The 57671-nt window shown below is 69.7% G+C and carries 54 protein-coding genes (1 of these 54 running past the window's edge); 29 read left to right on the forward strand and 25 right to left on the reverse strand.

What is annotated here, in order from left to right:
- From secD to CSR00_RS08860, 5 genes are all read left to right on the forward strand, one after another.
- A partial coding sequence (secD, locus tag CSR00_RS08840) for a protein translocase subunit SecD (protein ID WP_141564320.1) occupies window positions 1-1204 on the forward strand: 1204 nt, incomplete at its 5' end.
- 4 nt (window positions 1205-1208) lie between these two features.
- Complete coding sequence (gene secF / locus CSR00_RS08845; protein ID WP_099022022.1) at window positions 1209-2567, forward strand: protein translocase subunit SecF; 1359 nt, start codon at window positions 1209-1211, stop codon at window positions 2565-2567.
- 5 nt (window positions 2568-2572) lie between these two features.
- Entirely contained in the window at window positions 2573-4237 is a 1665-nt protein-coding gene (locus tag CSR00_RS08850) for an ABC transporter substrate-binding protein (protein ID WP_099022023.1), read from the forward strand.
- Entirely contained in the window at window positions 4234-4758 is a 525-nt protein-coding gene (locus tag CSR00_RS08855) for an adenine phosphoribosyltransferase (protein WP_099022024.1), read from the forward strand. The genes CSR00_RS08850 and CSR00_RS08855 overlap by 4 nt, the downstream gene beginning before the upstream one ends.
- A gap of 164 nt (window positions 4759-4922) precedes the next feature.
- Window positions 4923-7286 (forward strand): RelA/SpoT family protein, encoded by a 2364-nt coding sequence (locus tag CSR00_RS08860; RefSeq protein WP_099022025.1) that lies wholly within the window; start codon window positions 4923-4925, stop codon window positions 7284-7286.
- Between the two features lie 12 nt (window positions 7287-7298).
- On the opposite strand, the gene CSR00_RS08865 is transcribed toward CSR00_RS08860, so the two are convergent.
- Window positions 7299-7961, reverse strand: coding sequence for a DUF2161 domain-containing phosphodiesterase (locus tag CSR00_RS08865; RefSeq protein WP_099022091.1), 663 nt, complete (start codon window positions 7959-7961; stop codon window positions 7299-7301).
- Between the two features lie 220 nt (window positions 7962-8181).
- Here CSR00_RS08865 and CSR00_RS30625 point away from each other — a divergent pair, with 220 nt between their 5' ends.
- Window positions 8182-8322, forward strand: coding sequence for a hypothetical protein (locus tag CSR00_RS30625; protein WP_176561971.1), 141 nt, complete (start codon window positions 8182-8184; stop codon window positions 8320-8322).
- A 37-nt stretch (window positions 8323-8359) separates the two neighbouring features.
- On the opposite strand, the gene ehuA is transcribed toward CSR00_RS30625, so the two are convergent.
- From ehuA to CSR00_RS08890, 5 genes are all read right to left on the reverse strand, one after another.
- The gene (gene ehuA, locus CSR00_RS08870) at window positions 8360-9145 is read right to left on the reverse strand and encodes an ectoine/hydroxyectoine ABC transporter ATP-binding protein EhuA (RefSeq protein WP_218014450.1); all 786 of its coding nucleotides are present in this window, start codon (window positions 9143-9145) and stop codon (window positions 8360-8362) included.
- Complete coding sequence (gene ehuD, locus CSR00_RS08875) at window positions 9126-9785, reverse strand: ectoine/hydroxyectoine ABC transporter permease subunit EhuD (protein ID WP_099022026.1); 660 nt, start codon at window positions 9783-9785, stop codon at window positions 9126-9128. Before ehuD ends, ehuA begins: the two co-directional genes overlap by 20 nt.
- 3 nt (window positions 9786-9788) lie before the next feature.
- Window positions 9789-10556 carry an ectoine/hydroxyectoine ABC transporter permease subunit EhuC gene (gene ehuC / locus CSR00_RS08880; RefSeq protein WP_099022027.1) on the reverse strand — a complete coding sequence of 256 codons (768 nt, stop codon included), beginning with the start codon at window positions 10554-10556 and terminating at the stop codon, window positions 9789-9791.
- A 12-nt stretch (window positions 10557-10568) separates the two neighbouring features.
- The gene (gene ehuB, locus CSR00_RS08885) at window positions 10569-11468 is read right to left on the reverse strand and encodes an ectoine/hydroxyectoine ABC transporter substrate-binding protein EhuB (protein WP_176561972.1); all 900 of its coding nucleotides are present in this window, start codon (window positions 11466-11468) and stop codon (window positions 10569-10571) included.
- A gap of 144 nt (window positions 11469-11612) precedes the next feature.
- On the reverse strand, window positions 11613-12506 hold the full coding sequence (locus CSR00_RS08890) for a peptidylprolyl isomerase (RefSeq protein WP_099022028.1): 894 nt from the start codon (window positions 12504-12506) through the stop codon (window positions 11613-11615).
- Window positions 12507-12693: 187 nt separating this feature from the next.
- Here CSR00_RS08890 and CSR00_RS08895 point away from each other — a divergent pair, with 187 nt between their 5' ends.
- Both CSR00_RS08895 and hisS read left to right on the forward strand, forming a co-directional pair.
- Window positions 12694-13311 (forward strand): MBL fold metallo-hydrolase, encoded by a 618-nt coding sequence (locus tag CSR00_RS08895; RefSeq protein WP_099022029.1) that lies wholly within the window; start codon window positions 12694-12696, stop codon window positions 13309-13311.
- A 35-nt stretch (window positions 13312-13346) separates the two neighbouring features.
- Window positions 13347-14609 (forward strand): histidine--tRNA ligase, encoded by a 1263-nt coding sequence (gene hisS / locus CSR00_RS08900; protein ID WP_099022030.1) that lies wholly within the window; start codon window positions 13347-13349, stop codon window positions 14607-14609.
- A gap of 138 nt (window positions 14610-14747) precedes the next feature.
- Here the strand turns inward: hisS and CSR00_RS30630 are convergent, their stop codons facing one another.
- The 6 genes from CSR00_RS30630 to urtA form a co-directional block, all read right to left on the reverse strand.
- On the reverse strand, window positions 14748-15275 hold the full coding sequence (locus tag CSR00_RS30630; protein WP_176561973.1) for a hypothetical protein: 528 nt from the start codon (window positions 15273-15275) through the stop codon (window positions 14748-14750).
- A 64-nt stretch (window positions 15276-15339) separates the two neighbouring features.
- Window positions 15340-16032, reverse strand: a complete 693-nt coding sequence (urtE, locus tag CSR00_RS08910) for an urea ABC transporter ATP-binding subunit UrtE (RefSeq protein ID WP_099022031.1) — start codon at window positions 16030-16032, stop codon at window positions 15340-15342.
- On the reverse strand, window positions 16032-16874 hold the full coding sequence (gene urtD, locus CSR00_RS08915) for an urea ABC transporter ATP-binding protein UrtD (protein ID WP_099022032.1): 843 nt from the start codon (window positions 16872-16874) through the stop codon (window positions 16032-16034). Before urtD ends, urtE begins: the two co-directional genes overlap by 1 nt.
- Window positions 16871-17986 carry an urea ABC transporter permease subunit UrtC gene (gene urtC / locus CSR00_RS08920; protein ID WP_099022033.1) on the reverse strand — a complete coding sequence of 372 codons (1116 nt, stop codon included), beginning with the start codon at window positions 17984-17986 and terminating at the stop codon, window positions 16871-16873. Before urtC ends, urtD begins: the two co-directional genes overlap by 4 nt.
- 28 nt (window positions 17987-18014) lie before the next feature.
- Window positions 18015-18899 carry an urea ABC transporter permease subunit UrtB gene (gene urtB, locus CSR00_RS08925; protein WP_099022034.1) on the reverse strand — a complete coding sequence of 295 codons (885 nt, stop codon included), beginning with the start codon at window positions 18897-18899 and terminating at the stop codon, window positions 18015-18017.
- A gap of 11 nt (window positions 18900-18910) precedes the next feature.
- Entirely contained in the window at window positions 18911-20152 is a 1242-nt protein-coding gene (urtA, locus tag CSR00_RS08930; RefSeq protein ID WP_176561974.1) for an urea ABC transporter substrate-binding protein, read from the reverse strand.
- 311 nt (window positions 20153-20463) lie between these two features.
- On the opposite strand from urtA, the gene CSR00_RS08935 reads away from it, so the two are divergent.
- Window positions 20464-20904, forward strand: coding sequence for an Rv2576c family protein (locus CSR00_RS08935; RefSeq protein ID WP_099022036.1), 441 nt, complete (start codon window positions 20464-20466; stop codon window positions 20902-20904).
- Between the two features lie 57 nt (window positions 20905-20961).
- Here the strand turns inward: CSR00_RS08935 and CSR00_RS08940 are convergent, their stop codons facing one another.
- Window positions 20962-21849 carry a haloalkane dehalogenase gene (locus CSR00_RS08940; RefSeq protein ID WP_099022037.1) on the reverse strand — a complete coding sequence of 296 codons (888 nt, stop codon included), beginning with the start codon at window positions 21847-21849 and terminating at the stop codon, window positions 20962-20964.
- The gene (locus tag CSR00_RS08945) at window positions 21846-22475 is read right to left on the reverse strand and encodes a TetR/AcrR family transcriptional regulator (protein ID WP_176561975.1); all 630 of its coding nucleotides are present in this window, start codon (window positions 22473-22475) and stop codon (window positions 21846-21848) included. The genes CSR00_RS08940 and CSR00_RS08945 overlap by 4 nt, the downstream gene beginning before the upstream one ends.
- Before the next feature lie 81 nt (window positions 22476-22556).
- Here CSR00_RS08945 and CSR00_RS08950 point away from each other — a divergent pair, with 81 nt between their 5' ends.
- Complete coding sequence (locus tag CSR00_RS08950) at window positions 22557-23600, forward strand: Rv2578c family radical SAM protein (RefSeq protein ID WP_099022095.1); 1044 nt, start codon at window positions 22557-22559, stop codon at window positions 23598-23600.
- Window positions 23601-23633: 33 nt separating this feature from the next.
- Here CSR00_RS08950 and CSR00_RS08955 read toward each other — a convergent pair whose 3' ends face one another.
- The 5 genes from CSR00_RS08955 to CSR00_RS08975 form a co-directional block, all read right to left on the reverse strand.
- Complete coding sequence (locus CSR00_RS08955; RefSeq protein WP_099022039.1) at window positions 23634-24059, reverse strand: nuclear transport factor 2 family protein; 426 nt, start codon at window positions 24057-24059, stop codon at window positions 23634-23636.
- A gap of 139 nt (window positions 24060-24198) precedes the next feature.
- Window positions 24199-25452, reverse strand: coding sequence for an acyl-CoA dehydrogenase family protein (locus CSR00_RS08960; RefSeq protein ID WP_099022040.1), 1254 nt, complete (start codon window positions 25450-25452; stop codon window positions 24199-24201).
- Complete coding sequence (locus CSR00_RS08965) at window positions 25452-26591, reverse strand: acyl-CoA dehydrogenase family protein (RefSeq protein ID WP_099022041.1); 1140 nt, start codon at window positions 26589-26591, stop codon at window positions 25452-25454. The genes CSR00_RS08960 and CSR00_RS08965 overlap by 1 nt, the downstream gene beginning before the upstream one ends.
- 91 nt (window positions 26592-26682) lie before the next feature.
- Window positions 26683-27912, reverse strand: coding sequence for an amidohydrolase family protein (locus CSR00_RS08970; protein ID WP_099022042.1), 1230 nt, complete (start codon window positions 27910-27912; stop codon window positions 26683-26685).
- Window positions 27913-28042: 130 nt separating this feature from the next.
- Window positions 28043-28597 (reverse strand): TetR/AcrR family transcriptional regulator, encoded by a 555-nt coding sequence (locus CSR00_RS08975; RefSeq protein WP_245905913.1) that lies wholly within the window; start codon window positions 28595-28597, stop codon window positions 28043-28045.
- A gap of 220 nt (window positions 28598-28817) precedes the next feature.
- Here CSR00_RS08975 and CSR00_RS08980 point away from each other — a divergent pair, with 220 nt between their 5' ends.
- Together CSR00_RS08980 and CSR00_RS08985 are read left to right on the forward strand one after the other, a co-directional pair.
- On the forward strand, window positions 28818-29690 hold the full coding sequence (locus tag CSR00_RS08980) for an LLM class flavin-dependent oxidoreductase (RefSeq protein ID WP_099022044.1): 873 nt from the start codon (window positions 28818-28820) through the stop codon (window positions 29688-29690).
- Window positions 29687-30568 carry an acyl-CoA thioesterase gene (locus CSR00_RS08985; RefSeq protein ID WP_099022045.1) on the forward strand — a complete coding sequence of 294 codons (882 nt, stop codon included), beginning with the start codon at window positions 29687-29689 and terminating at the stop codon, window positions 30566-30568. Before CSR00_RS08980 ends, CSR00_RS08985 begins: the two co-directional genes overlap by 4 nt.
- A gap of 32 nt (window positions 30569-30600) precedes the next feature.
- Here CSR00_RS08985 and CSR00_RS08990 read toward each other — a convergent pair whose 3' ends face one another.
- The gene (locus CSR00_RS08990; protein WP_099022046.1) at window positions 30601-32028 is read right to left on the reverse strand and encodes a DUF885 domain-containing protein; all 1428 of its coding nucleotides are present in this window, start codon (window positions 32026-32028) and stop codon (window positions 30601-30603) included.
- Window positions 32021-32923: a KPN_02809 family neutral zinc metallopeptidase gene (gene ypfJ / locus CSR00_RS08995; protein ID WP_099022047.1), complete on the reverse strand. Its 903-nt coding sequence runs from the start codon at window positions 32921-32923 to the stop codon at window positions 32021-32023. The genes CSR00_RS08990 and ypfJ overlap by 8 nt, the downstream gene beginning before the upstream one ends.
- 86 nt (window positions 32924-33009) lie before the next feature.
- Here ypfJ and CSR00_RS09000 point away from each other — a divergent pair, with 86 nt between their 5' ends.
- Entirely contained in the window at window positions 33010-34497 is a 1488-nt protein-coding gene (locus CSR00_RS09000) for a carboxylesterase/lipase family protein (protein ID WP_099022048.1), read from the forward strand.
- Window positions 34498-34531: 34 nt separating this feature from the next.
- Here the strand turns inward: CSR00_RS09000 and CSR00_RS09005 are convergent, their stop codons facing one another.
- Complete coding sequence (locus tag CSR00_RS09005; protein ID WP_099022049.1) at window positions 34532-35056, reverse strand: SRPBCC family protein; 525 nt, start codon at window positions 35054-35056, stop codon at window positions 34532-34534.
- Window positions 35057-35182: 126 nt separating this feature from the next.
- On the opposite strand from CSR00_RS09005, the gene aspS reads away from it, so the two are divergent.
- The 3 genes from aspS (at window position 35183) to CSR00_RS09020 (ending at window position 37812) form a co-directional block, all read left to right on the forward strand.
- Window positions 35183-36964: an aspartate--tRNA ligase gene (gene aspS / locus CSR00_RS09010; RefSeq protein WP_099022050.1), complete on the forward strand. Its 1782-nt coding sequence runs from the start codon at window positions 35183-35185 to the stop codon at window positions 36962-36964.
- A gap of 2 nt (window positions 36965-36966) precedes the next feature.
- Window positions 36967-37413: a nitroreductase/quinone reductase family protein gene (locus CSR00_RS09015; RefSeq protein ID WP_099022051.1), complete on the forward strand. Its 447-nt coding sequence runs from the start codon at window positions 36967-36969 to the stop codon at window positions 37411-37413.
- A 162-nt stretch (window positions 37414-37575) separates the two neighbouring features.
- Window positions 37576-37812, forward strand: coding sequence for a hypothetical protein (locus CSR00_RS09020; RefSeq protein ID WP_099022052.1), 237 nt, complete (start codon window positions 37576-37578; stop codon window positions 37810-37812).
- Window positions 37813-37829: 17 nt separating this feature from the next.
- Here the strand turns inward: CSR00_RS09020 and CSR00_RS09025 are convergent, their stop codons facing one another.
- Window positions 37830-39026, reverse strand: coding sequence for a thiolase family protein (locus CSR00_RS09025; protein WP_099022053.1), 1197 nt, complete (start codon window positions 39024-39026; stop codon window positions 37830-37832).
- Between the two features lie 106 nt (window positions 39027-39132).
- On the opposite strand from CSR00_RS09025, the gene CSR00_RS09030 reads away from it, so the two are divergent.
- The 6 genes from CSR00_RS09030 to CSR00_RS09055 all read left to right on the forward strand — a co-directional run bounded on the left by CSR00_RS09030 (window position 39133) and on the right by CSR00_RS09055 (window position 48836).
- The gene (locus tag CSR00_RS09030) at window positions 39133-39654 is read left to right on the forward strand and encodes a winged helix-turn-helix transcriptional regulator (protein WP_099022054.1); all 522 of its coding nucleotides are present in this window, start codon (window positions 39133-39135) and stop codon (window positions 39652-39654) included.
- 103 nt (window positions 39655-39757) lie between these two features.
- Window positions 39758-43096, forward strand: a complete 3339-nt coding sequence (locus CSR00_RS09035; RefSeq protein ID WP_099022055.1) for a transglutaminase family protein — start codon at window positions 39758-39760, stop codon at window positions 43094-43096.
- Window positions 43097-43198: 102 nt separating this feature from the next.
- Window positions 43199-45883, forward strand: a complete 2685-nt coding sequence (locus CSR00_RS09040) for a circularly permuted type 2 ATP-grasp protein (protein WP_245905909.1) — start codon at window positions 43199-43201, stop codon at window positions 45881-45883.
- Window positions 45880-46812, forward strand: a complete 933-nt coding sequence (locus CSR00_RS09045) for a transglutaminase family protein (RefSeq protein ID WP_099022056.1) — start codon at window positions 45880-45882, stop codon at window positions 46810-46812. Before CSR00_RS09040 ends, CSR00_RS09045 begins: the two co-directional genes overlap by 4 nt.
- A complete protein-coding gene (locus CSR00_RS09050; RefSeq protein ID WP_099022057.1) occupies window positions 46805-47875 on the forward strand; it encodes a zinc-binding metallopeptidase family protein in 1071 nt (356 codons plus the stop codon). The genes CSR00_RS09045 and CSR00_RS09050 overlap by 8 nt, the downstream gene beginning before the upstream one ends.
- A 97-nt stretch (window positions 47876-47972) precedes the next feature.
- A complete protein-coding gene (locus tag CSR00_RS09055) occupies window positions 47973-48836 on the forward strand; it encodes a DUF3097 domain-containing protein (RefSeq protein ID WP_099022058.1) in 864 nt (287 codons plus the stop codon).
- Window positions 48837-48876: 40 nt separating this feature from the next.
- On the opposite strand, the gene CSR00_RS09060 is transcribed toward CSR00_RS09055, so the two are convergent.
- Window positions 48877-49473 (reverse strand): hypothetical protein, encoded by a 597-nt coding sequence (locus CSR00_RS09060; RefSeq protein ID WP_141564321.1) that lies wholly within the window; start codon window positions 49471-49473, stop codon window positions 48877-48879.
- A gap of 254 nt (window positions 49474-49727) precedes the next feature.
- On the opposite strand from CSR00_RS09060, the gene CSR00_RS09065 reads away from it, so the two are divergent.
- Window positions 49728-51077 (forward strand): replication-associated recombination protein A, encoded by a 1350-nt coding sequence (locus CSR00_RS09065; RefSeq protein ID WP_176561976.1) that lies wholly within the window; start codon window positions 49728-49730, stop codon window positions 51075-51077.
- Window positions 51078-51258: 181 nt separating this feature from the next.
- Here the strand turns inward: CSR00_RS09065 and CSR00_RS09070 are convergent, their stop codons facing one another.
- Window positions 51259-51546 (reverse strand): GlsB/YeaQ/YmgE family stress response membrane protein, encoded by a 288-nt coding sequence (locus tag CSR00_RS09070; RefSeq protein WP_099022060.1) that lies wholly within the window; start codon window positions 51544-51546, stop codon window positions 51259-51261.
- A 187-nt stretch (window positions 51547-51733) separates the two neighbouring features.
- Between CSR00_RS09070 and CSR00_RS09075 the strand changes: the two genes are divergently transcribed.
- The 6 genes from CSR00_RS09075 to CSR00_RS09100 all read left to right on the forward strand — a co-directional run.
- Window positions 51734-52135, forward strand: a complete 402-nt coding sequence (locus CSR00_RS09075; protein ID WP_099022061.1) for a secondary thiamine-phosphate synthase enzyme YjbQ — start codon at window positions 51734-51736, stop codon at window positions 52133-52135.
- Between the two features lie 123 nt (window positions 52136-52258).
- Window positions 52259-54967, forward strand: coding sequence for an alanine--tRNA ligase (gene alaS, locus CSR00_RS09080; RefSeq protein ID WP_099022062.1), 2709 nt, complete (start codon window positions 52259-52261; stop codon window positions 54965-54967).
- 4 nt (window positions 54968-54971) lie between these two features.
- The gene (gene ruvX, locus CSR00_RS09085) at window positions 54972-55487 is read left to right on the forward strand and encodes a Holliday junction resolvase RuvX (RefSeq protein WP_099022063.1); all 516 of its coding nucleotides are present in this window, start codon (window positions 54972-54974) and stop codon (window positions 55485-55487) included.
- Window positions 55480-56724, forward strand: a complete 1245-nt coding sequence (locus CSR00_RS09090; protein WP_099022064.1) for an endolytic transglycosylase MltG — start codon at window positions 55480-55482, stop codon at window positions 56722-56724. The genes ruvX and CSR00_RS09090 overlap by 8 nt, the downstream gene beginning before the upstream one ends.
- Entirely contained in the window at window positions 56699-57538 is an 840-nt protein-coding gene (locus CSR00_RS09095) for a shikimate dehydrogenase (RefSeq protein ID WP_099022065.1), read from the forward strand. Before CSR00_RS09090 ends, CSR00_RS09095 begins: the two co-directional genes overlap by 26 nt.
- A gap of 19 nt (window positions 57539-57557) precedes the next feature.
- Window positions 57558-57671, forward strand: the beginning of a protein-coding gene (locus CSR00_RS09100; RefSeq protein ID WP_328514696.1) for a prepilin peptidase. The gene runs 324 nt beyond the window's last position; 114 of the gene's 438 nt are visible here — the first part of the coding sequence; it begins with the start codon at window positions 57558-57560; its stop codon lies beyond the right edge, outside the window.

Below are 57671 nucleotides of genomic sequence, written 5' to 3' on the forward strand. Positions count from 1 at the left end.
GATGTGTATAAGGGACAGCCCCGGTGCCCCGGCTGCGGGCAATCCGGCGCCGGCCGCACCGGGTACGCCCAACCAGGACGAGAGCCTGAACAAGCGCATCGAGTTCGAGAAGAAGCTGCGCCAGAGCACCGAGCAGATCCGCCAGATCCTGGCCGTGCAGTACATGGCCGGACGCTGCGGCGAGCAGGACGTGCTGGCCGGCAACGACGACCCGAACCTGCCGTTGGTCACCTGCTCGACCGACCACAAGAGCGTCTACCTGCTCGACAAGTCGATCATGAGCGGCGAGGAGATCAAGGACGCCTCGTCGACCTTCGATCAGCAGCAGGCCCGCTACGTCGTCGACGTCGAGTTCAAGCCGCAGGGCGCCTCCACGTGGGCGGACTTCACCGCCGCCAACGTCGGCACCCAGACCGCCTTCGTGCTGGACTCCCAGGTCGTCAGCGCGCCGGTGATCCAGGAGGCGATCCCCGGCGGGCGCACCCAGATCACCGGTGACTTCACCTCCAGCTCGGCGCGCGAACTGGCCAACGTGCTCAAGTACGGGTCGTTGCCGCTGTCGTTCGAGTCCTCGGAGGCCGAGACGGTGTCGGCCACGCTGGGCCTGACCTCGCTGCGGGCCGGTCTGATCGCCGGCGCCGTGGGCCTGGCGCTGGTCCTGTTGTACTCGCTGGTCTACTACCGCGTCCTCGGGCTGCTGGTGGCGCTGTCGCTGGTGGCCTCCGGCGCGATGGTCTACGCGATTCTCGTGCTGTTGGGCAGATACATCGGCTACACGCTGGACCTGGCCGGGATCGCCGGTTTGATCATCGGTATCGGCACGACCGCGGACTCGTTCGTGGTGTTCTTCGAACGCATCAAGGACGAGATCCGTGAGGGACGCTCGTTCCGCTCGGCGGTCCCGCGAGGTTGGGTGCGTGCCCGCAAGACCATTCTGTCGGGCAACGCGGTGAGCTTCATCGCCGCGGCGGTGCTGTACTTCCTGGCCGTCGGCCAGGTCAAGGGATTCGCGTTCACGCTGGGCCTGACGACCATTCTCGACGTGGTGGTGGTGTTCCTGGTGACCTGGCCGCTGGTGTACCTGGCCAGCAAGTCGCCGACACTGGCCAAACCGGCGTTCAACGGGCTGGGCGCGGTGCAACAGATCGCTCGCGAGCGGCGGGCCCTCGGAGCGGGCGCGGCGAGTTCGGCGGGACGGGGTTAGGACGATGGCAAGGGAAACCAGCAGGAAAACCGGCAGGGAAACGGGCAGGGAAACCGCCAGGGACGACAGCGACGACACCACCGGTGTCGAGCTGACCGACGCCCGTGTCGGGGACGGTGGCGCCGGGGCGCCGAAACACGGCTTCTTCACCCGCCTCTACACCGGCACCGGTGCGTTCGAGGTGGTCGGCCGGCGCAAGCTGTGGTTCGCCGTCAGCGCCGCGATCGTCGCGGTCGCGATCGCGGCGATCCTGATCCGGGGCTTCTCCTTCGGGATCGACTTCGAGGGCGGCACCAAGGTGTCCATGCCGGTGCAGGGCGCCACCGGCCAGGCCACCACCACCGCGGTCGAGGAGGCGTTCACCCAGGCCATGGGCCGCGAGCCGCAGTCGGTGGTCATCGTCGGCAGCGGCGGCTCGGCCACCGTGCAGATCCGCAGCGAGACACTGACCAACGAGCAGACCGGGCAGCTGCGTGACGCGCTGTACGACAGGTTCGCCCCGCTGGGCACCGACGGCCAGCCCAGCAAGCAGGCCATCAGCGATTCGGCGGTCTCGGAGACCTGGGGTGGGCAGATCACCAAGAAGGCGCTGATCGCCCTCGGGGTGTTCCTGGTGCTGGTGGGCACCTACATCACCATCCGTTACGAGCGGTACATGGCGATCTCGGCGCTGGCGGCGCTGTTCTTCGACCTGATCACCACCGCCGGCGTCTACGCCCTGGTGGGATTCGAGGTCACCCCCGCCACGGTGATCGGGCTGCTCACCATCCTCGGGTTCTCGCTGTATGACACCGTCATCGTCTTCGACAAGGTCGAGGAGAACACCCACGGGTTCGAGCACACCACCCGGCGGACCTTCGGCGAGCAGGCCAACCTGGCGATCAACCAGACCTTCATGCGCTCGATCAACACCAGCGTCATCTCCGTGCTGCCGGTGCTGGCGCTCATCTTCGTCGCGGTGTGGCTGCTCGGGGTGGGCACCCTCAAGGACCTGGCCCTGGTGCAGCTGGTCGGGATCCTCGTGGGCACCTACTCGTCGATCTTCTTCGCCACCCCGCTGCTGGTCACGCTGCGCGAACGCACCGAGATCGTGAAGGTGCACACCCGCCGCGTCGAGCGGCGCCGGTCCCGTGCCGCCGGCGCGTCCGCGGGCGAGGCCGCGGCCGACGAGCCCGAACCGCGCTCGGAGGAGGCCGAGCCGGCCACGGTGTCGGCGACCCGCGGCGGCCAATCCGGGCCCCAGTCCGGGACCGAATCCGGCGCGCGGAAGCCGAGCACCCCGGCGGTGGGCGCGCGTCCGGTGCGGCCGACGCGCAGTCGTACCGGCCGCCCGACCGGTAAGCGGAACACCCGGCGGGGATAGCGGGCATGGTCGTGCAACGCCGCCGCGGTCGTCTCGGCACCGCGATCGCGGCCCTGGTCGCGGTGGCCGGTGCGCTGGTTCTGGCCTCCTGCGGCAGCGGTACCGCCGGGGAGATCAACTACGCCGTCGACGGCACCCTGGTCACCTACAACACCAACACCGTAACCGGGGCGGCCTCGGCCGGCCCGCAGGCCTTCGCGCGGGTCCTCACCGGTTTCGGCTACCACGGTCCCGACGGGCAGGTGGTCGCCGATCTGGACTTCGGGACCGTCTCGGTGGTCGGGCGGGCGCCGCTGGTACTCGACTACCAGATCGCCGACAACGCGGTGTACTCCGACGGCAAGCCGATCACCTGCGACGACATGGTGCTGGCGTGGGCCGCCCAGTCGGGCCGGTTCCCGATGTTCAACGCCGCCAGCCGGGCCGGCTACATCGACATCGCCGGCATCGAGTGCCGGCCGGGGGAGAAGCGTGCGCGGGTCTCCTTCGCGATCGACCGCGCCTTCGTCGACTACAACCAGCTGTTCACCGCCACCTCGATGCTGCCCAGCCACGTCATCTCCGATGTGCTCGGCCTGCCCGACGGCGGGGTCACCAACGCGCTGCAGGCCAACGACATCCCCACCGTCGAACAGATCGCCCGGGTGTGGAACACCACCTGGGACCTCAAACCCGGAATCGACCCCAAGCACTTCCCGTCCTCGGGCCCGTACCGCATCGACTCGGTCAACGACAACGGGTCGGTGGTGCTGGTCGCCAACGACAAGTGGTGGGGCGCCAAACCGGCGACCCCCCGCATCACCGTGTGGCCCCGCGGCGTGCACGTCCAGGACCGGATCAACGACGGCACCTTCGACGTGGTCGACGTCGCGACCGGCTCGTCGGGGACGCTGACCACCCCCGACGACTACAACCGGGTGGAGAGCCCGTCGGCCGGAATCGAGCAGTTGATCTTCGCCCCGCAGGGCCCGCTGGCGGCGGTACCGGCGCGCCGCGCGCTGGCGCTGTGCACCCCACGCGACGTCATCGCCCGCAACGCCGAGGTACCGATCTCCAACTCCCGGCTGAACCCGGCCAGCGAGGACGCGCTCACCCAGGCCGAGAACGTTCCCGAGGCCGGTGCGTTCATCGCCGGGGACCCGAACGCGGCCCGCGACGCGCTGGAGGGCAACCCGCTGACCGTGCGGATCGGCTATCAGACCCCCAACGCGCGGCTGGCCGCCACCGTCGGTGCGATCGCGCGGGCCTGCCAGCCCGCGGGTATCACGGTGGTCGACGCGGCCTCGGATGCCGTCGGGCCGCAGTCGCTGCTGGACGGTCAGATCGACGTGCTGCTGGCCAGTACCGGAGGTGCCACCGGCAGCGGGTCGACGGGCTCCTCGGCGATGGATGCCTACGCGCTGTTCAGTGGCAACGGCGACAACCTGGCGCGCTACAACAACCCGCAGGTCGACGGTGTGATCAGCGCGCTGGCCGTCACCGTGGACCCCAAGGAGCAGGCGCGGCTGCTCGGCGAGGGCGCGGGGGTGCTGTGGGCCGACATGCCGACACTGCCGCTGTTCCGTCAGCAGCGGACCCTGATGTCATCGAAGAAGATGTATGCAGTCAGCAGCAACCCGACCCGGTGGGGCGCGGGCTGGAACATGGACCGTTGGGTGTTGAACGAATGACCGATATCAGCGCGCTGGTCGCGTCCCTGACCCGCGAGGTCCCCGATTTCCCCGAACCGGGGATCCAGTTCAAGGACCTCACCCCGCTGCTGGCCGACCGCGCCGGTCTGGCCGCCGTCACCGCGGCGCTGGCCGAATACGCCGAGGGGGCCGACCTGATCGCCGGCATCGACGCGCGGGGATTCCTGCTCGGGGCCGCGGTGGCCACCCGCCTGGGTACCGGGGTGCTGGCCATCCGCAAGGGCGGCAAGCTGCCCCCACCGGTGCGCCGCGAGGAGTACACGCTGGAGTACGGGACGGCCGTGCTGGAGATCCCCGCCGAAGGGATCGACCTGGAGGGCCGTTCGATCGTGCTGATCGACGATGTGCTCGCCACCGGCGGCACGATGGCCGCCGCGCACCGGCTGCTGCTCGACTGCGGCGCGTCGGTGCGTGCGGCGGCGGTGGTGCTGGAGCTGGGGGCCCTCGGCGGGCGTGAGGCCATCGCGCCGTTGACGGTCGACAGCCTGCGCACGGTGTAGTTGCACCGGCGCCTGCGGTCCGGGCGCACCGAGTGTGCGGTCAGATCGGTGTGGCCGTCTGCGGCCCGCCCTGGGCGCATCGAGTGTGCGTTCAGGACGCCGGGAGAGGGTAGCGATATCCTGGGGCACTCAGGCAACAACGCCCACAGCGGGAGGTGACGGAAGTGGCCGACGAACCGGGTTCGGCAGCGGCCGTCGAGCGCGCGCCGGCCAACGTGCCCTCCGCCGAACCGGTCCCCGAGCCGGCCAAGGGCGACTCCGGTAAGAGCAGCAGCGCCTCACGACGGGTCCGGGCCCGGCTGGCGCGGCGGATGACCGCGCAGCGCAGCACCCTCAACCCCGTGCTCGAGCCGCTGGTGGCGGTGCACCGCGAGATCTACCCGAAGGCCGACCTGGCGATCCTGCAGCGGGCCTATACCGTCGCCGAAGAGCGCCACGCCACCCAGCTGCGCCGCTCCGGCGACCCGTACATCACCCACCCGCTGGCGGTGGCCAACATCCTGGCCGAGCTGGGCATGGACACCACCACGCTGGTCGCGGCCCTGCTTCACGACACCGTCGAGGACACCGGGTATTCGCTGGAGGAACTGACCAAGGACTTCGGCGACGAGGTCGGCCACCTCGTCGACGGTGTCACCAAGCTGGACCGGGTGGTGCTGGGCAGCGCCGCCGAGGGCGAGACCATCCGCAAGATGATCATCGCGATGGCCCGCGATCCGCGGGTGCTGGTGATCAAGGTGGCCGACCGGCTGCACAACATGCGCACCATGCGTTTCCTGCCGCCGGAGAAGCAGGCCCGCAAGGCCCGCGAGACGCTGGAGGTGATCGCCCCGCTGGCGCACCGGCTGGGGATGGCCACCGTCAAATGGGAGCTGGAGGATCTGTCCTTCGCGATCCTGCATCCCAAGAAATACGAGGAGATCGTACGCCTGGTCGCCGACCGCGCGCCCTCCCGGGACACCTATCTGGCCAAGGTGCGCGCCGAGATCGCCGCCACGCTCAACGCGTCACGGATCAACGCCACCGTCGAGGGCCGCCCCAAGCACTACTGGTCGATCTACCAGAAGATGATCGTCAAGGGCCGCGACTTCGATGACATCCACGACCTGGTCGGGGTGCGCATCCTCTGCGACGAGATCCGCGACTGCTACGCCGCGGTCGGGGTGGTGCATTCGCTGTGGCAGCCGATGGCCGGCCGGTTCAAGGACTACATCGCCCAGCCGCGGTACGGGGTCTACCAGTCGCTGCACACCACCGTTGTCGGTCCCGAGGGCAAACCGCTGGAGGTGCAGATCCGCACCCGCGACATGCACCACACCGCCGAATACGGGATCGCGGCACACTGGCGGTACAAGGAAGCCAAGGGCCGCAACGGGGTCCCGATCAGCCACGCCGCCGCCGAGATCGACGACATGGCCTGGATGCGCCAGCTTCTGGACTGGCAGCGGGAGGCCGCCGACCCCGGTGAGTTCCTCGAGTCGCTGCGCTACGACCTCGCGGTCAAGGAGATCTTCGTGTTCACCCCCAAGGGCGACGTCATCACGTTGCCGGCGGGTTCGACACCGGTGGACTTCGCCTACACGGTGCACACCGAGGTGGGCCACCGCTGTATCGGCGCGCGGGTCAACGGCCGGCTGGTGGCCCTGGAGCGCAAGCTCGAGAACGGGGAAGTGGTGGAGGTTTTCACCTCCAAGGCCCTCAACGCGGGCCCGTCGCGGGACTGGCAGACGTTCGTCGTGTCACCGCGGGCCAAGGCCAAGATCCGGCAGTGGTTCGCCAAGGAACGCCGCGAGGAGGCGCTGGAGTCCGGCAAGGACGCGATCGCCCGCGAGGTGCGCCGCGGGGGGCTGCCGCTGCAGCGGCTGATGAACGCCGACTCGATGGCCGCACTGGCCCGCGAACTGCGCTACTCCGACATCTCGGCGCTGTACACCGCCGTCGGCGAGGGACACACCTCGGCAAAACACGTGGTGCAGCGGCTGATCGCGCAACTCGGCGGCGCCGACGACGCCGAAGACGAGATCGCCGAGCGCTCCACCCTGTCGACTCTTCCTGCACGCCAACGCAACAGCGAGGACGTCGGAGTGGCCGTGCCCGGTGCTCCCGGGGTGTTGACCAAGCTCGCCAAGTGCTGCACCCCGGTGCCCGGGGACGCCATCATGGGCTTCGTCACCCGCGGCGGCGGAGTGAGCGTGCACCGCACCGACTGCACCAACGCGGCGTCGCTGCAGGAGCAGTCGGAGCGGATCATCGACGTGAAATGGGCGCCGTCACCGTCCTCGGTGTTCCTGGTGGCCATTCAGGTCGAGGCGCTCGACCGCCACCGGCTGCTCTCGGACGTCACCCGCGTGCTCGCCGACGAGAAGGTCAACATCCTCTCGGCGCAGGTCACCACCTCCGATGACCGGGTGGCGGTCAGCAGGTTCACCTTCGAGATGGGAGACCCCAAGCATCTGGGCCACGTGCTGGCCGTGGTGCGCGGGGTCGAAGGCGTCTACGACGTCTACCGGGTGACCTCGGCGGCCTAGCTCCGCTCGCTCTCAGTTCGCGGTGCCCGGACCGTCCGCGCCGCAATAGCGGTCGAGGTGCCGCCGGCCGGTGGGGGTCAGGGTGTAGGTGCCGCGTTCGACCCGCTCGAACCAGCCGTAGTAGTCACGCTGCAGGATCTTCGCCGCGTTCGGCACGTCGGCACCGGCCCGCATGTCGGCAAGGCGCATCGGCCCGTGCCGCAGCAGTTCCGCGCACCGCACCGCCTCCTGCCGGTAGGCGGTGATCATCGGCACCCGCGTCGAGGAACCGCCCCGGTTGGGATCACCGACGCGCCGCGCGTGCTCACCCAGCAGTCGATGCAGCTGCCGCTTGTTCTTGCGGGGCGCGTAGGGGCCCGGATCGAGGAGCACCTCCGCGCGCACGCCGGTCACGACGATCAGCCCCAGACCGAGTCGCCGGCACAGTTTCGCGATGTCCCGGTCCCGCCTGGGTATCCGGCCGACGGCCAGGTAGACCGAGTCGGTCAGTGCGAGCCGGTCGACGCCCTGCAGCAGCAGGCCCAGGCTGAAGGCCTTCTTCAGCTCGACCACCACCGGTGGTTCGTCGCCCCGCACGGCCACCACGTCGCAGCGGCCGACCTCGCCCTTGACCTGATAGCCCTGGCCTTCGAGCAGCGCCTTCACCGGGGGATACAGGTCGCTCTCCAGCGGCATGCGCGGCAGACTACCGGAATCGACGGTCAGCACGTGGGATGCGCGGCCGGGCCGGGGGCGTAACCCGGGAGAGTGCCCTGGAGAGTGCCCTCGAGAGTGCCAAAGACACACTCCAAGTGGACTTTCGGTGATACCGGTGGACGGCGAAACCATAGTAGCCTGCGCATGTTGGCATCGGTGCCGGTCGGCGGCACCGCGAAACCGCAGCAGGAGGGTAGCGATGGCACGCAACGCCGGTGACCGTTACGAATGCAAGGAGTGTGGAGCGGTGCTCGTCTACGAGAAGGCGTGCCCGTGCCCGCCGGAGATGGAGCACAAGGAGATCTGCTGCGAGAAGCCGATGACGCTCGTCTCCTCCTGATCCCCGCCCACCGCGTCACGGGTCGCGTCCACCCGGCTCACTCGCGCTCCAGGACGGCCCGTAGGAAGCTGCGGGTGCGGTCCTGCTCGGGGGCGGCGAACAGCTTGCCGGGCGGCGCGTCCTCGATGATGCGGCCCGTGTCGAACATCAACACCCGGTCGGAGACGTCGCGGGCGAAGTTCATCTCGTGGGTCACGCACAGGAACGTGATCTCGGTGGTGCGGGCGATGTCCTTGAGCAGCGCCAGCACCCCGGCGACCAGTTCGGGATCCAGCGCGGAGGTGACCTCGTCGAGCAGCAGCACGTCGGGGCGCATGGCCAGGGCGCGGGCGATCGCCACCCGCTGCTGCTGGCCGCCGGAGAGCTCGTTGGGACGCGCGTCGATCTTCTCGCTCATGCCGACCAGCTCCAGCAGGTCGGCGGCGCGCTGATCCGCCTCGTCGCGGGGCAGGCGCAGGGACCGGACCGGCCCCTCGGTGATGTTCTGCCGGACCGTCATGTTCGGGAACAGGTTGAACTGCTGGAACACCATGCCGATCCGCTTGCGGATCGGCCTTTGGTGTTTATCGTCGGCGGGCACCGTGCGCCCGCCGCGCTGCATGTGACTCAGGCAGTCATCGTCGACGTAGATCCGCCCGCCGCTGACCTGCTCCAGGGTCATCAGCAGCCGCAGGATGGTGGTCTTGCCTGACCCGCTCGGGCCGATCAACGAGACGAACTCCCCGGGGCGCACGGCGAAGTTCAGCCCGTCGAGTACCACGTGGTCGCCGAAGCTCTTGGCCACGTCGTCGAAGCGGATCTTGTCAGTTGCTGTAGGCGACACGGCGCTCCAACCATCGGACGAGCAGGGATGCGGAGTAGCTCAGCAGCAGGAACAGCACCCCGGCGATGGTGATCGGTTCCACGTAGCGGAACGCCCGGGAGCCGGCCTGGTCGGCCGCGCCCACGATGTCGAGCACCCCGATCATCAGCAGCAGTGGCGTTTCCTTGAGCATCGAGATCGAGTAGTTGCCCAGGGCGGGCAACACCCGGGGAATGGCCTGCGGGAGGATCACCGCGAGCCAGGTGCGCCGCGGCGGCAGGCTCAGCGCCACGGCGGCCTCCCATTGGCCGGCGGGTACCGCCTCGATTCCGGCGCGGTAGACCTCGGCGGTGTAGGTCGAGTAGTGCAGCCCCAAGGCGATGATCCCGGTGGTCAGCGGGTCGAATTTGATGCCGACGTCGGGCAGCACGAAAAAGAAGAAGAAGATCTGCACCAGCAGCGGGGTGCTACGGATGAACTCGATGAAACCCCATGTGACGCTGCGGATCACGGGGTTGCCCGAGCGTCGCAACAGGGCCAGCGCCAGGCCGAGCAGATAGGCCAGCACCGAGCCGGCCACGGTGGCGATCAACGTGATCCGCAGCCCGTCCAGCACGATCTTGGGGAATACCGACCACGCGAACTCCCAGTCCCACAGCATCGCTCAGCCCGCCTGTCGGCCGATGTCGGCCAGCTCGGCGCCGGGTTCGGCGCGGCGGGGGCGGCCGGTGCGGCCCATCGCCGACCACCAGGACCGTCGCGGCGGTCGCGGCCGTCCGGCCAGCGTGGCCGCGCGTCGCTCCAGCCAGCGCATCGCGGAGGTGATCAACACGGCCAGCGCCAGGTAGAACAGCAGCACCACCGTCCAGATCAGTGCCGCCTGGGAGATGAAGTTGTTCACCAGAACCTCGCGTGCCTGGTAGGTCATCTCGTGCACGGTGATGATCGTCAGCAGTGAGCTGCCCTTGAGCAGCTGGATGAACAGGTTGTTGAACGGCGGCACCATCTCGGCCAGTGCCTGCGGCAGTATGACCCGGCGCATCCGCTGCGCCGGTGTCAGGCTCAGCGCCACGCACGCCTCGTACTGGGCGCGCGGGACCGAACCGATGGCGCCCCGCACGATCTCGGCGCCGTAGGCGCCGAAGTTGAGCCCGAGCACCGCGATACCCGCTGCCAGCGGCACGATCTGGTAGCCGACGAGCGCGGGCAGCACGAAGTAGATCCACATCAACTGGACCACTTCGGAGGTGCCGCGCCAGAGCTCGACGTAGACGCGGGCGACGAACCGGACGACGCGGGAGCCCGACAGCATCGCCAGCCCGGCCGCGAACGCCATCACGGTGGCGATCAGAATCCCCCCGACGGTGGCCTGCACCGTCAGCGGCAGGCCCTCGGCGATGGTTCTGGTGAACAACCCGAGGTGATCGAACAACTCTCCGCCCCTCTAGGCGGTGCCCTCGCAGAGTTTCTCGGTGGTGACGCCCTCAGGCACCTCGTTGTCGGCGGTGAAGCCGAACGGCTCGACGATGGTGAGCCACTCGCCGCTGTCCTGCAGCTTCTTCAGTTCGGCGTTGAACTGGTCGACGAGTTCGTCGTCGCCCTTGCGGAACACGAAACCGCCCGCCTGGATCTGCTGCTTGCCGTCGACGTCCGGCACGAAGCCCGGGGTCACCTCCAGCGGGGCGGTGGGGTTGTCGGCCACCATGCGGCGCAGCGAGATGTCGGTGAGCGCCCCGGCGTAGGCGCGTTGATCGAGCAGCGCCTGCAGCATCTCGGGCTGCCCGTCGTAGGGCTGGATCCTGTTGTCGGGGATGCCCAGGCGTTGGGCGACGGACTCCTCGACGGTGCCCGACAGCACGGCCAGCGCCGCACCCTTGGCCTTGATGTCCTCGAAGTTGTAGATCTGCTGCGGATTGCCCTTGGGCACCAGCAGGGCCGTCGGGGTCACGTAGTCCACGCGGGAGAACTGGGCGTTGCGGCAGCGGTCGGGCAGGATCGCCATTCCCGCGGCCACCATGTCGTACTGTCCGGCGTTCAGCGCCGGGATCAGCTGGCCGAACTCGACCTGGGTGGCGTCGACGTTGCCGACACCCATCGACGTGAAGACGGCCCGGGCGACCTCGGGCGCCTCACCGGTGACCTTCCCGTCGCGGGTGTAGCCGTAGGGCACCTCGCCGGCGATGCCGATCTTGACCGTTCCGGCGTCCTTGATGCGTTGCAGCGTGGAGCCCTCGCCGCTGTCGGGCACCTTCGAGCAGGCCGCCGCCAGGAGAGCGGGCGCCGCGATCGCGGTCGCTCCGCCCACCGCGCCGGCCCGGAAAAATTCACGTCGTGTCCAGTTCATCGTCGACCCTCTTACGTCCACACGTTCACATTCGTCACGGCCACATCGCACCTCGGTGCGTTTCTGAACGTATGCGTATCGGGGGACCAGGTCAAAGCGACGGCGCCGGCCCACCCACGGGTCGGGGCGGCCCGATCGACCCGCTCAGTCCAGCTGAATCGACTTGATCTGCACGTCCAGGGCGGGCTTGCCGTCGCCCTGGCCGCCCTGCACGCCGGCGGCCGCGATGCGGTCCAGTGTGGCCAGGCCGGTCTCGTCGATGGTGCCGAACACCGTGTACTGGGGCGGCAGCTGAGAGTCCTGATACACCAGGAAGAACTGGCTGCCGTTGGTGCCGGGGCCGGCGTTGGCCATGGCCAGCGTGCCGCGCGGATAGAGCACCGGCTGCTGCGCGCCCGGGTCGCCGGCGGGGTACTGGTCGGTCGGGTACTCGTTGGCGAACTGGTAGCCCGGGCCACCGGTGCCGGTCCCGGTCGGGTCGCCGCACTGCAGCACCGACAGGCTCGGGGAGGTGGTCAGCCGGTGACACGGGGTGTCGTTGAAGTAGCCCTGCTGCGCCAGGCTGGCGAAGCTGTTGACGGTGCACGGCGACTTCGCGTTGTCCAACTGCAGCCCGATATTGCCCTGGTTGGTCGACATGCTGGCGCTGACCTGGGCCGGGTCGGTGGGCACCTTGCCGGTGCGCGGAGGCGTGGCGTCCTTGCTGGCCGCGCCCGTCGCCGGGTACTGGCAGTTCGCGCCCAGGTCGGCCGCGGGGGTGAACGGCGGCAGCTGCCCGTTGGCCGGCGGGGGTGTCGTCGGGCCGCCGTCGCCCCCGGGGGCCGGCGAAGCCGTCGTGGTGTCGGCACCGGCGACCGATCCGGTGGAATCGTCGCGGTTGATCAGTACGGTCGCGACGACGGCGATGACGGCCACCACCGCGACCGCGCCACCGACGAGCGTCAGGAGCCGGCGCCGGCGCGCCTTGGCCTCACGCCGTTCCAGCTGGCGCTCCAGTTTCCGCTTGGCGGTCTCCCGGCGTTGTTCGTTGGTCGGCACCGTCGTCGTCCTCCGCAGTGTCCTGAGTGTCTTAAGTGTTTTGAGTGTCTTGAGCAGCTGTCGTCCCGGCCGTCACCGGCGTGTCGGCCCGGCATGTCAGCACGGCATGTCAGCACCGAGTGTGCCAGCTGACACTGTGTGCGGGCGGCCCGACCCGCGCGCGACGCGTAGTGGGACACTGGTCGGCGTGCTGATCACCGGGTTCGCGGCGGGCTCCGCCGATGCGAACTGTTACTTCGCCGCGCCGGGCCCCGGCGCGGCGGCGGTGGTCGTCGATCCCGGCGACGAGGTGGTTCAGACCCTGGAGTACTACTTCGCGGCCAACGACCTGACGCCGGCGGCGGTGCTGCTCACCCACGGGCACGCCCGGCACACCGCCTCGGTGCACGACCTGTGCCTGGGGTGGGAGGTGCCGGTCTACATCCATCCCGCCGACCGCCACCTGCTCGGTGAGCTGGAACTCGGGGAACCCGACGAGGTCGTCGAGATCGCCGACGGCGACGTGCTCGAGCTCGCCGGTGTCGCGGTGGCCGTCGATCACACCCCGGGGCACACCGAGGGATCGGTGGTGTTTCGGATCAGTGCCGACACCGACGAGGGCCCCGCGGAGGTGGCGTTCACCGGTGACACGCTGTTGTGCCGCGGGATCGGCACCGGTGACCGGGCGACGCTGCTGTCCTCGATCGCCCGAAAACTGCTGGTCCTGGGAGACGACACCGTGGTACTACCGGGTCACGGAACGTCGACCACCATCGGCGCCGAGCGCCGGTTCAACCCGTTGCTGAAGGATCTGCGCGCGTCGTGACGATCCGATCCGAGATGAGGAGCATCTGAACCCCCGTGAGCGAGTTCAAGGCACCCAAGGGCATTCCGGACTATCTGCCGCCGGACTCGGCGCAGTTCGTCGCGGTTCGTGATGGCCTGCTCGCCGCGGCCCGCAGCGCCGGCTACGGTGACGTCGAGCTGCCCATCTTCGAGGAGACGGCGCTGTTCGCGCGCGGCGTCGGCGAGTCCACCGACGTCGTGTCCAAGGAGATGTACACCTTCGAAGATCGCGGCGGACGTTCGGTGACGCTGCGCCCGGAGGGCACCGCCGGGGTGATGCGGGCGGTCATCGAGCACGGCCTGGACCGCGGCGCCCTCCCGGTCAAGTTGTGCTACGCCGGCCCGTTCTTCCGCTACGAGCGTCCGCAGGCGGGCCGCTACCGGCAGCTGCAGCAGGTCGGGATCGAGGCCATCGGGGTCGACGACCCGGCGCTGGACGCCGAGGTGATCGCGGTCGCCGACGCCGGTTTCCGGGCACTCGGGCTCGACGGCTTCCGGCTGGAGATCACCTCGCTGGGCGACGCCACCTGCCGGCCCGCCTACCGGGAGAAGCTGCAGCAGTTCCTGTTCGCGCTCGACCTCGACGAGGACACCCGCCGGCGTGCCGAGATCAACCCGCTGCGGGTGCTCGACGACAAGCGCCCGGAGATCAAGGCGCTGACCGCCGAGGCGCCGCTGATGCTGGACCATCTCTCCGACGAGGCCAAGAAGCACTTCGAGACGGTGCTGGCGCATCTGGACGCCCTGCAGGTGCCCTACGTGATCAATCCGCGCATGGTGCGGGGACTGGACTACTACACCAAGACCACCTTCGAGTTCGTCCACGACGGTCTCGGCGCGCAGTCGGGCATCGGGGGCGGGGGGCGCTACGACGGGCTGATGCGCGAACTCGGCGGCCAGGACCTGTCCGGGATCGGTTTCGGTCTCGGGGTGGACCGGACCCTGCTGGCGCTGCGGGCCGAGGGCAGGACGGCCGGCCCGGCCGCCCGGGTCGACGTGTTCTGCGTGCCGCTGGGGGAGCAGGCCAAGCAGGAGCTGGCGGTGCTGGCCGCACGCCTGCGATCCGCGGGACTGCGGGTGGACCTGGCCTACGGCGACCGTGGGCTCAAGGGTGCGATGCGTGCCGCCGACCGTTCCGGCGCCGGCGTCGCGCTGGTGGCCGGTGACCGTGACATCGCCGCGGGCACCGTCGGGCTGAAGGATCTGTCCACCGGTGAGCAGATCGACGTGGCGGCGGACGCGGTCGTCGCCGAGACACTGGCCCGCTTCGGCCGCTAGACCTGCGCGCCTCGCGCCCGCTTCGCTGCCGTTGACCCGGTACTCAGATCCACATTTCGGGCGAGTTTTCGCACTCACTACCGAGTGAACGCCGTCGTAGGCGCGGGTGAGGGCCCTCTGGGTCGCCGGGGCGCGGTGCTAGGCCCCGCGCGCCACCTGGGTCAGGACCTCGTCGACGTTCCCGATGCCGCCGTCGAACGGGTTGCCGCGCTTGAGGACCCGTTTTCCGGCGGGCGTGACCGCGACCAGTTTGGGCGAACTCGACCCGATCTGCATCCGGCGGACGAACCGCACCTGGTCCAGGGGGAGCAGCGCGCCCCCGGTGTAGCTGAACAGGCCCAGCTTGCGGTCCAGCACGGCCACCGGGCGGCACTCGTGTGCCGCACGGGATCGCCGGCGCCGCATGCTGCGGACCGTGAGGCCCGCCAGCACGGCCAAGACCAGGCCCAGGCCGAGCAGGACCGCGCCCAGCAGCGGCGACGGGATGCCCGCGACGAGCGCGACGATCCCGAAGCCGCCGGCGATCAGGGCAAGGACGCCCAGGACGAAGGACAGCACCGCCGGGGTGCCCGTACCCCGGTCGATGACGAGCACGCGGCGGCCGTCGTCGGTGACGACCAGTCCGCCGGTGTCGGCCAGCACCTGGGTGGGAGTCTCTGTGCTCATCGGGGTCAGCCTGCCATCGCGGCACTCGGTGTGGACGGGGATCCGACGGATCAGGCGGCCGACATCAGATCGCCATGGCGGCACGCACGTCGTCCTCGGAGGCCGAACCACCGGTGCCCGAGGAGGTGACCCGACCCGATTCCAGCACGTAGTACTGCTGAGCGGATTCCAGCGCGAAGCCGATGTGCTGCTCGACCAGCAGCACCCCGAGGTCGCCGCGCCGGGTCAGCGCGGTGATGGCGCCCTCGATCTCGGCGACCACCGACGGCTGGATGCCCTCGGTGGGTTCGTCGAGGATCAATGTCTTCGGGCTGGTGATCAGCGCGCGGGCGATCGCGAGCTGCTGGCGCTGACCACCCGAGAGCAGCCCGGCCCGGCGGGTCAGCAGCTCCTTCAGCGCGGGGAACAGGTCTAGCTGCTCGTCGATGAGCTGCTTGCCGTTCTTGCGCCCGTCCGCCACGACCTGCAGGTTCTCCGCCGTGGTCAGCTGGCCGAACGACTGCTGGCCCTGCGGGACGTAGGCCAGCCCGCGGGACACCCGAGCCGAGGGGCGCAGCTTGGTGATGTCGTCGCCCTCGAACATCACCGTGCCCGAGCTGCACTTGAGGAGCCCGACCGCCGCCCGTAGCAGGGTGGTCTTGCCGGCACCGTTGTGTCCCATCACCGCGGCGACACCGTCGCTGGGCACCTCGATGCTGACACCGTGGATCACCTCGGTGCGGCCGTAGCCGCTGCGGACGTCGACGAGTTGCAGCATTACGAGGTCTCCGTCTGATCGCTGGTGTCGGCGGCGGGCTCGGCGTCCACCGAGGAGGTCCCGAGGTAGACCTCCTGGACCTTGGGATTGGCCTGCACCTCGGCCACGGTGCCCTCGGCGATGACCTGACCGCGGGCCAGCACGGTGACCGACGTGGCGAACGCGCGCATGAAGTCCATGTCGTGTTCGACCACGACGACGGTGCGTTCTGCGCCGATGCGGCGCAGCAGGTTTCCCGTCTCGTCGCGTTCCTCGGCGCTCATCCCGGCCACCGGCTCGTCGAGCAGCAGCACGTCGGCGTTCTGCACCAGCAGCATCCCGATCTCCAGCCACTGCTTCTGGCCGTGGGCCAGCACGCCGGCCGGCTTGTCGGCCAGATCGGTCAGACCGATGGTGTCCAGGGCCTCCTCGATGATCGGCAACACGCCCGGACGCCGGCGCAGCAGCGTCCACGCCGAGCGTCCGGCACCGGCGGCGATGTCCAGGTTCTGCAGCACGCTGAGTTTCTCGAAGACGCTGGCGGTCTGGAACGTGCGTCCCACACCGCGGCGGGCGATCTGGTGCACCTTCTTGCCGAGCAGTTCCACCCCCGACTTGCTGACCGACCCGGTCGCGGACACCAGGCCGGTGATCGCGTCGATCACCGTGGTCTTGCCGGCGCCGTTGGGGCCGATGAGGAAGCGCAGATCACCCTGGAACAGGGTGAGGTCGACGTCGCTGACGGCCTTGAACCCGTCGAAATCGACCGTCAGGCCGCGCACTTCGAGGTACTCGGTACCCATGCCGACATTGCCGCCGGCCGCCGGTTGGCCGGCCGCGTGGGCGGTGTCCGGGGTGGTCATGACGGCGCCCCCACTTTCTCGGCCTCCGGTTCGGGTTCCGGGGCGGGTTCGTCGGCGTCCTTGCGGCGCCAACGCTTGAACAGCACCCCCAGACCGGCCAGACCGGCCGGGAAGAAGCCGACCACCACGATGAACAGCAGACCCTGGGCGTAGGTCCACTCCGAGGGGAAGCGCTCGGAGAACAGCGTCTGCGCCCAGGCCACCCCGATGGCACCCAGGACCGGGCCCAGCAGGGTGGTGCGCCCGCCGATGGCCACACCGATCAGGAATGCGATGGAGGGCAGGATGCCGACCTGTGACGGCGCGATGAAGCCGACGATCGGAGCGAACAGCGCCCCGGCGATGCTGGCGAACAGGGCCGCCACCGTGTAGGCGACGACCTTGATGTTGGCCGGGTCGTAGCCCAGAAACCGCACCCGCTCCTCGCCGTCGCGGACCGCGACCAGCAGCTCGCCGTAGCGGCTCTGCATCAGCTGGCGCGCGATCGCCACGACCGCCAGCAGCACCCCGGCGGCGATGAAGTAGAGCATCTGCCGGTTGGCCGGATCGTTGAGGGTGAAGCCGAGGAACGTGCGGAACCGGTTGAGCCCGTTGGACCCTCCCAGACTGGTCTGGCCGACCAGCAGGATGGCCAGGGCCGCCGCCAGCGCCTGGGACAGGATCGCGAAGTAGGCGCCCTTGACCCGGCGCTTGAACACGCCGAACCCGAGGGCCGCGGCGATGGCCGTCGGGATGACCAGGATCGCCAGCAGCGTCACCAGCGGTGAGGCGAACGGAGTCCAGTAGCCGGGCAGCTCGCTCATACCCTGGATCTGCATGAAGTCGGGTACGTCGTTGCCGAAGATCTGGGCGTCGGCGATCTTGAGGTGCATGGCCATCATGTAGCCGCCGAGCCCGAAGAACACCCCCTGGCCCAGCACCAGCATGCCGCCCCGGCCCCAGGCCAGGCCGATGCCCACGGCGACGATGGCAAAGCACAGGAACTTGCCCAGCAGGCTGAGCCGGAACTCGGAGAGCACCAGCGGCGCCACCCCGAACAGCACGACGGCGGCCACGCCGAACCCGGCCCAGGTCTGCCAGCGGCCAAGCACCGTCTTCGCTCGCGTCCGCATACTCATATCGCTCCTCGCGTCCGCATACTCATACGAGACTCCTTGTGCGAACGGTGAACAGGCCCTGCGGACGGACCTGCAGGAAGATCACGATGATCACGAAGACGATCACCTTGGCCAGCGACGCGGTGGTGTTGTACTCGATGAACGAGTTCAAGAAGCCCAGCGCGAAGGCGGCGATGACCGTGCCCTTGATCTGGCCGAGGCCACCGACCACGACGACGAGGAACGCGTCGATGAGGTAGCTCTGCCCGATGGTCGGACTCGTCGAGCCGATCAACGTCAGTGCCACGCCGGCGACGCTGGCCAGACCCGAGCCGATGAAGAAGGTGGTGATGTCGGTTCTGCGGGAAGAGATGCCGCTGGTCTCGGCCAGATCGCGGTTCTGCACGACGGCACGGATCCGGCGTCCCATCGGGCTGGCCTTGAGCACCGCCGCCAGCACAGTCACGCAGGCGATCGCCAGGATCAGGATGAAGATACGGGTCTTGGGCACCACGGAGCCGAAGATCTCCACACCGCCGGACAACCAGGACGGCGCGACGACGTTGACCGCCGGTGCGCCGAAGATGTCGCGGGCCACCTGCTGCAGCACCAGCCCGACACCGAAGGTGACCAGCAGGGTGTCCAGCGGTCGGTCATACATCCGCTGGATCAGCGTCACCTCCAGCAGTACCCCGAGCAGGCCACCGACGATGAAGCCGACGACCAACGAAACCAGCAGTGACACACCGGCGCTCGATACGACCTGCTGCACCACGTAGGCGGTGTAGCAGCCGGCCATGATGAACTCGCCGTGCGCCATGTTGATGACGCCCATCTGCCCGAACGTCAGTGACAGACCTAGCGCAGCCAACAACAGGATTGAGCCGAGGCTCAATCCCGTTGTCAGCTGCCCGATAAGGACATCCATTTAATGGTCGCTCAGCTGGACAGGCCGGCGGCCCAGGGGTAGCCCTTGAGGTACGGGTCCGGCTCGATCGGACCGGCGGACTCCCACACCGTGTAGATCAGGCCGTCGGGCCGGATCTCGCCGATACGCGCGGTCTTGGTGATGTGGTTGTTGTCACCGTCGATGGTGACCAGGCCCTCCGGCGCGTTGAACTGCACTCCGCCGGCAGCCTCCTGAACATCCTTGGTGGCAAAGGAATTCGCCTTCTCCACGGTGTTCTTCCACAGGTACACCGACACGTAGGCGGCCTCCATGGGATCCGAGGTCGGCTTGTTCTGGCCGTAGGCGTCCTTGTAGGCCTTGACGAAGGCCTTGTTCTCCGGCGAATCGATGGTCTGGTAGTAGTCCCAGGCGACCAGCTGGCCGTCGATGTTCTGCACGCCGATGCCGCCGACCTCTTCCTCGGCGATCGACACCGACACGACCGGCATCTCCTGCGGGGTGAGCCCGACGTTCTTGTACTCACGGAAGAACGCGACGTTCGAGTCGCCGTTGAGGGTGTTGAACACGGCGTCGGCGTCGGCGGTGCGCACCTTGTTGACGATGGTGGAGAAGTCGGTGGATCCCAGCGGGGTGTAGTCCTCGCCCTTGATCTCGATGTCGTTGGCGTCCGCGTAGGCCTTGATGATGCGGTTGGCCGTCTGCGGGAACACGTAGTCACTACCGACCAGATAGAGCGACTTGACGCCCTTCTCCTTGAGGTAGTCCAGCGCCGGGACGATCTGCTGGTTGGTGGTGGCGCCGGTGTAGAAGATGTTGGGGGAGGACTCCAGGCCCTCGTACTGCACGGGGTAGTACAGCAGGGAGTTGTTGGACTCGAACACCGGGAGCATGGCCTTGCGGCTCGAGGAGGTCCAGCCGCCGAACACCGCGGCGACGCAGTCGCTGCTGATCAGTTTCTCGGCCTTCTCGGCGAACACGGTCGGCTCGGAGGCGCCGTCCTCGCCGATGAGGTCGATCTGCTTGCCCAGCACGCCGCCCTCGGCGTTGATCTGCTCGACGGCGAGCTTGATCGCGTCCCGGACGGTGACCTCGGAGATCGCCATGGTGCCCGACAACGAGTTGAGCGAGCCGACCTTGATGCTGTCGCCGGAAGTGTCCACGCACGACTCGCCGGAAGCCGCCTCGGTGTCACTGGCCTTGCTTCCGCAACCGCTGAGAACAAGGGCCGCGGCCACGACGAACCCGCCGGCTGCCAGCGCCTTCTTGCTCATGCTCTTTTTCTTCGAAGGACGATGGGTGCCCCGCGTTTCCTGCATCGGTAGCCTTCCTGATGAACTCTCAACAGCCCCCAGCTGATGTGCCCGAAGTGCGAAGTGCAGGGGGCCGAACGCACCCCGGTCGGGTGCCGAATCGGGACGTTAGATCTCCCGTGTTTCTGTGAGATATCTGTGTGTCACGAACACGTAACCTGTCAGATGGCCGGTATCCACCTCGCGGTTCTGGCAAACCCCCGATGCCGGCTCGGCAAACAGCTTCGGTGTCCGGCGGAGGCGACTGTAACGTTCCGGTAGCGTCGGCGGATATGACTGACATGGGAACAGCGACACGCAAGGTAGGCGCGGCGGTCGGGGCGTCACTGATGGTGGCCGCCGCGTCGGCGACGGTCGGTCAGGCGACCGCCCATGCCGAGCCGGACGGTCAGCAGGTGACGTACACGATCACCACCGCGGGCCCCGCGGAATTCGACCTCTTCTATCTGACGGCCCAGCCGCCCAGCAAGGACGCCTACAACGCCGACCCGTATTCCTACGTGAAGCGGGAGTCGGTCACCGTGGTTCCCGGCGCCCCGTGGGTGGTCAACACCACGCTGGCCGACCCGCAGTGGGCGATCCTCACGGTGAGCAGCACGACCCACGGCGGCCAGGCGGCACCCAACCCGCACTGTGAGATCGCGATCGACGGTCAGATCGCCGTGCAGCAGGACGGGCCGTACAACCTGCAGTGCCAGCTGGGGCAGTGGTGACCGAGCGGCGCGGCCGGTAACGGTTGCGCCTCGCGCCGGCGATGCCGCCCGCGTGTGTCACCCCGTGCGCAGGCCACTGACGAACTGCGCCAGTGCCGCGCCGATCTCGTCGGCGGAGTCCTCCTGGATGAAGTGTGAGCCCGCGACCGTGACCTCGGTCTGATTGGGCCAGGTCCGCACGAAGTCGAGGGCCCGGCCGTTGAGGATGGCGCCGGGCTCGGCGTTGACGAGCAGCTTGGGCACGTCGCTTCCGGCCAGCCAGCCGCCGTAGTCGGCCACGATCTCGACCACCTCCGCCGGTTCGCCCGCGATCGGGATGTCGCGCGGCCAGGACAGGGTGGGACGACGGTCCTCACCCGCGTTGCGGAAGGGCCGGCGATAGTGGTCCATCTCGGCCTCGTCGAGGGTCCGCAGCACCGAACCGGGCAGGATCGCCTCGACGAACAGGTTGTCCTCCAGCACCATCGATTCGCCGGCCGGTGACCGGAAGCCCTCGAACACCGGCCGCACCGGCTCGGGAAAGTCCGACCATTCGATCGGCATCACGATCGCCTCCATGTAGGCGATGCCCTGGACCCGGTCCGGGTTGTGCCGGGCCCACTCGAACCCCAGCGCCGAACCCCAGTCGTGCAGGACCAGCACCACCCGGTCCCCGAGGTCGAGGGAGTCCCACAGCGCGAACAGGTAGTCGCGCTGTTCGGTGTAGTGGTAGCGGTCGGGCCCGGAGTCGTCGAGCTTGTCGGAGGCGCCCATCCCGATCAGGTCGCAGGCCACCAGCCTGCCGTGGCCCTGCAGATGTGGCATCACGTTTCGCCACAGGTACGACGATGTCGGGTTGCCGTGCGCGAAGACGATCGCGTCGCCTTCGCCCTCGTCGACATAGGCCATCTGCTTGCCGGCGACGGTCTTGTACTTGAGCGTGCCGTACGGCGCCGAACCGGTCATCGATCCTCCTCGGTGGTGGATGCCTCCGCGAGTGTCGCGGCGGCCTGACGCGCAACCCGCAGGATGCGCGTGGAGAACTCCTCGTCGGGCACGGCCCGCGCCAGGGCCAGCCCACCGACGCAGACGGCCATCAGGGCGATGGCGTCATCGGTGTGTGTGTCGGTGTGTGACTCGTCGGTGTGTGTGCCGTCGGGGTCCCCGCAGATCGCGGCCAGCGAGGTCCGCAGCTCGCGCTCGAACCCGGCTCGAAACTCCTCGCTGGCGTGGGCTGCCTCCGAACCGAGCGCCGCGAACCCGCAGCCGTTCGCGCGATCGTCGCGGTGCTCGGAGGTCAGGTACCGCTCGGCGAGCGCGTGCAGCCGAGATCGCCAGGATTCCCCCCGGCGGGGGGTGATCCAGCGGGCGCGCCCGGCGTCCAGGGCGTGGGCGAAGGCCGCGCCGGTGAGCTGGTCCTTACTGGCGAAATGGGCGTAGAACGCCCCGTGGGTCAATCCGGCCTCGGCCATCACCGGGGCGATGGCCGTGCCGTCGAGGCCCTTCAGGCGCAGCCGCTGCGCCGCGACGTCGAGGATGCGTTCACGGGAGGCGCGCTTGTTGGCGGCGCGGACGGTCGATCGCCTTCGCATGATGCCCATCATACAAATTTGCATGACGAGCGACATACGAATCTCACTTGACCACCCTGCGAACGTATGTTCGAATCGATCATGCGCTGGGCCGGCCAGAGTCTCGACGTCGACGACGGAGCGCTACCCGGGTTGGCCCGCGTCGGATTCGTGCGCAGTGTGCGCACCCCGCAATTCGAGGGCATGACCTTCCACGAAGTGCTGTGCAAGTCGGCGCTGAACAAGATCCCGGCGTCGGCCGCGCTGCCGTTCCGCTACACCGTCAACGGATACCGGGGGTGCTCCCACGCCTGCCGCTACTGCTTCGCCCGGCCCACCCACGAGTACCTGGACCTGGACTGTGGAACGGACTTCGACACCCAGGTGGTGGTCAAGACGAACGTGGTCGAGGTGCTCCGGCGCGAACTCCGGCGCCCGTCCTGGCAACGTGAGACGGTTGCGCTGGGCACCAACACCGACCCCTATCAGCGGGCCGAAGGCCGCTATGCGCTGATGCCCGGCATCATCGAGGCGCTGGCCGGGTCCGGCACGCCCTTGTCGATTCTCACCAAGGGGACCCTGCTGCGGCGGGACCTGCCGCTGCTGGCCCGGGCGGCCGAGCGGGTGCCGGTGTCCGTCGCGGTGTCGCTGGCCGTCGCCGATGCCGATCTGCACCGCACGGTGGAGCCGGGCACGCCGAGCCCGGAGGCCCGGCTCGGATTGATCTCGGCGGTCCGCGAGGCCGGGCTGGGCTGTCACGTGATGGTGGCGCCGGTGCTGCCCTATCTGACCGACTCGCCCGAGCACCTCGACGCCCTGCTGGGTCGCATCGCCGCCGCCGGGGGATCGGGCGCGACGGTGTTCGGCCTGCATCTGCGCGGGTCCACCCGGGGGTGGTTCATGTCCTGGCTGGCCCGGACCCATCCGGACCTGGTCGGCAGCTACCGCCGGTTGTACCGCCGAGGTGCCTACCTGCCCGCCGACTACCGCGACACGTTGCGCCGCAGGGTGGTGCCCCTGCTGGCCGCCCACGGCCTCGCCGGTGGGCAGCGGACGCCGGCCCTGCCGGTCCCGGCCCATGACCGCGGTCCGCTTCCGGCAGACGCCGAGCCGGGCCCCATGGTGGAGCAGGCGACGTTGTTCTGATCCGGCTCAGGTCCCGCCCGATCAGGCGTGCGCTCAGCCTTGAGCGTCCTGGCTGAACTCCATCACGTCCAGGTTCCAGTAGCCGCGCATGTTGGCGATCAGTCCCTCGTCGTTGACCCGATACGTGAACACGCCTCGTACCGTGCTGCGCAGGCCACCCTCGAATGCGCTGCGCAACACCAGGATATGGGCCACCTCGTCGGGCGAGCTGGACGGAAAGGTCTCCTCACAGGTGATGCGGAGATTGTTGTGGGCGATATTGGTGTCGTAGAACGCCGCGACGGCCTCCTTACCGCGGACGCCGGTGCCGTCGGGATTGGTGACGGCCTTGCCGATGGGATCCTCGATGACGACATCGTCGGCCATCAGGGCCAGCCAGGCCGCGCGGTCGTGGGCCTGCACGGCCCGCCACGAACCCTGTGAGGCGGCCAGCGCGGGTGAGACATCGGTGGCGGTCATGGGGTACTCCCTCGCATCGTTGCGGTAGGTGTCGCGGTGGGTGTCGCGGTGGGTAAGAACGAGCCCTACCCTAGCGAGTGCGACCCTGGCGAGTGCGACGGCGCGATCCGGGGGCGCGATCCGAGCTGCCGGGCCCGCTTCAGCGACCGCGTTTCACCTGATTGAACGGCACGCCGCGGTCGGCGGCGTACTCGCGGGGGAAGCCCAGCACCCGCTCGCTGATCACGTTGCGCGCCATCTCGGTGCTACCGCCGCCCAGCGACGCGGTCTGGCGGGACAGATAGCGTTCGCCCACGCCGATCAGACCGTTGCCCTCGTCGACGACCCCTGCGGTGCCGGCGATCGCCAGCGCGGTGTCGACCTCAAGCTCGGTCTGCACGGCGTGAAACAGCCGGATCAGTGTTCCACCCGTCGGCGGCAGCGAACCGTTGTTGACGGCGTGGAACACGTGCTCGTTGAGTTGGTCGCGGACCGCGCGATGGACCAGCGCCCGCCCGGCCAGTTCCTGCACCCGCGGATCACCGGCCTGCCCGGTCGCCACGGCCAGCGCCGCGAAGTCCGCCGGATTCTCCGACTCGTTCTCGGCGCCGGCCCCACTGGCGAACTCCGAGCCGCCGCCGACCGCGCGGCGCTCGTGATAGAGCTGGCGCGAGGCGACCGCCCAGCCCCCGTTGACCTCGCCGACCACAGCGTCGTCGCCGAGCACGAGGCCGTCGAAGAACTCCTCGCAGAACTCCTCGGAACCATCCACCTGCTTGATTCGCCGCATGGTGATCCCGGGGCTCTTGATCGGCACCAGGAACATGGTCAGGCCCTCGTGCTTGGGCACCGTCCAGTCGGTGCGGGCCAGCATCAGACCGTAGTCACCCGCGAACGCGCTGGTACTCCACGTCTTGGCGCCGTTGATCACCCAGGTGTCGCCCTGCCGGTCGGCCCGGGTGATCACCCCGGCCAGGTCGGAGCCGCCGTTGGGCTCCGACAGCAGCTGCACCAGGACCTCGTCGCCCCGCAGCGCGGCGCCGATGCGCGCGCGCTTCTGTTCTTCGCTTCCCATATCCAGGATGGTCGCCGCGCAGATGGTGAGACTGGGGGTATTGAGGATCAGCGGCATCTCGTACTTGGCGGATTCGACGTCGAACGCCCTCTGGTACTCGAGCGGGAGGCCGAGGCCGCCGTACTCCCGCGGGAAGCAGATGCCGGCGAACCCGCCTTCCCACAACAGTTTCTGGAGTTCACGGGCCCGCAGCCAGGAGGGCTCGCCGCCACGGTCGGCGAACGGCGGGTTCTCCGGGTCGATGCGCGGCATGTTGTCGGCGAGCCACGCCCGTGCCCTCGCCGCGAATTCGGCGACCGATTCCGTGATCTCGGCGGGGGCCGGAGTCGTCTCGGTCATCAGACACCTTCCAATTCGTAGCTGCGGCGGAACACGGCGGCATTGTGTTCTTCGGGTGTACCGAACATCGAGCGATACAGCGCGATTCGGCGCAGGTAGAGGTGCAGGTCGTGCTCCCAGGTGACGCCGATGCCGCCGTGCAGCTGCACGCACTGCTGCAATGCCACCGGTGTGTACTCGCCCACATAGGACTTGGCGATGCTCACGGTCAGGTCGGCATCGGCGGTGCGCTGACCCACCGCGGCGACCGCCGCCGTGGTGGTGGCCCGACACGCCTCCAGCCACATCTTCATGTCGGCGAACTTGTGCTTGAGCGCCTGGTAGGACGCCAGGGGCCGGCCGAACGTATGTCGATCGTGGGCCCACTGCACCGTCATCGCGAAGACGGTCTCGAAGATCCCGACCGACTCGGCGCATTGCAGCACCTGGGCGATCTGGGTCTGGCGATCGATCAGCGCCGGGGTCTGCCCGGGGCTGCCGACGAGAGCGGACGCGTCGACCTCGACACCGTTGAAATGCACCCGTGCGTAGCGCTTGACCATGTCGATCGAGCGCTGCGGCTCGACGGTGACGCCGGAGGCGTCGGTGCCGACCAGGAACTGCCCGATCCCGTCGCCGGTATCGGCGGTGACCAGCAGCACCGAGCTCTCGGCGCCGGCTTCGACGCGGTCCTTGACTCCGTCGATGCGATATCCGGACCCGGTCGGCGTGGCCGTCACGGCGGCCTCCAGCGGTGCCCACCGCCGGTTCGGTTCGTAGACCGCCCACGATGCGACGACCTCGCCCGACACCAGCGCCTCGATGGTCGGCAGGTGTGTCTTGGCGTTGTCGGCATCGGCGAGCCCGGCCAGCACGGTGCTGACCGGATGCAGCGGCCCCGGGGCGACGGTGCGGCCGATGAGCCCGGCCACCAGCGCCAGGTCGGCGACCCCGTCTCCGGATACGCTGCCACCGCCGAGCTCCTCGGGAACCAGCAGGCTCGCCCAGCCCAGCTCTGCCGCCCTGGACCACCACTCGGGTTCGAAAGACGTTCCCTCGGAGTGCAGTTCGCGAACGCGGCTCAGAGAGGCTTCCTTGCCCAGGAACGACTGGGTCGTGGACGCGAACAGGATCTGCTCGGGGGAGTCGGCGTCGGTCATGAGTTCAGTAAAGCCTCTTCACGCTAAAGACCCTCCCGCGGGGGGCGTGTCGGTGTTCCGGCAGGCCCCCCGCGCGAGGGTGAGTGGTCGGTCAGGCGAGGACGAGCTCGGGCACGTCGGGCTTGTGGACGGCCTTGTTGGGGACCTTGAACAGATCGACAAGGTTGCCGCCCATGACCTTTCGCTGTTCCTCTTCGTTGAGGCCCTGAGCCTGCAGGTCGTCGACGAGCTTGACCGGGTCGGCCAGGCCCTCCGGGTGCGGCCAGTCTGAACCGAAGATGATCCGGTCCATGCCGATCAGGTCGCCCATTTTCTTGAAATCGTCCTCCCAGAACGGCGCCACGTACACGCCGCGCTTGAACGCCTCGATCGGGTCCTCGGGGAACTCCTGCGGCATCTTCATGAAGACGTCTTTGAACTGGTAGAACAGGTAGGGAACCCAGGACGCGCCGTTCTCGATCGACAGGATGCGCAGGTCCGGATTGCGGGTCAGCGCGCCGTGGCAGACCAGGGCGGCCATGGTGTCCTCGATCGGGCGCTTGCCCATCGCGACCATCCGGAACGCCGTGGGCTTGAACGGCAGGAACTCGTCGGCGGGCTCCCAGTCGTTGAGGTACTGGGCGTAGCCGCTGTCCGAGGCGTGCATGCAGACCGGGATCCCGGCCTTGACGCAGGCATCCCAGAAGGGGTCGAATTCGGGCAGGCCCAGCGAGCGGGTGCCGCGGTAGCCGGGCACCGGGGCCGGACGCACCAGCACCGTCTTGGCGCCGCGTTCCAGGCACCACTCGAGCTCTTCCAGGGCGCGGTCGACGACGCTGAGGTTGATCACCGGCGTGGAGAAGATGCGGCCCTGGTAGTCGAACTGCCAGGTCTCGTACATCCACTGGTTGAGCGCGTGGATGATGTCGAGGATCAGATCCGGATCGTCCTTCATGCGCTCCTCGACCAGGCTGGCCAGCGTCGGGAACATGATGGTGTAGTCCAGGCCCAGGCTGTCGAGCACCTCGAGGCGGGCCTCGGGATTGCGGAACGCGGGGATGGCCTTCATCGGCTTGCCCATCACCTCGCGGTAGCTCTTGCCGCCGCTGCCGTGCTTGAAGTACTCCTCCTGGGCGCCGGGACGCGCGACCACCTCGAAGGTGGGGTTGGGGATGTAGTCGCTGATGTGGTTGCGCACCACGATCTTGGTGCGTCCGTGCACGTCGATGTAGTCGATGACGCCCTTGCGGTGCTCCGGCAGGAACTGGGTCAGGGCTTCCTTGGGCTCGTAGAAGTGGTTATCCGCGTCGAACACCGGATAGTCGAGGTGGCGTGAGGGCATGTTGTGCCTCCTGATACGTCGTGTGACATCACGCGGTAACGGCATTACCGCTTCAGTGGTAATGACATTACCACGGCGGGTCGGCGACACGCCAGAGCCGCAGGGCGCTCGTTATACGACCAGTTCAGGGCTAGTTTTTGTGGATCCCGCGGACGCAGAAGGCGTACAGGTGGGCGCTGTCGATGGGAACCCCGTTGAGCTCGGCGCCGAGCTCCCGTAGTCGCAGGGCGCCCAACACGGTCTGCATGAGGATCGCGGCATCGGTCGCGACGTCGAGGTCGGCGCGGAACTCACCCTCGGCGATACCCCGGCGCAGGATGTCGACGACCAGGCCGTGCAGCGGCGCCAGCACCCGGGCGAACTCCTTGGGCCGGGTCTCCAGCAGGTGGTCGTTGTAGTAGGTCAGGCCGCGGTTGATGCTGTCCTGGGTGGTCGACTCCGCGGGCGCGCCGATCCGGTCGATCAGCCGGCGCAGCGCGGCGCCGCTGGACAGCCCCGTGGTCTCGGCGCGCCAGCGGTCGGTGGCGTCGACCATGATCTTGGCGACCAGGGCCAGCAGCAGTTCGTCCTTGGTGGCGAAGTGCTGGTAGAACGCCCGCAGCGAGGTCTTGGACCGCTCCACGACCTCCAGCACGGTGAAATCGGTGCGGCCGGTCTCGCCGAGGATCGCCAGCGCCGAGCGCATGAAGCTCTGCGCGCGCGCCTCGGATCGCGTCTTGGCGGACTCGGGCGCGGAATCCCCCTGCGGCTGCCGCGAACCGGCTCCGCTGGGCTTGGACATGGCGCACCCCTGACACTCGCGCGCGGGTGACCCCCGCGCTTCGGTGCACGAGGGTACCGCTCGATCGCCGTGCTGTGCGAGCGTCTAGCGCAAGGGTTACCCCGAGCGCTACTGTCTTGGACCCATGGCCGTCGAGTGGTTCCTGTTCCTGCCGCAGGTGCGAATGGGCATCGATGACGTCCTCGTGCGCGCTCGCGGCGCGGAGGCCGCCGGCTTCGACGGCATCGCATTCATCGACCACCTCGAGCCTCCCGGCGCCACCCACCAAAGCATCTGGGAGGCAATGACTGTCGCGACGTGGGTGGCCGCGCACACCGAACGGCTGCGGATCGGGCACCTCGTGTTGTGCGACGCGTTCCGGCATCCGGCGGTGCTGGCCAAGCAGGCGGTGACGTTGGCCGAGTGTTCGGGTGGCCGATTCGAACTCGGACTGGGCTCGGGTTCCTGGCCAGCCGAGTTCGCCCGGTTCGGGATCGCCGACGGGGACGATGCGAAGGCCCGCGCCCGCAGGCTGGCCGCGGACGTCGTCGCGATCCGGCGCTACTGGGGTTGTGAGGGCCCGGCCGAGGAGTCCCAGCAACCGCAGCCGTCTCAACGCATTCCGCTGGTGCTGGGTGGGACCGGCAGGACGACGCTGCGGTTGGCCCGCGAATACGCGGACTGGTGGAACATCCCCTCGCATCAGCTCGACAAGCTCGATTCGCTGCTGCCCGAGGTGGGCCCGGCGAAGGTGTCGATGCAGCAGATGGTGGCACTGGTGGCCAGGGGCGCCGACCGAGACCAGGTGACCGACGTCAGTACCCGCCGTTTCGGGCATCTGGGATCGGGACTGGTGTGCGGCGACGCCGACGAACTGGTGCGGCACTTCGGTGCGCTGGCCGACAAGGGCGTGCGGCGCTTCTATGTGTGGTTCGCCGACTTCGCGGCGCCAGAGACCCTGGCCGAATTCGCGGACACGGTAATCAAAGTCGTCAGACCAGAAGGGGAACGAGTGTGACCACCGAATCAAACCAGTCCGTCTGGACCGTACAGAGTCTGCTGGACCTGTTCGATGTCTCGCCGATCGGCGAGGACCGGTTCGCCGCCGAGACCGGTCCGGCCGGCGAGGACGAACGTCAGGTGGTGGAGGGCACCCAGGTGCTGGCGCAGTCCATCGTCGCGCTCGCCAAGCGGTTTCCGGACAAGTCGGTGCGCTCGGTGCACGCGGTCTTCAGCCGCGCGGTAATGGTCGGTGCCCCCGTCGAGCTGGTCATCGACGTCGCCCACGAGGGGCGTTCGACCGCCACGGCGGTGGTCACCGCGCTGCAGAACGGCAAACGCTGCATCACCGTCACCGCACTGGCCGACGTGCCGACCGCGGACGTCATCGCCCACCATCTCGCGCGTCCTCAGGTCGCCGCGCCCGGTGACGCCTTCGTCTCGGACATGCCGATGACGGGGCGTCAGGTCCGGGTGGTCGACGTCGTCGACGTCAACAGTCCCGACGAGGTCGGCCCGCCGGAACTGCACGCCTGGCTGCACTACGAACCGATCCCGGAGCGGGAGGATCTGGCCAAGGCGCTCGTGGCATATTTCACTGGGCACCTTGGTATTTCGACGACAATGCGGGCCCACGAGGGTATCGGGACCAGCCAGGCGCACCTGACGGTGTCGACGGCGCCGATGACCGTCACCGTCAGCTTCCACGAGCCGGTGAGCTGGGAAGGCTGGCTGTTGTACTCGCATGAGAGCACCCAGGTCGGTGCGGGGATGTCCTACGTGCGCGGCACCGTCCACACCGAGGAGGGGGCCCTGATCGCGTCGTTCGCGCAGGAGGGGCTGATCCGACCGCTACGCACCTCCGACACCTCCATCGCCGCCCAGTCCAGGCTCTGAGCCCGGCCGGCGGCGACGGGCGTGCCCGGGCGCTACGCCGTCGCCGGCCCCCGCGGCGTCATCACGGAGATCAGGACGTCCAACGGCAGGCCGCCGAGGTCGAGGGCCCGGGCGTGGAACTCCTTCAGGCCCATCCCGGCACCCACGACCTCGTCGCGCAGGCCGCGCCAGATCCGTTGGCCCACCGCGTAGGAGGGCGCCTGACCGGGCCAGCCCAGGTAGCGGTCCAGTTCGAAGCGCAGGTTGTCCTCGGCCATGGCCGAATGCGTGGTCAGGAACTCCCAGGCGCGCGCGGCGTCCCAGGTCCCGCCGTCGGGGGCCGTCTTGCGGGTGTGCAGGCCGATGTCGATGACGACCCGGGCTGCCCGGAAGCGTTGTGCGTCAAGCATTCCCATTCGTGCACCGTCATCGTCGAGCCAGCCGAGCTCGGCCATCAGTCGTTCGGCGTACAGCGCCCAGCCCTCGCCGTGACCGGACACCCAGCAGGCCAGCCGCCGCCAGCGGTTGAGTCGGTCGGCGAGCATCACCGCACGGCCGATCTGCAGGTGGTGGCCCGGCACTCCCTCGTGGAAGACGGTGGTGGTCTCCCGCCAGGTGTGGAAGGTCTCCACGCCCGGCGGCACCGACCACCACATCCGGCCGGGGCGGCTGAAGTCCTCGGACGGCCCGGTGTAGTAGATGCCGCCGGTCTGGGTCGGCGCGATCCGGCATTCCAGTCGCTGCAACTGGTCCGGGATGTCGAAGTGGTCACGGGCCAGCGCGGCCACGGCGCGGTCGGAGAGGTCCTGCATCCAATGCTGCAGGGCCTCGGTGCCCACGACGACGTAGCTCGGTTCGGAGTCCAGGCGCCGCAGTGCCTCGGCGACGGTGGCGCCGGGGTAGCGCCGGGCGGCGATCGACTCCTGTTCGGCCACGATCTTATGCAGCTGTTGCAGGCCCCAGTCGTAGGTTTCGTCCAGGTCGATCCGGCTGCCCAGGAACGCCCGTGAGAAAAGCCGGTATTCGTCGCGGCCGCGCAGTGCCGCGACGTAGCCGTCCACCCGGGCCGGTACCCGGGCCAGCCGCGCGGCGACCACAGCCCAGTCGTCGTCGGTGTCGGTGGCCATCAGATCGAACACGTCGCGCATCGTCTGCAGCGGCGAGGCGATCACGTTGAGCTCGCCGAGATCCAGGCCGGCCTCGTGCAGCTCCACCGCGACGCCGAGGCGCTCGCGCATGGCGGCCACGGTCACGACGTCCACGTCGTCGGCGGGCCCGGTGCGGTCCAGCTCGCGCAGGGCGGCGCGGGCGGCGTCGGCGCGCGCGGCGACACCGGCGGGGGAGTAGTCGGTCAGTTCACGGTTGTAGTCGGTGTCGCGGCCGACGATGCCGAGTTCGGTTGCTGCGCAGGGATCCAGTTCGGCCAATGTGTCCAGGTAGCGCTCGGCGACGGCGTCTACCGCTGTCCGTGCCCTAGCCAAGATTCGCGGCGCGGTAGGTGTCGCATTGTTCGGGATCGCCGCTCTGATAGCCGACGGTGAACCAGTGCTGGCGCTGGGCCGAGGAGCCGTGGGTCCACGATTCGGGGTTGACCCGCCCCGTCGCCTCCCGCTGGATGCGGTCGTCGCCGACCGAAGACGCCGCCGACAGCGCGTCCTGGATGTCCTTGTCGCTCAGCGGTTCCAGAAATGTCACATCGGTTCCCGGTTGCTTGGTGATGGCGGCGTAGTGGGCCCACACCCCGGCGTAGCAGTCGGCCTGGAGTTCGGTGCGCACGCTGTTGCCGTCGGCGCCCTGCGGTCCGCGCTGAGCCTTGGCGAGGTCACCGAGCAGATTCTGCACGTGATGACCGTACTCGTGGGCGACCACATACTCCTGGGCCAGCGGCCCGCCACTGGAGCCGAACTGATCCTGCAGGACGGCGAAGAAATCGGTGTCGAAGTAGGCGGTCTGGTCACCGGGGCAGTAGAACGGCCCGACCTCGGTGGTCGCCGGACCGCACGCGGTGTTCACCTGACCCTTGAACAGCCGCAGACCGGGACGGGTGTAGCCGGGCAGCAGTTGGCTCCAGACCCCGTCGACGGAGTTGCCGGTGGCGATGATCCGGCATTCGAGGATCTCGTTGGCGTCCTTGCCGGTACGGCACTGGCTGACGTCGAAGGCCCCCGTCTGCTGGCCCGCCTGCGTCCCGGGGGGCTCGACGCCCTGCTGGTTCATCACGTCACCGGGGTCGACCCCGAAGAAGAGCGCGACCAGCAGGATCACCAGGCCGCCGACGCCGCCGCCGATCGCCACCCCGCGCCCGCCGCGGAAGCCGCCACCGCCGCTGGTCGACGTGGTGCTGGTGTCGATCCGCATCCCTTCGTTGAAGGTCATCGGTGTTCTCCGTCCGCGTCCTGATCCGGTCCCCGGCCGGCGGGCCGGTTCCCCGACCGGTACAGCTTTGCACATACCATTCAGGGGTGGCCGCCGTTGTCGAGGATGCGCGGACGGTGCACACGCCCTCCGGCGTCCTGCGGGGCACGACCGAGGGCGGGGTCGCCGTCTGGCGTGGGATCCCCTATGCCGAACAGCCGCTGGGTCAGCGCAGGTTTCTGGCACCGGCCCCGCCGCGGCCCTGGACTGGGGTGCGCGACGCGATCGAACACGGCCCGCTTCCGCCGCAGGGCCGCTCCTTCGTGGGCGGCGGGCGCGACGACCCCAAGATCCGCGACGAAGCCTGCCTGACGGTCACTGTGTGGTCACCCGACCCGGCTGGTTCGCTTCCGGTCATGGTCTGGGTGCCCGGCGGGGCCTTCGTCTACGGCGCCGGGCAGCTGCAGCTCTACAACGGCTCCCGGCTGGCCGCCAACGGCGGGGTGGTGGTCGTTAACGTCACCTACCGCATCGGGGTGTTCGGCGGTTTCGAGCTCGGCTCACTGGGCGAGGGATTCGACGACAACCTGTGTCTGCGCGACCAGTTGGCCGCGCTGCGCTGGGTGCAGGAGAACATCGCCTCGTTCGGCGGCGACCCGGGCCGGGTCACCGTCTTCGGGGAGTCCGCCGGGGCCACCTCGGTGCTGGCCCTGTTGGCCAGCCCGGCGGCCCGCGGTCTGTTTCACCGGGCCATCGCACAGAGCCCGGCGCTGCCGCTGATCGCCGACTACGACAGCAGGGCCGAGCAGGCGCAACGCTTCCTGGCGGAAGTGCGCGCGCGCCCCGAGGAGCTCAAGGAGCTGCCGCAGCGGCGGCTGCGCCGCGCCGCGGGTCTGCTGCAGCTGCGCAGCGTGGCGACCACACCGACACTGGCCTACGGCCTGACATACGGGGTAGACCTGCTGCCGTACCACCCCATCGAGGCCGCGCGCGAGGCGGCGGTCTCGCCGACGCCGCTGATCGTCGGCACCAACAGCCACGAGGCGTCGATGTTCGCCTGGTCGAAACCGCCGATGCTGCCCACGACACAGCCCATCATCGAGAGCTTCTTCGCGCGCCACGGCGGGGCCGAGGAGCAGGAACGGGTGTTGGCGGCCTATCCGGGCTATCCGCGGCGGCGGACCCTGATCGCCATCGGCTCCGACGCCATGTTCGGGGCGCCCACCTGGGCGTTCGCCGATGCCTACAGCGCGCTCGCCCCGACCTACGTATACCGTTTCGACCACGCCACCTGGACGTTGCGGGCGCTGGGCCTGGGTGCCACCCACGGCAGCGAGATCGTGCACATCCAGCACAGCTACGGCTCGTTCCTGGGGCGCAAGCTGCACCCGCTGGGGCGTGCGGTACCGCCGTCGGTGGGGCGCCGGATGCAGCGCACCTGGCTGCATTTCGCCACCGATTCCCAGCCGCTTCCGGACTGGCCACGCTATGACGGTGTGCGCCGCGCCACCCGGATCATCCGCACCACGCGCGACGTGACGGTGCAGGACCCGGACTCGGTGCGCCGCACGGCCTGGGAGGGGCTGAGCAGCTAGCCGACCGGCATGCGCCGGCCGGCTCGGCCCGCGGCTACGGCGAAATCGCCGGAGAATCGCCGGCGAACCGTTCGTCGGTGTAGCGGCGCAGGTTGTGCAGGAAGCGCTGGAACAGCCAGGCCATTACGGGCCGGCCCAGGAACATGCCGATGCCGCCGGCCGTCCCGCGGGGTTTCAGCGCCATCACCCAGGTCAGGTGACAACCGCTCGGCGTCTCGCGCACCCGGTAGTCCTCGGCGAAGGCCGCGACACTTCCGGTGGTGGCCCGGTTGAACCGAAACGCCATGTGGGAGAAGGGTTCCCAGGCCAGAAACTCCTCGTCGCCGGTGATCCGGCCGCGCATGTCGACGGTGCGGGTGGTTCCCACGCCGCGGGGCAGGGGGCTGGTCCAGGTCACGTTGGTGATCACCGTGGCCCACCGCGGCCAGGACTCGGCGTCGCAGAGCACCTCGAAGAGCTGCTCCGGGGTGATGGCCAGGTCGACGGTGCTGACGAAGCGGTACGGCGCGCTGTCGATGAAGCCCAGGTCGACGCGTTCACAGGGGTGCCATGTGGCCATCTCGTCCTCCGTTGGTCACTAGACACTTTATGGCATGTGTTCACCGGGTGATCGGCACGGTCGGGCCGCTGCACCGGCCCCTTTACACTGATCAGTCGATCCCGCCCCCGCGAAGAGGAGTTCTCGTTGCTGCGCACCCGCACCGCCGGTTCGCTGCGCGCCACCGACGCCGGCCAGACAGTGACTCTGGCCGGATGGGTGGCGCGCCGGCGTGATCACGGCGGCGTCATCTTCATCGACCTTCGCGACGCCACCGGTGTGGCCCAGGTGGTGTTCCGTGAGGGCCTCGAGGAAGGCGAGTTCCTGGCCCAGGCCCACCGGTTGCGCGCCGAGTTCTGCGTCGCCGTCGAGGGGGTCGTGGAGACCCGCCCGGAGGGCAACGCCAACCCCGAGATCGCCACCGGTGACATCGAGGTCAACGCCACTAGGTTGACGGTGCTGGGCGACAGTGCGCCGCTGCCGTTCCAGCTCGACGAGACCGCGGGCGAGGAGGCCCGGCTCAAGTACCGCTACCTCGACCTGCGCCGGGAGGGGCCGGGCAACGCGATCCGGCTGCGGTCCAAGGTCAACGCCGCGGCGCGCGCCGTGCTGGCCGAGCACGATTTCCTCGAGATCGAGACCCCGACGCTGACCCGCTCGACTCCGGAGGGGGCGCGGGACTTCCTGGTGCCCGCCCGGCTGCAGCCGGGTTCCTTCTACGCTCTGCCGCAGAGTCCCCAGCTGTTCAAGCAGCTGCTCATGGTGGCGGGCATGGAACGCTACTACCAGATCGCGCGGTGCTACCGAGACGAGGACTTCCGCGCCGACCGCCAGCCCGAGTTCACCCAGCTGGACATGGAGATGAGTTTCGTCGACGCCGACGACGTCATCGCGGTGTCCGAGCAGGTGCTCAAGGCGCTGTGGGCGCTGATCGGCCACGAGCTGACCCTGCCGCTGCCGCGGATCAGCTATGCCGACGCGATGCGCCGGTTCGGCACCGACAAGCCCGACCTGCGGTTCGGTCTGGAGCTGGTGGAGTGCACCGACTACTTCTCCGAGACCCCGTTCCGGGTCTTCCAGGCCCCCTACGTGGGCGCGGTGGTCATGCCCGGCGGCGCGTCGCAGCCCCGCCGCACACTGGACGGTTGGCAGGACTTCGCCAAGCAGCGCGGCCACAAGGGGCTGGCCTACGTCCTGGTGAACGAGGACGGCACCCTGGGCGGGCCGGTCGCCAAGAACCTGTCCGACGCCGAGCGTGCCGGGCTTCCCGCCCACGTGGGCGCCGCACCCGGGGACTGCGTGTTCTTCTCGGCGGGGCCCGCCAAGTCCGCGCGCGCCCTGCTGGGCGCCACCCGCATCGAGGTCGCCAAACGCCTCGACATGATCGATCCCGACGCGTGGGCGCTGACCTGGGTGGTGGACTGGCCGTTGTTCGAACCGGCCGACGAGGCCACCGCCTCCGGTGACGTCGCGGTCGGTTCTGGTGCGTGGACGGCGGTCCACCATGCGTTCACCGCGCCCAAGCCGGCATCGGAGTCGACGTTCGACACCGATCCCGGTTCGGCGTTGGCCGACGCCTACGACATCGTGTGCAACGGCAACGAGATCGGCGGGGGGTCGATCCGCATCCACCGGCGCGACGTGCAGGAACGAGTGTTCGCGATGATGGGCATCGATCACGACGAAGCCCAGGAGAAGTTCGGATTCCTGTTGGACGCCTTCATGTTCGGGGCGCCTCCGCACGGCGGGATCGCGTTCGGCTGGGACCGCATCACCGCGCTGCTGGCCGGCGAGGAGTCGATCCGCGAGGTCATCGCGTTCCCGAAGACCGGCGGCGGGGTCGACCCGCTGACCGAGGCGCCGGCCCCGATCACCGAACAGCAGCGCAAGGAATCCGGAATAGATGCGCGCCCGGAGCAGTCACAGTAGGTGTGACGTCATCGGATACCGCATCGCCCAATAGCTTCAACGACGCCATCGTCGCCGAGTTCCGTGGGAACGGGGGCCGGGTGGGCGGCCGGTTCGAGGGGGCGAGCCTGCTGCTGTTGCACACCACCGGCGCCCGGTCGGGCCGGGCGCGGCTCTCGCCGCTGGCCCATCTGACGATCGACGGCAGGATGCTCATCATCGGCTCCTACGCCGGTGCGCCCAAGGACCCCGCCTGGGTGCACAACCTGCGCGCCGACCCACGCGCGCACGTCGAGGTGGCCACCCCGGCGGGCATCGCGGTCTATGACGTCACCGCCCGCGAACTGCCCGCCGCCGAACGTGACGCGCTGTATCCCCGCATCACCGAGGTGGCGCCGGCGTTCGCCGAGTATCGATCGAAGACCACCCGGGTGATCCCGTTGTTCGAGCTGACCCGTTGTTCGAGCTGACCCGGTGTTAGCCGCGCCGGCTCTCGGGTTTGACATCCCCCGGACCGAGGGTAGTAAGGAAGCTGGTCGGGGTCGATCGGCTTCGTCATCGCCGGCGCGGGTGCCAGCAGGTACTTCCGCGCCGGGGTGGGCGACTGCCCGCGAGGGTGAGAGGAGACCGCTGTGAAGCTCAAGAGGATCGCCGGGGCGTCGACGGTCGCCGCGGCGCTCGGTGCCGCGCTGCTGGGTCTCGGTGTCGGCACGGCCCAGGCCGACGATCACCTGCCCTGGGATCCCTGGGGGCCGGGGAGCCACTGGGTGGATGCGAAACCGGCTCCGGGCCAGGTGCAGAAGCTATGCCCGTGGCAGTCGCCGCCGGGGCACTGGATCGGCGGACCGCACGGGATTCCGTGCACCTGACTGGCGTGTGACCGCCGCTAGAGACGTTCGATGATGGTGGCGTTGGCCATGCCGCCGCCTTCGCACATGGTCTGCAGCCCGTAGCGCCCGTCACGCTGCCGCAGCGCGTTGACCAGGGTGGTCATGATGCGCGTGCCGCTGGCCCCCAGCGGGTGGCCCAGCGCGACGGCGCCGCCGTTGACGTTGGTGCGTTCCAGATCGGCTCCGGTGTCGCGGGCCCAGGACAGCACCACCGGTGCGAACGCCTCGTTGACCTCGAACAGGTCGATGTCGGCGAGGCTCAGCCCCGAACGGGCCAGCACCTTGCCGGTGGCCGGGATCACGCCGGTGAGCATGTACAGCGGGTCCGACCCCACCACGGCGGTGGTGTGGATGCGGGCCAACGGCTGCAGGCCCAGGCGGCGGGCGGCCGCACCGCTGGCGATCATCACCGCCGCACTGCCGTCGGACAGCGGCGACGAGTTGCCGGGGGTGATCCGCCAACCGATCTGCGGAAACCGTGCCCCCAGGGCCTCGTCGCGGAAAGCGGGCCGCAGGCCGGCCAGGGTCTCGACGGTGGTGCCGGGCCGGATGCCCTCGTCGACGGACAGGCCGGCGATCGGGGCCACCTCGTCGTCGAACCGGCCCTCCTTGGTCGCCGCGGCGGCCTTCTCGTGGCTGGCGGCGGAGAACTCGTCGAGTTCGGTGCGCGACAGGTCCCACTTCGCCGCGATCAGCTCGGCGCTGACGCCCTGGGGGACCAGCCCCTCGGGGTAGCGTCCGGCCATGCCCGCGCCGAACGGATCCGAGCCGGGCAGCACCGAGGAGCCCATCGGGACCCGGCTCATCGACTCCACCCCGGCGGCGATGACGACGTCGTAGGCGCCGGCCAGGACCCCCTGGGCGGCGAAGCTGATGGCCTGCTGGCTGCTGCCGCACTGGCGGTCCACGGTGGTGCCGGGCACCGTCTCGGGGAAGCCCGCGCCCAGCAGCGCGTTGCGGGCGATGTTGACGGCCTGGTCGCCGACCTGCGTGACCGCGCCCGCGATGACGTCGTCGACCTGGCCCGGGTCCACGCCGGCGCGGTGTACGACCTCGCGCAGGCTGTGTGCCAGCAGGTCGGCCGGCAGCACGCCGTGCAGGGCGCCGCCGGGCTTGCCCTTGCCGACGGGCGTACGCACGGCGGCGACGATGACGGCATCGCGGTCGGAGTAACCGACGCTCGAACTGGCCATTGCTGTCCTCCAGACACTCAGCACTGAGTATTGTTATCTGTACTCAGATATACCACCTGGGTACAGCTAGGTATAGTCAGAACAACGCAGAAGTGAGGCGGATTACATGTCGCATCCGGCGGGGGTCCTGCAGGGGCCGCTGACCGACCGGGACGCCTGGTCGGCGGTCGGCGAATGCCCGATCGAGAAAACCATGGCCGTGGCGGGCACCAAGTCGGCGATGCTCATCATGCGGGAGGCCTACTACGGCACCACCCGGTTCGACGACTTCGCGCGGCGCGTCGGCATCACCAAGGCCGCCACCTCGGCGCGGCTGGCCGAACTGGTCGACGCCGGACTGTTGTGCAAGCAGCCCTACCGCGAGCCGGGACAGCGGGTGCGCGACGAGTACGTGCTGACCCAGGCCGGCGTGGACTTCATGCCGGTGGTGTGGTCGATGTTCCAGTGGGGCCGCTCGCACCTGCCCAACAACGGCAGGCTGAGGCTGACCCACCGCGGATGCGGGGCCGAGGCCCGGGTCCAGATCGTCTGCGACGAGGGCCACCAGGTGCCGTTGGACGAACTGGGCATGCGGTTGGTCAAGAGCACCCCGCCCGGGAACGCCCCGGCGGAGCACACCCGCGGTTGACGCCGGCCCGCCGACGCCGCGGGATCGATCACCCGGTGCCCCGTGACGCGCCGCTGAACTCGTGCGATGCGATCGTCTGTCCGTTGTGATGGGATCTGTCCCTATGGGAATCAAAGTGGCGCTGGAGCATCGCACCAGCTACACCTTCGACCGGCTGGTCGAAATCTATCCACACGTCGTTCGCCTGCGCCCGGCGCCGCACTCCCGCACCCCGATCGAGGCCTATTCGCTGGAGGTCGAGCCCGCCGACCACTTCATCAACTGGCAGCAGGATGCGTTCGGCAACTTCCTGGCGCGGCTGGTGTTCCCCAACCGCACCCGTCGGCTGAGCATCACCGTCGGCCTGATCGCCGACCTGAAGGTCATCAACCCGTTCGACTTCTTCATCGAGGACTGGGCCGAGACCTTCCCGTTCACCTACCCCAAGGCGCTGCTGGAGGACCTCAAGCCGTATCTGCGCCGCGTCGACGAGGACGAGGAGGGCAGCGGCCCCGGTGAGCTGGTCACCGAATGGGTGCGCAACTTCTCGGTGGCCCCCGGCACCCGCACCATCGACTTCCTGGTGGCGCTGAACCGCGCGGTCAACGCCGACGTCGGCTACAGCGTGCGGATGGAGCCCGGCGTCCAAACCCCGGACTACACGCTGCGCAGCGCCATCGGCTCGTGCCGCGACTCCGCGTGGCTGCTGGTGTCGGTGCTGCGCGAAATGGGTCTGGCCGCCCGGTTCGTCTCCGGCTACCTGGTCCAGCTGGCCTCCGACGTCGAGGCGCTCGACGGGCCGTCGGGGCCCGCCGCCGATTTCACCGACCTGCACGCCTGGACCGAGGTGTACATCCCGGGCGCGGGGTGGATCGGTCTGGACCCCACCTCGGGGCTCTTCGCCGGCGAGGGCCACATCCCGCTGTCGGCGACGCCGCACCCGGCGTCCTCGGCGCCGATCACCGGTGCCACCGGTCCCGCAGAAACCGTCCTGGACTTCTCCAACACCGTGACCAGGGTGCACGAGGATCCCCGGGTGACGCTGCCCTACACCGAGGCGGCCTGGACGTCGATCGTGGACCTGGGTGCGCGGGTCGACAAGCGCCTGGCCGACGCCGACGTCCGACTGACCATGGGCGGTGAGCCCACGTTCGTCTCCGTCGACAACCAGGTGGACCCCGAGTGGAACACCGATGCCGACGGGCCGCACAAGCGGCAACGGGCCTCGGCGCTGGCCGCCCGGCTGAAGAGCGTGTGGGCCCCCACGGGACTGGTGCAGCGCAGCCAGGGCAAGTGGTATCCCGGGGAGCCGCTGCCGCGCTGGCAGATCGGGCTGTACTGGCGCAAGGACGGCGAGCCGCTGTGGTGCGACGGGACACTGCTGGCCGACCCGTGGCCCACCGAGTCCGCGGGCGCGTCGACGGCGGACCCGATCGAGCCCGACGTCGGCTCCCGGTTGCTCGGTGCGATCGCCGCCGGGCTGAACCTGCCCGCCACCCAGGTTCGGCCCGCCTACGAGGACGCGCTGGCCAGGCTGTCGGCGGCGGTGCGGATGCCCACGGGCAGCGCCGTCGACCCCGTCGACGACCTCGAGCGTGACAGCGCCGAGGCGAGGGCGCGGATGATGCAGCGACTCGACACCGACGTCGTCGAGCCCGCCGCCTACGTGCTGCCGCTGCACCGGCGCGACGACGACTCGGGCTGGGCCAGCGCCAACTGGCGGCTGCGGCGCGGTCGACTCGTGCTGCTGGACGGTGACTCACCGGCCGGCCTGCGGCTGCCGCTGAACTCGATCAGCTGGAAACCGCCGCGCAGCACTCACCCGGGCGACCCGCTGGTGCAGCGGGGTCCGCTCGGCGCGACCGCCGCCGAGCCCCGGGCCGACGAGGCCGAACTCGACGAGACCGAGGACGCTCCCACCACCGCGCTGGTGGCCGAGATCCGCGACGGCTACCTCCACGTCTACCTGCCGCCGACCGACGAGCTCGACCACTTCATCGATCTGATCGCCCGGGTGGAGTCCGCCGCGGCGGCCGTCGGCTGCCCGGTGGTGATCGAGGGGTACGGTCCGCCCTCGGATCCGCGCCTGGACTCGATGACCATCACCCCAGACCCCGGGGTCATCGAAGTCAACGTCGCACCCACGGCCAGCTTCGGCGAGCAGCTCACCCAGCTGGAGACGCTCTACGAACAGGCCCGGCTGGCCCGGCTGTCCACCGAGACCTTCGATGTCGACGGCGGGCACGGCGGCACCGGCGGCGGCAACCACATCACGCTGGGCGGGATCAGCCCGGCCGAATCCCCGCTGCTGCGCCGCCCCGACCTGCTGGTGTCGATGCTGACCTACTGGCAGCGCCACCCGTCGCTGTCCTACCTGTTCTCCGGCCGGTTCATCGGCACCACCTCGCAGGCACCGCGGGTCGACGAGGGCCGCCTCGACGCCCTCTACGAACTCGAGATCGCCTTCGCCGAGATCCACCGGCTGGCCGAGGGCAAGGCCGCACAACCCTGGGTGACCGACCGTGCGCTGCGCCACCTGCTGACCGACATCACCGGCAACACCCACCGCGCCGAGTTCTGCATCGACAAGCTCTACAGCCCCGACAGTGCGCGGGGCCGGCTGGGCCTGCTGGAGCTGCGCGGCTTCGAAATGCCGCCGCACTACCAGATGGCCATGGTGCAGTCGCTGCTGGTGCGCGCGCTGGTGTCGTGGTTCTGGGACGAACCGCTGCGCGCGCCGTTGATCCGGCACGGCGCCAACCTGCACGGCCGCTACCTGCTGCCGCACTTCATCATCCACGACATCGCCGAGGTCGCCGCCGACCTGCGCCACTACGGCATCAACTTCGACACCAGCTGGCTGGACCCGTTCACCGAGTTCCGGTTCCCGCGGGTGGGCACCGCCGTGTTCGACGGTGTGGAGATCGAGCTGCGCGGGGCCATCGAGCCGTGGAACACCCTGGGTGAGGAGTCCACCGCCGGCGGTACGGCCCGCTATGTCGACTCCTCGGTGGAACGGCTGCAGGTCCGCCTCATCGGCGCCGACCGGCAGCGCTACGTCGTGACCTGCAACGGCTATCCGATCCCGCTGTTGGCCACCGACAATCCCGACGTCCAGGTCGGCGGTGTGCGCTACCGCGCCTGGCAGCCGCCCAGCGCGCTGCACCCGACCATCACCGTGGACGGCCCGCTGCGCTTCGAGCTCGTCGACACCGCCTCGGGGATGTCGCGTGGCGGCTGCACCTACCACGTGGCCCATCCGGGGGGCCGCGCCTACGACACGCCGCCGGTCAACGCCGTGGAGGCCGAATCGCGGCGCGGTCGGCGCTTCGAGGCCACCGGGTTCACCCCCGGCAAGGTCGACATGTCCGACATTCGCGAGAAGCAGGCCCGCCAGTCCATCGATGTGGGCGCGCCGGGGGTCTTGGACCTGCGCCGGGTGCGTACTGTGCTGCAGTACTGATGGGCAACTGACCGACACGCGCCCCGGAGGGTGAGAGTGACCGGGCGGCTGGCGATATTGCATGTCATATTGCATGTCATTGAAGAGTTCAGGAGGTAGGCGTTGAACGCACCGCTGCCTTCCTCCAGCGCGCAGGACCAGTCGGATCAGTCGGAGCCGCGCGATCCCGATCAGCTGCTGGCCGGGTACCGGCGGGCCCGTGCCCAGCAGCCGCTGTTCGGGCTGCGCGGCACCACCGAGACCGGCTACGACGAATTCATCGACCCCGACGGCGCCGTCCGGCCGGCCTGGCGCGAGCTGGCCGAGGTGGTCGCCGACCGGGGCCGCGCCGGTCTGGAGCGGCTGCGCAGCGAGGTGCAGGGGCTCGTCGACAACGACGGCATCACCTACATCCAGGTCGAGGACGAAGCACCCCGCGGTGCGCTGTCGACCAACGGCCACCGCAACGCCGTACCCGGGCCGTGGCACCTGGATGCGGTCCCGCTGCTGATCTCCTCCGCGGACTGGGAAGACCTCGAGGCCGGGATGCTGCAGCGGGCCCGGCTGTTCGACGCCGTGCTGACCGACCTGTACGGGGCACGCCGGTCCATCACCACGGGGGTGCTTCCGCCGCAGCTGGTCTTCGCGCATCCCGGCTATGTGCGGGCGGCCCGGGGGATCACCGTTCCCGGACGCCACCAGCTGTTCATGTACGCCTGCGACGTGGGCCGCAACGCGGCCGGCGAGTTCGCCGTGAACGCCGACTGGACCCAGGCCCCCTCCGGGGCCGGCTACGCGCTGGCCGACCGCCGGGTGGTGTCGCAGACCATCCCGGACCTCTACGAACGCATCGCACCGCGCTCGACGTCGCCGTTCGCCCAGGCGTTGCGGCTCTCGCTCATCGACGCCGCGCCGGAGTCCGCCGAGGATCCCGTCGTGGTGGTGCTCAGCCCCGGCATCCACTCCGAGACCGCGTTCGACCAGGCCTACCTGGCCTCGATCCTGGGTTTCCCGCTGGTCGAGAGCGCAGACCTGGTGGTGCTCGACGGCAAGCTGTGGATGCGTTCCCTGGGCACCCTCAAACGCGTCGACGTGGTGCTGCGCCGGGTGGACGCGGTGTACTCCGACCCGCTGGACCTGCGGGCCGACTCGCGCCTGGGGGTGGTGGGCCTGGTGGAGGCCCAGCGCCGGGGCGCGGTGACCGTCGTCAACACCCTGGGCAGCGGGATCCTGGAGAGTCCGGGAATCCAGCGGTTCCTGCCCGAACTCGCCGACCGGTTGCTGGGGGAGACCCCGCTGTTGCCCACCCCGAGCCTGTACTGGGGTGGCATCGACCTGGAGCGGGCGCACCTGCTGGCGCACCTGGACTCGCTGCTGATCCGGCCCACCGCGGGCGGACAGACCCTGGTGGGGCCGGGGTTGTCGGGCTCCCAGCTGGACCGGCTGGCCGAACGCATCGCCGCGACGCCGTGGCAGTGGGTGGGTCAGGAGCTGCCGCAGTTCTCCTCGGCGCCCACCGCGCACTATCCGGGCGGGCTGGCCGCGGCCGGCGTCGGGATGCGGCTGTTCGCGGTGTCCCAACGCGGGGGATACGCGCCGATGATCGGCGGTCTGGGCTACGTGGTGGCCCCCGGTGTCGCGTCGCACAAGCTGCACACGGTCGCCGCCAAGGACATCTGGGTGCTGCCGGCCGCCCGCGCCGGTGCCGAGAAGGTGGTCACCGCTCCCACCGCGGAGATGCCGGTGTTCACCCCCGCGGGCACCCGCGGCATCAGCTCGCCGCGCGTGCTCTCCGATCTGTTCTGGACCGGCCGCTACGCCGAGCGCGCGGAGAACATGGCCCGGCTGCTGACCGTCACCCGCGAGCGGTTCCACGAATACCGGCACCGCCAGGACACCTACGCCAGCGACTGCGTGCCGGTGCTGCTCACCGCCCTGGGCGCCATCACCGGCACCGACACCGGAGCCGACGGCGACGCCGCGGAGATGATCGCCGTGGCCCCGACCACGCTGTGGTCGCTGACCACCGACCGGTCGCGCTCCGGTTCCCTGGCCCAGTCGGTGGAACGGCTGGGGCTGGCCGCCCGGGCGGTGCGCGACCAGATGTCCAACGACACGTGGATGGTGCTGGCCGCCGTGGACCGCGCGGTGCTCTACTCCTCGGACACCCCACCGGAATCCGGGGTGCGCGGTGACGCGCTGATGGCGACGGCGCACGCCCGCACCCTGGCGGGCATGCTGTCGCTGGCCGGTGTGGCCGCCGAATCGATGGTCCGCGACGTGGGCTGGATGATGATGGACATCGGCAAACGCATCGAGCGCGGGCTGGCGCTGACGGCACTGTTGCGGGCCACCCTGACCACGGTGCGCCATCCCGAGGCCGAGCAGGCGATCACCGAGTCGACGCTGGTGGCCTGTGAGTCCTCGGTGATCTACCGGCGGCGCAATCTCGGCAAGGTCAGCATCGCCGCGGTCGCCGAGCTGCTGTTGTTCGACGCCGAGAACCCCCGTTCGCTGGTGTATCAGCTCGAGCAGTTGCGCGAGCACCTGCGGGCCCTGCCCGGGGCCTCGGGATCCTCGCGCGCCGAGCGCCTGGTCGACGACATCAGCACCCGGCTGCGCCGGCTGGATCCCGACGAGCTCGAAGACGTCTCCGAGGACGGCCGCCGCGCCGAGCTCGCGGGTCTGCTCGAGGGTGTGCATTCGGGGCTGCGCGAGCTGTCCAACGTCATCACCGCCACCCAACTGTCGCTGCCCGGCGGGATGCAGCCGTTGTGGGGTCCCGACGAGCGGCGGGAGGTGCCGTGACCGCGTTCACCGACGGTCCCACCGTCAGTCCCGGCAGCCGCTGCTACCGGGTGAGTCACCGCACCGTGTACACCTACTCCGACGTGGTCACCAGCTCCTACGGCCGGGGGTTTCTGACCCCACGCGACACCGGCCGGCAGCGCTGCATCAGCTACGACGTCGAGATCGACCCGACCCCGTCGGATCGCTCCACCAGCCGCGACGCCTACGGCAACATCAGCTCGTATTTCCATGTCACCCAACGGCACCGGGCACTGACCGTCGAGTGCAGCTCGGTGGTGGAGGTCGACCCGCCGCCGGCCGAACTCTACGGCGCCGGTTCGGCGCTGGCGCCGTGGGAGATCGCGCGTCCGGTCGGCCTCGACGGTGCCCTGGCCACCGAGTTCACCCTGGATCTGCAACCGCCGGAGATCTCCGACGGGGTGCGCGACTACGCGGCGCCGAGTTTCGTGCCCGGGCGGCCGTTGATCGAGGTGCTGGCCGACCTCAACCACCGGATCTTCACCGACTTCACCTACCGCTCCGGGTCGACGACCGTGTCGACCCAGGTCAACGAGGTGCTCGAGGCACGCGAGGGCGTGTGTCAGGACTTCGCGCGGCTGGCGATCGCGTGCCTGCGCGCCAACGGGCTGGCGGCCAGCTATGTGTCGGGGTACCTGGCCACCGACCCCCCGCCGGGCAAGGAGCGCATGGTCGGCGTCGACGCCACCCACGCGTGGGCGTCGGTGTGGACACCGCAGAACCAGTGGCTGGGACTGGACCCGACCAACGACCAGATGGTCGACGAGCGTTACATCATCGTCGGATGGGGTAGAGATTACGCGGACGTTCCGCCGCTGCGCGGAATCATCTACACCGATTCGGAGAGTAGCGTGATCGACGTCGCCGTCGACGTGGCTCCCTTCGAGGGAGGAGTGCTGCATGCGTGACTTCTTGTGCCCCAACTGTGGCCAGCACCTGACTTTCGAGAACTCGGTTTGCCTGTCCTGCGGCAGCGCGATCGGGTTCTCGCTGGACGACATGGCGATGCTGGTGATCGCCAGCGGATCCGACAGCGACCACGGTGGGGCTGTGGACGCCCGCGAGTACCGGTTGTGCGCGAACCTTCACCTGGCCGAGTGCAACTGGCTGGTCCATCTGGACCCCACCAGCACGGTGCAGGGTGAACTGTGTGCGTCGTGCCGACTGACCAGGGTCCGGCCCAACGACGGCGACACCAAGGCGCTGGCGGCCTTCGCCGAGGCCGAGCGTGCCAAACGCCGTCTGGTCGCCGAACTCTACGAGCTGAAGCTGCCGATCACCGGCCGCGACGCCGATCCCGAGTACGGCCTGGCCTTCGACCTGTTGTCCAGCGAACTGGAGAAGGTCTTCACCGGCCACCACAACGGTGTGATCACCCTGGATCTGGCCGAGGGTGACGATGTGCACCGCGAACAGCTGCGGGTGGCGATGGACGAGCCCTACCGCACCCTGCTGGGGCATTTCCGCCACGAGATCGGCCATTACTACTTCTACCGGCTGGTCGAACCGTCTCAGGACTACCTCAACAGGTTCAACGAGCTGTTCGGCGACCCCTACGCCGATTACCAGGAGGCACTGGACCGCCACTACGGTCGGGGTGCGCCCGACGGGTGGGAGGACAGGTACGTGTCCTCCTATGCCACGATGCATCCCGCCGAGGACTGGGCCGAGACGTTCGCGCACTATCTGCACATCCGCGACACGCTGGACACCTCCGCCGCGTTCGGTATCGCGCCCGCCGGCGCCACCTTCGAACGACGAGTCCTGGGGCCCAGTGGATTCGACACCATCATCGACCTGTGGCTGCCGCTGGCCTGGTCGTTGAACATGGTCAACCGGTCGATGGGCAAGGCCGACCTGTACCCGTTCGTGCTGCCGGCGCCGGTGCTGGAGAAGATGCGGTTCATCCACACCGTCATCGACGAACTGACCAGCAGCGCCGCCAAGGTCGGGGCCACCGAGGGGAGCTGATCCGCACGGCGGGTGGTTCGGCATCGATGCGGTAACGCCGGGGTGGGCCCGCGCGCCACAACGGGCTTCCGGCGGCTTGCTTCCTAGGATCTCAGGCGTGGCTGACCGATACGGAACCGACATCCTCGCGAACAACCCGCATCAGCAGCGCCGGCCGCGCGCAACCGAGGTGCCCGTCGAACCGGGGATGGTGCTCGAGGACGCCGAGAGCGGATTCGTCGGCGCGGTCGTCCGGGTCGAGTACGGCCGGATGGACCTGGAGGACCGGCACGGCCGTACCAGAGGTTTCCCGGTGGGGCCCGGCTATCTGATCGACGGCCGCCCGGTCATCCTCACCGCGCCCAAGCCGGTCCGGGCACCGGCACGGCCGGCCCGCACCGCCTCGGGGTCGGTGGCCGTACCCGGGGCGCGGGCACGCACCGCCCGCGCCAGCCGCATCTACGTCGAGGGACGACACGACGCCGAACTGGTCGAGCAGGTGTGGGGCGACGATCTGCGCCTCGAGGGCGTGGTCGTCGAGTATCTCGGCGGGGTCGACGACCTGCCCGACATCGTCGCCGAGTTTCGGCCGGGCCCGCGGCGCCGGCTCGGTGTGCTGGTGGACCACCTCGTCGACGGCTCGAAGGAGGCCCGCATCGCCGACGCGGTCCGGCGTGGCCCGGGCGGGCCGAACACCCTGGTCGTCGGGCATCCCTTCATCGACATCTGGCAGGCGGTCAAGCCCGGGCGGGTCGGCATCCGGGCGTGGCCCGACGTGCCGCGGTCGGTGCCCTGGAAGCACGGTATCTGCGCGGCGCTGGGCTGGCCGCACGACAACCAGGCCGACATCGCGCGGGCCTGGCAGCGGATCCGGTCGCGCGTGCGGGACTGGAACGACCTGGAGCCGGCGCTGATCGGCCGCGTCGAAGAGCTCATCGACTTCGTCACGACTCCGGTCACGGGACCAGGCGAGGGACCATAGCGCTCAGGGGCGGTACGCCCGGAACCCCGGGGCCGAGCGGTCAGGAGCAGATACTGGGCCGGCCGATCAGGTAGTTGCAGTTGTCCGGGAAGCGGTTCTGCACCGGCGGGTCCAGCGGGCCCACGAAGGCCAGGGTGAAGGGCTTGGAGCTGACTCCCGCGGGGACACCGCACTGTTCGGGGTGGACCGTCTTGTGGGTCCCGGTCAGCGTGGCTTCGCTGAAGGCGTAGGTCTCGGTGCTCGGTCCGGTGCTGCCGTCGGGACACAGGAACCCGTCGTCCTTCTGCACCGACACCGTCCAGAGCCCGCCGGTCAGCAGCGCGCGGCCGTCGAAGCTGACCAGCTTCTCCGGCCGGGTCATCGCGGGACCGGGTGTCTTGCTGGACAGGATCACGTTGCAGCCCAGCGTCTGGATCGTCTCGTCGGTGTAGTCGGGCTGGGCGCGGGTGCCGTTGGCCTGCATGCAGATCGACTGCATCTCCCAGTTGGCCGCCGGGACGCCCTCCTCGTGGAAGGTGTAGTAGCCGTCGGCCGGCGGCACGATCGCCGCGGCCGGTGCCGCCGACACCAACGCGACCGCCGCGGCGGCCAGCACGCTCATCGGCAGTCGGGCCCGTGTCGTCGTCCAGGTTGCCATTCCGCCCCTTTCCGAAAGGTGAGCACGCCCCGCCGCGCCTGTCCGTCCCCGACCGTCGGAGAGTCTTCGCCGGACTCTGCCATGAGAGACACTGTCAGGAGACTCTGCCACGAGAGACTCTGCCATGAGAGACACTGCCAGGTTTACCACCGTCGCCGACAGGGTGGTCCGGCTTCGCCGAACCGCGCGGCCCGCCCCGGTGCGGCCCGTGTGCGGCTTCGCCGATGTCGCGGCGGCGTGGTAAGCACTGAGACGTGTCCGACGGACTGTTCGACGTGCCCGGTGCCGACCCGGCACCGGTGCCCGACACCGGTCCGGATTTCGGGGCTCGGCCCGGACCGGCGTCCCCGCTGGCGGTCCGGATGCGGCCACACACCCTCGACGAGGTCGTGGGCCAGGACCACCTGCTGCGTCCCGGCTCACCGCTGCGCCGGCTCGTCGACGGGTCCGGGGCGGCCTCGGTCATTCTCTACGGCCCACCGGGCACCGGCAAGACGACGCTGGCCTCGCTGATCTCGCAGGCCACCGGCCGCCGGTTCGAGGCCCTCTCGGCGCTCTCGGCCGGGGTCAAAGAGGTCCGGGCCGTCATCGACGTGGCGCGTCGCGCGGCCGTGCACGGCCAGCAGACGGTGTTGTTCATCGACGAGGTGCACCGCTTCTCCAAGACCCAGCAGGACGCCCTGCTGGCCGCGGTCGAGAACCGGATCGTGCTGCTGGTGGCCGCCACCACGGAGAATCCGTCGTTCTCGGTGGTGGCGCCGCTGCTGTCGCGGTCGCTGATCCTGCAGCTGCAGCCGCTGAGCGCCGACGGGATCCGTGCCGTGGTGCAGCGGGCGATCGGCGACGAGCGGGGACTGGCCGGGCAGGTCCCGGTCGACGACGAGGCCGTCGATCTGCTGGTGCAGCTGGCCGCCGGCGACGCCCGGCGTGCGCTGACCGCCCTGGAGGTGGCCGCCGAGGCCGGTGGGCGGGTCACCGTCGAGGTCGTCGAGCAGTCCCTGGACCAGGCGGCCGTGCGCTACGACCGCGACGGCGACCAGCACTACGACGTCATCAGCGCCTTCATCAAATCGGTGCGCGGGTCCGACGTCGATGCCGCGCTGCACTACCTGGCCCGCATGCTGACCGCGGGGGAGGACCCGCGGTTCCTCGCGCGCCGGCTGATGATCCTGGCCAGCGAGGACATCGGAATGGCCGATCCGACGGCGCTGCTGACCGCGGTGGCCGCCGCGCAGACCGTGCAGCTGATCGGCATGCCCGAAGCCCAGCTGACGCTGGCCCACGCCACCGTCCACCTGGCGACGGCTCCCAAATCCAACGCGGTGACCACGGCGCTGGGGGCCGCCATGGCCGACATCAAGGCCGGCAAGGCCGGGCTGGTGCCGCCGCACCTGCGCGACGGCCACTACTCGGGCGCGGCGGCGCTGGGCCACGCCCAGGGCTACAAGTACGCCCACGACCATCCCGGCGGGGTGGCCGCCCAGCAGTACCCACCCGACGAACTGGACGGCGTGGACTACTACCACCCGACCAACCATGGCGCCGAACGCGAGATCTCCGGGCGGCTGGAGAAGCTGCGGGCCATCGTGCGGCGCCGCACGTAGGGGCCGGTGTGCGGCGCCGCACGTAGGGGCCGGTGTGCGGCGCCGCACGTAGGGGCCGGTGTGCGGCGCCGCACGTAGGGACCCGTGTGCGGCGCCACAGGTGGGGCCCGGAGCAGGTTCGGCCGGCCCCGCGCGAAGGCGGGGCCGGCCGGTGCGGGGCGGCTTCGGGGCCGACGGCGGTTTAGTGCCGGGCGACGGTCCCGCTGCGCCGGCCCATCAGCGCCGCGACCAGCGCCACGCCGATCGCCGCAACGACGACCTGGACCAGCAGTTCGAGCCAGTCGATACCGGCGGTGGCGGTGGGAATGCCGATCGCGCGGGCCAGGGCGGTCCCCAGGAACGCCGCCACGATGCCCACGGCGATGGTCAGGAGAACGCCGATGCTCTGCCGGCCGGGTACGACGAGTCGGCCGAGCGCGCCGACGACGATGCCGACGATGATCGCGGTGATGATGCCGGTGATGGTCATGTCTTCCTCCGAGCTGGGCGGGTGCTGTGCAGCCGAAATACCCTTCGGGCGGGCGCCGTAAACTCCTGCCCCGGTGCGCTTCCCGTGCCGCGCCGGGACGCCGCACCGCCCGCGGTGCCCCCGACCGCCTCCCGCGCGCCGCCTCGGCGACCCGACACCGGGCGGTGGGGCGCCTACCCTCGAGGACGTGGACACCGACGTGCTCGACATCGACACCACCCGCCGGCGCATCGTCGACCTCAGCAGCGAACTCCGGGACTTCTGCGCGTCGCACGGCGACGGTCTGTGCAACGTGTTCGTTCCGCACGCCACCGCGGGTGTGGCCATCATCGAGACCGGGGCCGGATCCGACGACGACCTGATCGACACGCTGGAGCGGCTGCTGCCGCGCGACGACCGCTACCGGCACGCCCACGGCTCGGCCGGCCACGGGGCCGACCACGTGCTGCCGGCCATCGTCGCTCCGTCGGTCACCGTCCCGGTCCAGGGCGGGCGGCTGCTGCTGGGCACCTGGCAGAGCGTCGTGCTGGTCGACCTCAACCGGGACAATCCGCGCCGCTCGGTGCGGCTGAGCTTCGTCAACGCCTGAGGGCCGGCCTCCGCGCGGGCCCCGCCGCGACCGGTAGTGTTGGACGACTGAACAGATCGGCTCGACAGGTCGGTGACGGACAGGCCCGGACGGGCCCGCGAACAGGGAAGTGACAGGGAAGACGTGCAGACACACGAGATCAGGAAGCGGTTCCTGGATCATTTCGTGAGGGCCGGACACACCGAGGTGCCCAGTGCCTCGGTGATCCTCGACGACCCCAACCTGTTGTTCGTCAACGCCGGCATGGTCCAGTTCGTCCCGTACTTCCTGGGGCAGCGCACCCCGCCGTACAACACCGCGACCAGCATCCAGAAGTGCATCCGCACCCCCGACATCGACGAAGTCGGGATCACCACCCGCCACAACACGTTCTTCCAGATGGCGGGCAACTTCTCCTTCGGTGACTACTTCAAGCGCGGCGCCATCGAGCTGGCCTGGACGCTGCTGACGTCGCCGGTGGCCGAGGGCGGCTACGGTTTCGATCCCGAAAAACTGTGGGCCACCGTCTACTACGACGACGATGAGGCCGCCCAGCTCTGGCAGGAGATCGCCGGGCTGCCGTCCGAGCGGATCCAGCGCCGCGGGATGGCCGACAACTACTGGTCGATGGGGATCCCCGGGCCGTGCGGACCGTCCTCGGAGATCTACTACGACCGCGGGCCCGAGTACGGCATCGAGGGCGGCCCCGAGGCCAACGAGGACCGCTACATCGAGATCTGGAATCTCGTGTTCATGCAGAACGAGCGCGGTGAGGGGACCTCCAAGGAGGACTTCGAGATCCTCGGCCCGCTGCCGCGCAAGAACATCGACACCGGGATGGGCGTGGAGCGGGTGGCCTGCCTGCTGCAGGGCGTGGACAACGTCTACGAGACCGACCTGCTGCGCCCGGTCATCGACACCGTCGCGGCGATCGCCCCGCGCGGATACGCGACGGGTAACCACGACGATGACGTGCGCTACCGCATCATCGCCGATCACAGTCGCACGGCGGCCATCATCATCGGCGACGGCGTCACGCCGTCCAACGAGGGCCGCGGCTATGTGCTGCGCCGGCTGCTGCGCCGCATCATCCGCGCCGCCAAGCTGCTCGGCGTCGACCAGCCGGTGATGGCTTCGTTGATGGCCACCGTGCGCGAGGCCATGGGCCCGTCGTACCCGGAGCTGGCCGCCGACTTCGACCGCATCAGCCGCATCGCGGTGGCCGAGGAGACCGCGTTCAACCGGACGCTGGCCGCCGGCTCCAAGTTGTTCGACGAGGCCGCCGCGGCCACCCGCAGCTCCGGGAAGACGACGCTGTCGGGCTCGGATGCCTTCACGCTGCACGACACCTACGGCTTCCCGATCGACCTGACGCTGGAGATGGCCGGCGAGGCGGGGTTGAGCGTCGACGAGCTCGGATTCCGTGAACTGATGGCCGAGCAGCGCCGACGCGCCAAGGCCGACGCCGCGGCGCGCAAACACGCCCACGCCGACCTGAGCGCCTACCGCGAACTGGTCGACACCGGACCCACCGAGTTCACCGGCTTCGACGAGCTGTCCTCCGACGCGCGGATTCTGGGGATCTTCGTCGACGGCAAGCGGGTTCCGGTGGTCGCCCACCATGCCCGGGTCCACTCCGAGACCCCGCCGCCGGAGCGGGTGGAGATCGTGCTGGACCGCACGCCGCTCTACGCCGAGTCCGGTGGCCAGATCGCCGATGTGGGCACCATCGCCGGCGGCGGGTCCGGGGGGACGTCGCGGGCCGCGGTGACCGACGTCCAGAAGATCGCCAAAACACTGTTCGTGCACCGGGTCAACGTCGAGTCCGGGGAGTTCGTCGAGGGCGACACCGTCACCGCGGCGGTCGACCCGAAGTGGCGTCACGGTGCCACCCAGGGACACTCGGGCACCCACATGGTGCATGCCGCGCTGCGTCAGGTGCTCGGCCCCAACGCCGTTCAGGCCGGTTCGCTCAACCGGCCGGGGTACCTGCGGTTCGACTTCAACTGGCAGGGCCCGCTGTCGGAGCAGCAGCGCAGTGAGATCGAGATCGTGACCAACGAGGCGGTCGAGGCCGACCACGAGGTGCACACCTTCCACACCCAGCTGGAGAAGGCCAAGGCCATGGGAGCGATGGCGCTGTTCGGGGAGGCCTACCCCGAGGAGGTGCGCGTCGTGGAGATCGGCGGGCCGTTCTCGCTGGAACTGTGCGGCGGCACCCATGTGCACAACTCCGCCCAGATCGGGCCGGTGACGATTCTGGGTGAGTCCTCGGTCGGCTCGGGTGTGCGGCGGGTGGAGGCCTATGTCGGGCTGGAGTCCTTCCAGCACCTGGCCAAGGAACGCGCCCTGATGGCGGGTCTGGCCTCCTCGTTGAAGGTGCCCTCCGAGGAGGTTCCGGCCCGGGTGGCCAACCTGGTGGAGCGGCTGAAGGTGGCCGAGAAGGAACTGGAGAAGACGCGCCTCGCCAACGCGCGCTCGGCTGCGGTGAATGCCGCCGCGGGGGCTCAGCGGGTGGGTAAGGTCCGTCTCGTGGCACAGCGCATGTCCGGTGGGATGACCGCCGCGGACCTGCGCTCGCTGGTCGGCGACGTGCGCGGCAAGCTCGGCGCCGAGCCGGCGGTGGTGGCGCTCATCGCCGAGGGCGACAACGGTTCGGTGCCGTTCGTCGTCGCCGTGAACCAGGGCGCCCTGGACGCCGGTCTGAACGCCAACCAGCTCGTCAAGGCGTTGTCTCCGGCGGTCGACGGGCGCGGCGGCGGCAAGCCGGACCTCGCCCAGGGCTCGGGCAAGAACGGATCAGGGATCGACGCGGCGCTGGACGCTCTGCGGGCCGAAGTAGCCCGGAGCTAGCTGCGTGGACCCCAGCGAACACCGGTCGCCGGACCGGCCCGGCGACCCGGCCCGGCCCGATCCCGGCAGGGGACGGCGACTGGGTGTCGACGTGGGCAGCGTGCGCATCGGTGTCGCGGTCAGCGACCCCGACGCCGTGTTGGCCACGCCGGTGGAGACGGTGCACCGGGAGCGCTCCGGGCGGCACCTGCGCCGGCTGGCGCGGCTGGTCACCGACTACGAGGCGGTGGAGGTCGTCGTCGGACTGCCCAGGACACTGGCCGACCGCACCGGCCCGGCGGCCCAGGACGCCATCGACGTCGCCGACCGGCTCGCCGAGCGCATCGCTCCCGTGCCGGTGCGGATGGCCGACGAACGGCTGAGCACCGTGACCGCCCAGCGGGCACTGCGCGACGCCGGAGTGCGATCGAAGGCTCAGCGCCCGGTGGTGGACCAGGCCGCCGCGGTGGCGATCCTGCAGAGCTGGCTCGACGCACGCCGGGCCGTCCTGGCCGCTGCGGAAGCGGTCAGCGATGACTGACCAGTTCGAACCCGACCGCGCGCAGCCGGTCGCGGTGGGCCCGCCACGGCGCCGGCTCAGTCGCGCGGCCCGCCTGCGGGCGGAGCGCACCAGGCGCCGCCGCCGCATCATGGGGGTCGGGGCGCTGGGACTGCTCGTCGTGGTCATCCTGACCACGGTGTTCCTGGGCTCGAAACTGTGGCACGGGTTGTTCGGCTCACCCACCGACTACACCGGCGACGGCGAACGCGATGTCGTCATCCAGGTGCACGACGGCGACACCACCACGGCCATCGGCCAGACCCTTCACGACCGGGGTGTGGTCGCCACCGTGAAGGGATTCGTGGAGGCGGCCCAGGGCAACGAGGCCATCCAGGCCATCCAGCCCGGCTTCTACAAGGTGCGCACCCGGATTCCGGCGGCGTCGGCGGTCGAGCGATTGGTCGCCCCCGACAACCGGGTCGGCAAGCTGACCATTCCGGAGGGCCGGCAGCTCGACGACGTCACCGACGTCAAGACCAACGCCGTCACCGAGGGGATCTTCACGCTGATCTCCAAGGCCACCTGCGTCGATCTCGACGGCAAACGCAGCTGTGTGAGCGTCCAGGATCTGCGCAACGCCGCCGGCGCGGTCCCCGCCGACCGCCTCGGGGTGCCCCAGTGGGCGCTGCAGCCGGTCACGGCGATGGGCACCGATCACCGCCGGATCGAGGGCCTGATCGCCGCCGGAACGTGGAACGTCGACCCGGCGGCCTCCGCCCAGGACACGCTGGCGACGTTGATCGCCGCCAGCGCCTCCCGGTACACCGCGGGGGGGTTGCTGGACACCGCCGCCGCGATGAACATGTCGCCGTATTCGGTGCTGACCGTCGCCTCCCTGGTGCAGCGCGAGTCCACCCCGGAGGACTTCCCGAAGGTCGCCCGGGTGATCTACAACCGGTTGGCCCAGGGCCGCAAGCTGGAGTTCGACTCGACGGTCAACTACTCGCTGGACCGCCAGGAGGTCGCCACCACCGACGGTGACCGCGCGCGGGTCACCCCGTGGAACACCTACGCCTCGCCGGGGCTGCCCGCCACGCCGATCTGCTCGCCCAGCGAGGCCGCGCTGGCGGCGGCCGAGCGTCCCGAACCCGGTGACTGGCTGTACTTCGTCACCGTCGACATGCAGGGCACCACCCTGTTCACCAAGGATTACGAGCAGCACCTGGCCAACATCGAGCTCGCCCGGCGCAATGGTGTCCTCGACAGTGCCCGCTGAGCCGACGGCCCGCAAGGCCGCCGTCCTGGGGTCCCCGATCGCGCATTCGCGGTCCCCGCAGCTGCACCTGGCCGCCTACCGGGCGTTGGGCCTGACCGACTGGACCTACGACCGCATCGAGTGCACCGCCGAGCAGTTGCCCGCGCTGGTGTCGGCGCTGGGACCGGAATGGGTCGGGTTGTCGGTGACCATGCCGGGCAAGTTCGCCGCCCTGGAGTTCGCCGACGAGCACACCGCCCGGGCGGCGCTGGTCGGCTCGGCCAACACCCTGGTCCGCACCGTCGCCGGCTGGCGGGCCGACAACACCGATGTGGACGGCGTGGCGGGGGCGCTGCGCGCCGCCGGGGTGGACCGGCCGGCCCGCGCGCTGGTGCTCGGCAGCGGGGGGACCGCCCCGGCCGCGGTGGTGGGTCTGGCCGAACTGGGTGCCCGGCAGGTCACCGTGGCCGCCAGGAACCCGGAGAAGGCCGCCCGACTGCTCGAGCTGGCGTCCGACGTCGGGCTGACCGCCCGGTACTGCGCCCTCGACGCCGGAGACCAGGAGGCGCTGGCCCGCGCCAGCCGGTCGGCGGTGCTGGTGAGCACCGTGCCCGCCGAGGTGGCGGCCGGGCTGGTCCCGGCCCTGGAGCGGGCCGGCGTGCTGCTGGACGCCATCTACGATCCGTGGCCCACGCCGCTGGCCGCGGGGGTGGCCGCCGCAGGCGGCACCGTCATCGGTGGACTGCAGATGCTGCTGCACCAGGCCTTCGCACAAGTCGAACAATTCACAGGGCGACCGGCGCCGCGCGAGCAGATGGCGGCCGCGCTGCAATAGCCTGCCCGGCGTGGGGGAGATCATCGCGCAGCGGCTGGCCGGGCCGGCCGCCGCGGCCGCGATCCTGGCGTGGATGACGGCGTTGTGCGTCGCCGACCTGCGCGACCGCCGACTGCCCAACGCCTTGACGCTG

The sequence above is a fragment of the Mycolicibacterium palauense genome (genome assembly GCF_002592005.1).
GTDB classification, from domain to species: domain Bacteria; phylum Actinomycetota; class Actinomycetes; order Mycobacteriales; family Mycobacteriaceae; genus Mycobacterium; species Mycobacterium palauense.

Coding starts and splice junctions, on each gene's coding strand:
- urtD (WP_099022032.1), bottom strand. CDS start 16,874: ATGACCACCCCGGACACCGCCCACGCGGCCGGCCAACCGGCGGCCGGC.
- CSR00_RS08975 (WP_245905913.1), bottom strand. CDS start 28,597: ATGCGCTCGGCGCTGGCGATCCTCGGCGAGACCGGCCGCACCGATTTC.
- urtE (WP_099022031.1), bottom strand. CDS start 16,032: ATGCTGCAACTCGTCGACGTCCGCAGCGGCTACGGCCGCACCGAGGTG.
- urtB (WP_099022034.1), bottom strand. CDS start 18,899: ATGGATGTCCTTATCGGGCAGCTGACAACGGGATTGAGCCTCGGCTCA.
- CSR00_RS09025 (WP_099022053.1), bottom strand. CDS start 39,026: ATGGCCAGTTCGAGCGTCGGTTACTCCGACCGCGATGCCGTCATCGTC.
- urtA (WP_176561974.1), bottom strand. CDS start 20,152: ATGAGCAAGAAGGCGCTGGCAGCCGGCGGGTTCGTCGTGGCCGCGGCC.
- CSR00_RS08960 (WP_099022040.1), bottom strand. CDS start 25,452: ATGACCGAGACGACTCCGGCCCCCGCCGAGATCACGGAATCGGTCGCC.
- CSR00_RS08865 (WP_099022091.1), bottom strand. CDS start 7,961: ATGCCGCTGGAGAGCGACCTGTATCCCCCGGTGAAGGCGCTGCTCGAA.
- CSR00_RS09005 (WP_099022049.1), bottom strand. CDS start 35,056: ATGGCCACATGGCACCCCTGTGAACGCGTCGACCTGGGCTTCATCGAC.
- CSR00_RS09095 (WP_099022065.1), top strand. CDS start 56,699: ATGGTGTCCTCGACAGTGCCCGCTGAGCCGACGGCCCGCAAGGCCGCC.
- CSR00_RS08935 (WP_099022036.1), top strand. CDS start 20,464: ATGACTGACATGGGAACAGCGACACGCAAGGTAGGCGCGGCGGTCGGG.
- secF (WP_099022022.1), top strand. CDS start 1,209: ATGGCAAGGGAAACCAGCAGGAAAACCGGCAGGGAAACGGGCAGGGAA.
- CSR00_RS09030 (WP_099022054.1), top strand. CDS start 39,133: ATGTCGCATCCGGCGGGGGTCCTGCAGGGGCCGCTGACCGACCGGGAC.
- urtC (WP_099022033.1), bottom strand. CDS start 17,986: ATGCGGACGCGAGCGAAGACGGTGCTTGGCCGCTGGCAGACCTGGGCC.
- CSR00_RS08940 (WP_099022037.1), bottom strand. CDS start 21,849: ATGACCGGTTCGGCGCCGTACGGCACGCTCAAGTACAAGACCGTCGCC.
- CSR00_RS30625 (WP_176561971.1), top strand. CDS start 8,182: ATGGCACGCAACGCCGGTGACCGTTACGAATGCAAGGAGTGTGGAGCG.
- CSR00_RS08855 (WP_099022024.1), top strand. CDS start 4,234: ATGACCGATATCAGCGCGCTGGTCGCGTCCCTGACCCGCGAGGTCCCC.
- CSR00_RS30630 (WP_176561973.1), bottom strand. CDS start 15,275: ATGAGCACAGAGACTCCCACCCAGGTGCTGGCCGACACCGGCGGACTG.
- CSR00_RS09035 (WP_099022055.1), top strand. CDS start 39,758: ATGGGAATCAAAGTGGCGCTGGAGCATCGCACCAGCTACACCTTCGAC.
- CSR00_RS08850 (WP_099022023.1), top strand. CDS start 2,573: ATGGTCGTGCAACGCCGCCGCGGTCGTCTCGGCACCGCGATCGCGGCC.
- ehuB (WP_176561972.1), bottom strand. CDS start 11,468: ATGAACTGGACACGACGTGAATTTTTCCGGGCCGGCGCGGTGGGCGGA.
- CSR00_RS08955 (WP_099022039.1), bottom strand. CDS start 24,059: ATGACCGCCACCGATGTCTCACCCGCGCTGGCCGCCTCACAGGGTTCG.
- ypfJ (WP_099022047.1), bottom strand. CDS start 32,923: ATGACCTTCAACGAAGGGATGCGGATCGACACCAGCACCACGTCGACC.
- CSR00_RS09090 (WP_099022064.1), top strand. CDS start 55,480: ATGACTGACCAGTTCGAACCCGACCGCGCGCAGCCGGTCGCGGTGGGC.
- CSR00_RS08950 (WP_099022095.1), top strand. CDS start 22,557: ATGCGCTGGGCCGGCCAGAGTCTCGACGTCGACGACGGAGCGCTACCC.
- CSR00_RS08945 (WP_176561975.1), bottom strand. CDS start 22,475: ATGCGAAGGCGATCGACCGTCCGCGCCGCCAACAAGCGCGCCTCCCGT.
- CSR00_RS08970 (WP_099022042.1), bottom strand. CDS start 27,912: ATGCCCTCACGCCACCTCGACTATCCGGTGTTCGACGCGGATAACCAC.
- CSR00_RS08980 (WP_099022044.1), top strand. CDS start 28,818: ATGGCCGTCGAGTGGTTCCTGTTCCTGCCGCAGGTGCGAATGGGCATC.
- CSR00_RS09050 (WP_099022057.1), top strand. CDS start 46,805: ATGCGTGACTTCTTGTGCCCCAACTGTGGCCAGCACCTGACTTTCGAG.
- ehuD (WP_099022026.1), bottom strand. CDS start 9,785: ATGCTGTGGGACTGGGAGTTCGCGTGGTCGGTATTCCCCAAGATCGTG.
- CSR00_RS09070 (WP_099022060.1), bottom strand. CDS start 51,546: ATGACCATCACCGGCATCATCACCGCGATCATCGTCGGCATCGTCGTC.
- CSR00_RS08965 (WP_099022041.1), bottom strand. CDS start 26,591: ATGACCGACGCCGACTCCCCCGAGCAGATCCTGTTCGCGTCCACGACC.
- CSR00_RS09060 (WP_141564321.1), bottom strand. CDS start 49,473: ATGGCAACCTGGACGACGACACGGGCCCGACTGCCGATGAGCGTGCTG.